Origin of the sequence: Streptomyces sp. NPDC056486, assembly GCF_042795295.1 — a bacterium.
GTDB lineage: Bacteria > Actinomycetota > Actinomycetes > Streptomycetales > Streptomycetaceae > Streptomyces.
This window is the reverse complement of the sequence record NZ_JBHTSF010000068.1, coordinates 1-47,097: the sequence shown is the minus strand read 5'-3', so window position 1 is coordinate 47,097 and position 47,097 is coordinate 1. Positions and strand designations below refer to the sequence as shown.

Annotated in this window: 41 protein-coding genes, 1 tRNA gene and 1 riboswitch; of the genes, 15 read left to right on the top strand and 27 right to left on the bottom strand. The window is 70.0% G+C overall.

Features of this window, described 5'->3' with window-relative positions:
- Nucleotides 1–39: 39 nt before the first annotated feature.
- Nucleotides 40–873 carry a MurR/RpiR family transcriptional regulator gene (locus ACFQ7F_RS25200; RefSeq protein ID WP_383274156.1) on the bottom strand — a complete coding sequence of 278 codons (834 nt, stop codon included), beginning with the start codon at nt 871–873 and terminating at the stop codon, nt 40–42.
- Nucleotides 870–2,441, bottom strand: coding sequence for an aromatic amino acid ammonia-lyase (locus ACFQ7F_RS25195; protein WP_383274154.1), 1,572 nt, complete (start codon nt 2,439–2,441; stop codon nt 870–872). The genes ACFQ7F_RS25200 and ACFQ7F_RS25195 overlap by 4 nt, the downstream gene beginning before the upstream one ends.
- A 151-nt stretch (nt 2,442–2,592) precedes the next feature.
- Between ACFQ7F_RS25195 and ACFQ7F_RS25190 the strand changes: the two genes are divergently transcribed.
- The 7 genes from ACFQ7F_RS25190 to ACFQ7F_RS25160 are packed head-to-tail and all read left to right on the top strand — an operon-like array spanning nt 2,593 to nt 8,707.
- Nucleotides 2,593–3,687, top strand: a complete 1,095-nt coding sequence (locus tag ACFQ7F_RS25190; RefSeq protein ID WP_383274151.1) for an ABC transporter ATP-binding protein — start codon at nt 2,593–2,595, stop codon at nt 3,685–3,687.
- Nucleotides 3,684–4,331, top strand: a complete 648-nt coding sequence (locus tag ACFQ7F_RS25185; RefSeq protein WP_383274148.1) for an ABC transporter permease — start codon at nt 3,684–3,686, stop codon at nt 4,329–4,331. The genes ACFQ7F_RS25190 and ACFQ7F_RS25185 overlap by 4 nt, the downstream gene beginning before the upstream one ends.
- 1 nt (nt 4,332) lies before the next feature.
- Complete coding sequence (locus ACFQ7F_RS25180) at nt 4,333–5,004, top strand: ABC transporter permease (RefSeq protein WP_383274145.1); 672 nt, start codon at nt 4,333–4,335, stop codon at nt 5,002–5,004.
- A 20-nt stretch (nt 5,005–5,024) separates the two neighbouring features.
- Nucleotides 5,025–5,960 (top strand): ABC transporter substrate-binding protein, encoded by a 936-nt coding sequence (locus ACFQ7F_RS25175; protein ID WP_383274142.1) that lies wholly within the window; start codon nt 5,025–5,027, stop codon nt 5,958–5,960.
- Between the two features lie 52 nt (nt 5,961–6,012).
- Nucleotides 6,013–7,446, top strand: a complete 1,434-nt coding sequence (locus tag ACFQ7F_RS25170; protein WP_383274139.1) for a purine-cytosine permease family protein — start codon at nt 6,013–6,015, stop codon at nt 7,444–7,446.
- Between the two features lie 10 nt (nt 7,447–7,456).
- Nucleotides 7,457–7,879, top strand: coding sequence for a hypothetical protein (locus ACFQ7F_RS25165; RefSeq protein WP_383274137.1), 423 nt, complete (start codon nt 7,457–7,459; stop codon nt 7,877–7,879).
- Nucleotides 7,880–7,921: 42 nt separating this feature from the next.
- Nucleotides 7,922–8,707 (top strand): phosphodiesterase, encoded by a 786-nt coding sequence (locus ACFQ7F_RS25160; protein WP_383274134.1) that lies wholly within the window; start codon nt 7,922–7,924, stop codon nt 8,705–8,707.
- Nucleotides 8,708–8,990: 283 nt separating this feature from the next.
- Here the strand turns inward: ACFQ7F_RS25160 and ACFQ7F_RS25155 are convergent, their stop codons facing one another.
- On the bottom strand, nt 8,991–10,382 hold the full coding sequence (locus ACFQ7F_RS25155; protein ID WP_383274131.1) for a cystathionine beta-synthase: 1,392 nt from the start codon (nt 10,380–10,382) through the stop codon (nt 8,991–8,993).
- Nucleotides 10,383–10,552: 170 nt separating this feature from the next.
- Here ACFQ7F_RS25155 and ACFQ7F_RS25150 point away from each other — a divergent pair, with 170 nt between their 5' ends.
- From ACFQ7F_RS25150 to ACFQ7F_RS25140, 3 genes are all read left to right on the top strand, one after another.
- Entirely contained in the window at nt 10,553–11,560 is a 1,008-nt protein-coding gene (locus ACFQ7F_RS25150; protein ID WP_383274161.1) for an SGNH/GDSL hydrolase family protein, read from the top strand.
- Nucleotides 11,561–12,133: 573 nt separating this feature from the next.
- Complete coding sequence (locus ACFQ7F_RS25145) at nt 12,134–13,354, top strand: acetyl-CoA C-acetyltransferase (protein ID WP_383274128.1); 1,221 nt, start codon at nt 12,134–12,136, stop codon at nt 13,352–13,354.
- A 252-nt stretch (nt 13,355–13,606) separates the two neighbouring features.
- On the top strand, nt 13,607–14,452 hold the full coding sequence (locus tag ACFQ7F_RS25140) for a hypothetical protein (RefSeq protein WP_383274125.1): 846 nt from the start codon (nt 13,607–13,609) through the stop codon (nt 14,450–14,452).
- 54 nt (nt 14,453–14,506) lie between these two features.
- Here the strand turns inward: ACFQ7F_RS25140 and ACFQ7F_RS25135 are convergent, their stop codons facing one another.
- Nucleotides 14,507–14,818 carry a hypothetical protein gene (locus ACFQ7F_RS25135; RefSeq protein ID WP_383274123.1) on the bottom strand — a complete coding sequence of 104 codons (312 nt, stop codon included), beginning with the start codon at nt 14,816–14,818 and terminating at the stop codon, nt 14,507–14,509.
- Nucleotides 14,819–14,920: 102 nt separating this feature from the next.
- On the opposite strand from ACFQ7F_RS25135, the gene ACFQ7F_RS25130 reads away from it, so the two are divergent.
- Nucleotides 14,921–15,151 (top strand): DUF4287 domain-containing protein, encoded by a 231-nt coding sequence (locus ACFQ7F_RS25130; RefSeq protein WP_383274120.1) that lies wholly within the window; start codon nt 14,921–14,923, stop codon nt 15,149–15,151.
- Nucleotides 15,152–15,234: 83 nt separating this feature from the next.
- Here the strand turns inward: ACFQ7F_RS25130 and ACFQ7F_RS25125 are convergent, their stop codons facing one another.
- From ACFQ7F_RS25125 to ACFQ7F_RS25115, 3 genes are all read right to left on the bottom strand, one after another.
- The gene (locus tag ACFQ7F_RS25125) at nt 15,235–16,149 is read right to left on the bottom strand and encodes a Bax inhibitor-1/YccA family protein (protein WP_383274117.1); all 915 of its coding nucleotides are present in this window, start codon (nt 16,147–16,149) and stop codon (nt 15,235–15,237) included.
- A 65-nt stretch (nt 16,150–16,214) separates the two neighbouring features.
- Nucleotides 16,215–17,612: an MFS transporter gene (locus ACFQ7F_RS25120; protein WP_383274115.1), complete on the bottom strand. Its 1,398-nt coding sequence runs from the start codon at nt 17,610–17,612 to the stop codon at nt 16,215–16,217.
- 63 nt (nt 17,613–17,675) lie between these two features.
- Nucleotides 17,676–18,854, bottom strand: coding sequence for a 4-hydroxybenzoate 3-monooxygenase (locus ACFQ7F_RS25115; RefSeq protein WP_383274112.1), 1,179 nt, complete (start codon nt 18,852–18,854; stop codon nt 17,676–17,678).
- A 151-nt stretch (nt 18,855–19,005) separates the two neighbouring features.
- Between ACFQ7F_RS25115 and ACFQ7F_RS25110 the strand changes: the two genes are divergently transcribed.
- Entirely contained in the window at nt 19,006–20,652 is a 1,647-nt protein-coding gene (locus tag ACFQ7F_RS25110; protein ID WP_383274109.1) for an IclR family transcriptional regulator C-terminal domain-containing protein, read from the top strand.
- A 71-nt stretch (nt 20,653–20,723) separates the two neighbouring features.
- On the opposite strand, the gene ACFQ7F_RS25105 is transcribed toward ACFQ7F_RS25110, so the two are convergent.
- Nucleotides 20,724–20,806: transfer RNA gene (locus ACFQ7F_RS25105), tRNA-Leu, on the bottom strand.
- Between the two features lie 387 nt (nt 20,807–21,193).
- On the opposite strand from ACFQ7F_RS25105, the gene ACFQ7F_RS25100 reads away from it, so the two are divergent.
- Complete coding sequence (locus tag ACFQ7F_RS25100; protein WP_383274106.1) at nt 21,194–21,964, top strand: ABC transporter ATP-binding protein; 771 nt, start codon at nt 21,194–21,196, stop codon at nt 21,962–21,964.
- Between the two features lie 146 nt (nt 21,965–22,110).
- On the top strand, nt 22,111–24,645 hold the full coding sequence (locus ACFQ7F_RS25095; RefSeq protein ID WP_383274103.1) for an ABC transporter permease: 2,535 nt from the start codon (nt 22,111–22,113) through the stop codon (nt 24,643–24,645).
- An 84-nt stretch (nt 24,646–24,729) separates the two neighbouring features.
- Here the strand turns inward: ACFQ7F_RS25095 and ACFQ7F_RS25090 are convergent, their stop codons facing one another.
- The 18 genes from ACFQ7F_RS25090 to ACFQ7F_RS25005 all read right to left on the bottom strand — a co-directional run bounded on the left by ACFQ7F_RS25090 (nt 24,730) and on the right by ACFQ7F_RS25005 (nt 42,580).
- The gene (locus tag ACFQ7F_RS25090; RefSeq protein ID WP_383274100.1) at nt 24,730–26,025 is read right to left on the bottom strand and encodes a class I SAM-dependent methyltransferase; all 1,296 of its coding nucleotides are present in this window, start codon (nt 26,023–26,025) and stop codon (nt 24,730–24,732) included.
- 201 nt (nt 26,026–26,226) lie between these two features.
- Nucleotides 26,227–27,630 carry an NAD(P)/FAD-dependent oxidoreductase gene (locus ACFQ7F_RS25085; protein ID WP_383274097.1) on the bottom strand — a complete coding sequence of 468 codons (1,404 nt, stop codon included), beginning with the start codon at nt 27,628–27,630 and terminating at the stop codon, nt 26,227–26,229.
- A 398-nt stretch (nt 27,631–28,028) separates the two neighbouring features.
- The gene (locus ACFQ7F_RS25080) at nt 28,029–28,955 is read right to left on the bottom strand and encodes an exopolyphosphatase (RefSeq protein ID WP_383274094.1); all 927 of its coding nucleotides are present in this window, start codon (nt 28,953–28,955) and stop codon (nt 28,029–28,031) included.
- Nucleotides 28,952–29,488: a DUF501 domain-containing protein gene (locus ACFQ7F_RS25075; protein ID WP_383274091.1), complete on the bottom strand. Its 537-nt coding sequence runs from the start codon at nt 29,486–29,488 to the stop codon at nt 28,952–28,954. Before ACFQ7F_RS25075 ends, ACFQ7F_RS25080 begins: the two co-directional genes overlap by 4 nt.
- A gap of 57 nt (nt 29,489–29,545) precedes the next feature.
- Nucleotides 29,546–30,025: a septum formation initiator family protein gene (locus ACFQ7F_RS25070; protein ID WP_383274088.1), complete on the bottom strand. Its 480-nt coding sequence runs from the start codon at nt 30,023–30,025 to the stop codon at nt 29,546–29,548.
- Between the two features lie 118 nt (nt 30,026–30,143).
- A complete protein-coding gene (gene eno, locus ACFQ7F_RS25065; protein ID WP_383274085.1) occupies nt 30,144–31,430 on the bottom strand; it encodes a phosphopyruvate hydratase in 1,287 nt (428 codons plus the stop codon).
- 275 nt (nt 31,431–31,705) lie between these two features.
- On the bottom strand, nt 31,706–32,425 hold the full coding sequence (locus ACFQ7F_RS25060; RefSeq protein WP_383274083.1) for a transglycosylase family protein: 720 nt from the start codon (nt 32,423–32,425) through the stop codon (nt 31,706–31,708).
- 3 nt (nt 32,426–32,428) lie between these two features.
- Nucleotides 32,429–32,620: riboswitch (cyclic di-AMP (ydaO/yuaA leader) on the bottom strand.
- 181 nt (nt 32,621–32,801) lie between these two features.
- Nucleotides 32,802–33,812 (bottom strand): transglycosylase family protein, encoded by a 1,011-nt coding sequence (locus ACFQ7F_RS25055; protein WP_383274080.1) that lies wholly within the window; start codon nt 33,810–33,812, stop codon nt 32,802–32,804.
- Nucleotides 33,813–33,948: 136 nt separating this feature from the next.
- The gene (locus ACFQ7F_RS25050; RefSeq protein ID WP_383274078.1) at nt 33,949–35,310 is read right to left on the bottom strand and encodes a cytochrome P450; all 1,362 of its coding nucleotides are present in this window, start codon (nt 35,308–35,310) and stop codon (nt 33,949–33,951) included.
- A gap of 63 nt (nt 35,311–35,373) precedes the next feature.
- On the bottom strand, nt 35,374–35,778 hold the full coding sequence (locus ACFQ7F_RS25045; protein WP_383274075.1) for a type II toxin-antitoxin system VapC family toxin: 405 nt from the start codon (nt 35,776–35,778) through the stop codon (nt 35,374–35,376).
- The gene (locus ACFQ7F_RS25040) at nt 35,775–36,056 is read right to left on the bottom strand and encodes a type II toxin-antitoxin system Phd/YefM family antitoxin (protein ID WP_383274073.1); all 282 of its coding nucleotides are present in this window, start codon (nt 36,054–36,056) and stop codon (nt 35,775–35,777) included. The genes ACFQ7F_RS25045 and ACFQ7F_RS25040 overlap by 4 nt, the downstream gene beginning before the upstream one ends.
- Before the next feature lie 31 nt (nt 36,057–36,087).
- Nucleotides 36,088–37,086, bottom strand: coding sequence for a nucleoside triphosphate pyrophosphohydrolase (locus ACFQ7F_RS25035; protein WP_383274070.1), 999 nt, complete (start codon nt 37,084–37,086; stop codon nt 36,088–36,090).
- A gap of 46 nt (nt 37,087–37,132) precedes the next feature.
- Nucleotides 37,133–37,801: a SurA N-terminal domain-containing protein gene (locus ACFQ7F_RS25030; RefSeq protein ID WP_383274067.1), complete on the bottom strand. Its 669-nt coding sequence runs from the start codon at nt 37,799–37,801 to the stop codon at nt 37,133–37,135.
- Between the two features lie 147 nt (nt 37,802–37,948).
- Nucleotides 37,949–39,436, bottom strand: coding sequence for a protein kinase (locus tag ACFQ7F_RS25025; RefSeq protein ID WP_383274159.1), 1,488 nt, complete (start codon nt 39,434–39,436; stop codon nt 37,949–37,951).
- A gap of 74 nt (nt 39,437–39,510) precedes the next feature.
- Nucleotides 39,511–40,092 carry a hypothetical protein gene (locus tag ACFQ7F_RS25020; protein WP_383274064.1) on the bottom strand — a complete coding sequence of 194 codons (582 nt, stop codon included), beginning with the start codon at nt 40,090–40,092 and terminating at the stop codon, nt 39,511–39,513.
- A gap of 271 nt (nt 40,093–40,363) precedes the next feature.
- The gene (locus tag ACFQ7F_RS25015) at nt 40,364–41,107 is read right to left on the bottom strand and encodes an N-acetyltransferase (RefSeq protein ID WP_383274061.1); all 744 of its coding nucleotides are present in this window, start codon (nt 41,105–41,107) and stop codon (nt 40,364–40,366) included.
- Between the two features lie 49 nt (nt 41,108–41,156).
- The gene (locus tag ACFQ7F_RS25010; protein WP_383274058.1) at nt 41,157–41,894 is read right to left on the bottom strand and encodes an HNH endonuclease family protein; all 738 of its coding nucleotides are present in this window, start codon (nt 41,892–41,894) and stop codon (nt 41,157–41,159) included.
- Nucleotides 41,891–42,580 carry an MOSC domain-containing protein gene (locus tag ACFQ7F_RS25005; protein WP_383274055.1) on the bottom strand — a complete coding sequence of 230 codons (690 nt, stop codon included), beginning with the start codon at nt 42,578–42,580 and terminating at the stop codon, nt 41,891–41,893. Before ACFQ7F_RS25005 ends, ACFQ7F_RS25010 begins: the two co-directional genes overlap by 4 nt.
- 185 nt (nt 42,581–42,765) lie before the next feature.
- Between ACFQ7F_RS25005 and ACFQ7F_RS25000 the strand changes: the two genes are divergently transcribed.
- Nucleotides 42,766–43,188: a nuclear transport factor 2 family protein gene (locus ACFQ7F_RS25000; RefSeq protein WP_383274053.1), complete on the top strand. Its 423-nt coding sequence runs from the start codon at nt 42,766–42,768 to the stop codon at nt 43,186–43,188.
- 178 nt (nt 43,189–43,366) lie between these two features.
- Here the strand turns inward: ACFQ7F_RS25000 and mfd are convergent, their stop codons facing one another.
- The gene (gene mfd / locus ACFQ7F_RS24995; RefSeq protein ID WP_383274050.1) at nt 43,367–46,897 is read right to left on the bottom strand and encodes a transcription-repair coupling factor; all 3,531 of its coding nucleotides are present in this window, start codon (nt 46,895–46,897) and stop codon (nt 43,367–43,369) included.
- Nucleotides 46,898–47,097: the final 200 nt, after the last annotated feature.

Here is a 47,097-nt window from a genome sequence, read left to right as displayed (position 1 = left end):
GGCCCGCCGTGCGTCCTGGGCCACTTCACGGAGAGACCTCTACTCCACGAAGAGACCCCGCGCCGCCGCCCCCGCGTCGAACTCCTCCAACCGCGCCTGCGCGTCCGGGAGTCCGTCGCACATGGCCTCCAGGAGCACCCGGCCGAGCAGCATCGGCGCGCACGCCGTGTCGAAGGCGAGACCCGTGCCGACCGCAGCCGGGAGGAGGAGGTCCGAGTGCGCCGCCACGGGGGCGAACGCCGAGTCGGCCACCGTCACCACCGAGAGCCCGGCCGCCTGCGCGTAGGCGAGCGCGTCCACGACCTCCCGCGGATGCCGGGGCAGCGCGAAGCACATGAGCGCGGACGCCCCCGCCCGTACCGCCGCGTCGATGCGGTCGGCCAGCATCGTGCCGCCCTCGTGGAGGAGGCGTACGTCGGGGTGGACCTTCGCCGCGAAGTACGAGAAGCCGTACGCCTGTGACGCGGCGGCCCGCAGGCCCAGGACGGGGAGCGGCCGCGAGGAGGCGAGGAGTTGCCCGGCGCGCTCCAACGGCGACGGGTCGGCGAGCACCTCCGCCAGGTGCCGGAGGTTCTCGATCTCCGCCTCGACCGCCTGCTGGTACTCGTTGAGGGAGGCCTCGCCCGCCGCCTCCGCGGGCGCCAGCTCCCGCAGGTGCCTGCGCAGTGCCGGATACCCGTCGAAGCCGAGCGCCACGGCGAAACGGGTCACCGAAGGCTGGCTCACCCCGGCGAGCTCCGCCAGTTCGACGCTGGAGAGGAAGGGGACGTCCCCCGCCCGCCGCACCATGCAGTGCGCGATGCGCCGCTGCGTGGGCGTGAGGCGGTGGCCCTCGAAGAGCACCTGCAGCCGCGCCGCGGGACTGTCACTCATACCGTTCCCCTCACAACACCCTGACCCTCGAAGCCCGTTCCGTTCCCGGACCCGAGGTCCAGCCACAGCTCGGTGAACCGGTCGAGCAGCCCGGCCGCCACCGTCACATCATCCGTCAACGGCCGGTCGGCCAGCTCCGGGTCGAGCACCGAGTCCGCGAGGTCGAAGGCGCGCCCGACGGGCAGGTCCGGGTCGAGGCGCATGTCCCGCTGCCTCAACACCCGCACGGCCGCGACGAGTTCACAGCCCACCACCAGGCGGTACGCCTCACACGCCCGCAGCGTCTGCCGTGCCGCGAGCGAGGCGAAGCTGGCCTGCTCCTCGACGCCACGGGAGAGCACCGCGTGGCCGAGCGAGGCCGGCGCGGAGAAGGCCCGCAGGTCACCGAGGGCCGCCCCGGCCGCATACTCCAGGATCATCACGCCCGACGAGGCCGGTTCGCCGTCCGCGAGGAACGGGCGAAGACGGGTGAAGCCCGGTTCGTTCAGGGTCGAGAGGCGGGACGTCGACAGGCGCGCGGCTTGTGTCACCGCCAGCCTGAAGTGGTCGAGGGAGAGGGCGAGTTGGGCGAGGTAGAAGCCGCCGTGGTGGTAGGCCGCCATGTCCTCCGCCGAGATCAGCGGGTTCTCGGCGGCCGCGTTGATCTCCACCGTGAGGACGTCTTCGAGCGCGTCCGCCGCGTCGTGCGCGGGCCCGTGGATCTGCGGCAGACAGCGCAGGCCGTAGGGGTCCTGGATGCGGCCGAGCGGTGGCGTGGGGCGGTCGGGCGCGCCGAGGATCTGCCGCATCCGTTCCGCGACCGCGTACGAACCCGCGTGCCGCCGGGCCTCGTGCACGGGCAGCGCGTACGCCTCGTACGAACCGTCGACCGCCATCAGGGTCAGCGCCGCCACCATCTGCGTGGCCGCGACGAGGCCGCGCAGCTCGTGCAGGGCGAGCGCGGACTGGCCGAGCGTGAGGGCGTTGCTGCTGATCAGGGCGAGGGCGTCGTTGTTGTCGAGGGGCTGCGGGTCGGGGGCGGCGCCCGTCCCCTGCCAGGGATGCTCACCCGCGAGAGCGAGGCCCATCTGCGCGAGCGCGGCGATGTCACCCGTGCCGACGGAGCCGAATTCATTGACCTTGGGGTACGCACCTGTCCCCAGGGCCTCGCAGAGCGCCGTGACGACGGTGGGGCGCAGCCCCGCGCCGCCCGCGAGCAGCTGGTTGGCGCGGACCGCGAGCATCGCGCGCACCTGCCGCGCGGGGAGCTCATCGCCGATCGCTCCGGCGTGGCTGCGCAGCAGGCGCAGACCGTGGTCGGCGGCCGCCTCGGTCGGCACGGACTCATTCCGGTTGGCGCCCACGCCGGTGGAGCGGCCGTAGACGCGACCCCAGGAAGCGATCTCACGGGCGGCGTTCCATGAGCTCTCCACGCGCTTCATGCCGTCCGTTCCGGGAACTGGCTTAGCGGTAGATTCGGCCATACGTACGACATCTGCGACCATCAGTCCGCGGCCGTCCAGGACGACGACCGAGCCGCTGTCGTCGGTCGCCCTGCCGTTCGCCTTGTCCGCGATACGAGACGACATCACTCGTAATTCCTCCTCAACCGGACGCTTCGTCTTGCCCTGCGACCACTTGTAACCAGTGATTTACACCTGGGCTCCGACTAACTATTGACAATCTATTCAGTCACAAAGAACTCTGCATGAAGATATACAGCCGGGCAAGGGACTCCTCATGATCCAATTCGATACGGTCCACAAGCGCTTCCCGAACGGCACAACCGCGGTCCATGACCTCAGCCTTGAGATGCCGGAAGGGGGCGTGACCGTCCTCGTCGGATCTTCCGGTTGCGGCAAGACGACAACGCTCCGCATGATCAACCGGATGGTCGATCCGACCTCAGGGACGATCAGAGTCAACGGCAAGGACGTCCTGGAGCAGGACGCGGCCGAGCTGCGCCGCTCCATCGGGTACGTGATCCAGCAGTCCGGGCTCTTCCCGCACCGCACGGTCCTGGACAACATCGCGACCGTGCCGCTGTTGCTCGGCTGGGGCCGCAAGAAGGCGCGGGCACGGGCGGCGGAGCTCCTGGAGACGGTCGGCCTCGCCGCCGACGCCGGGAAGCGCTACCCGCACCAGCTCTCCGGCGGCCAGCAGCAGCGCGTCGGTGTGGCCCGCGCGCTCGCCGCCGACCCGCCGGTGCTCCTGATGGACGAGCCGTTCGGTGCGGTCGACCCTGTCGTCCGCACCCAGCTCCAGGACGAACTCCTGCGCCTGCAGCGTGAGTTGAACAAGACCATCGTCTTCGTCACGCACGACATCGACGAGGCCGTACGGCTCGGCGACCGGATAGCCGTCTTCCGCACCGGCGGCCACCTCGTCCAGTGCGCGAGCCCCGCCGAGCTCCTGGCCCGCCCCGCCGACGGCTTCGTCGCGGACTTCCTGGGCGCCGAGCGCGGCCTGAAGCTGCTCTCCCTGACGACGCTGGCCGACGTCCCCAAGGCCCCGGCCCCGGAGGGCGGCGCCTGGGCGCTGCGTCTCGACGCGGCGGGCGCCCCACTGGCCTGGCGGCACAAGGACGCACAGGCCGCGGACGTCCCCGTACGCCCCCTGCGGGACACGGACTCGCTCCTGTCGGCCCTGAACGAGTCGATAGCCGCGCCCAGCGGCCTTGTCGCCCGGGTGGACGCCGAGGGCGTCCTGACCGGCGTCACGTCCCGCGACGACATCCACGAGCACGCGGGGCAGGTACACACCGACGCGAGCGCGGTCGACGCAGAAGCCGCAGACGCCGCAGACGCCGTGGACGTCAGCAAGGCAGACGCGTGAGTGTCGACTGGTCGTGGATAGCCGACCACACCGACGATCTCACCAGCCTCACCCTCTCCCACCTCCAGGCCGCCCTCACCGCCGTGCTCCTGGGCCTGCTCATCTCGCTCCCCCTGGCCGTCGTCGCCCACCGCGTGCGCCCCCTGCGCGGACTGCTCCTCGGCCTGTCGAACATCCTCTTCACCATCCCGTCCATCGCCGTCTTCGTCCTGCTCCTGCCGGTCAGCGGGCTCACCCGCACCACGACCGTCATCGGCCTGACGATCTACACGCTCGTCGTGCTCCTGCGGAACACGGTCGAGGGTCTGGACTCCGTCCCCGCGAAGACGAAGGAGGCGGCCAAAGCGATGGGCACCCGCCCCCTGCGCACCCTTCTCACCGTCGAACTCCCCCTCGCCCTGCCGGTGATCATGGCGGGCGTACGGATCGCGACGGTCATGGCGATCTCCCTCGTCTCCGTGGCGACGTACATCGGCGACGGCGGCCTGGGACAGCTCTTCACCGACGGGTTCCAGCGCAACTTCCCCACCCCCGTCATCGTCGGCGTCGTCCTGACCCTGCTCCTCGCGCTCGTCGCGGACGCGCTGCTCGTCACCCTCCAGTACGTCCTGACCCCCTGGACCCGCCGCAAGAGGAGCGCGTGACATGTACGAACTCTTCAAGAACCTCGGCGCCTGGCTGGTCAGCGGCGAGCAGTGGACCGGGTCCGACGGCATCGGGCACCGCCTCGTCGAGCACCTCCAGTACTCGCTGCTCGCGACCCTCATCGCCGCCGCCATCGCGCTGCCGATCGGCCTGCTCATCGGGCACACCGGGCGGGGCGCCTTCGTCGCGATCAACCTCTCCAGCTTCGGGCGTGCGCTGCCCACGGTCGGCCTCGTCGTCCTGGTCTTCCTGGCGAGCGGGCTCTCCATGTGGCCCATCTACATCGCGCTCGTCGCGCTCGCGGTGCCGTCCATCGTCACCAACACGTACGCCGGGATGACCGCGGTCGACCCGGAGGTGCGGGACGCCGCGCGCGGCCAGGGCATGCGCTGGCACCAGGTCCTCTTCCAGGTCGAACTGCCCCTCGCGCTCCCCCTGATCATGACCGGCCTGCGGCTCGCGCTCATCCAGGTCGTCGCGACGGCCACCATCGCCGCGTACGTCTCCTTCGGCGGGCTCGGCCGGTACGTCTTCGACGGGCTCGCCCAGCGCGACCTCGTCCAGGTGCTCGGCGGTGCCGTGCTCGTGGCCGTCGTCGCCGTCGTACTCGATCTCGCGCTCTCCGGACTGCAGCGCGCCCTCTTCCGCCACCGCCCCGCCAAGTCGGCCTAGGAGCAAGCCAGATGGCCCCCATGAACCGCAGAAACGTCCTCGGCGGGCTCTTCGCCGCCGCGTCCGTCCCCGCGCTCGCCTCCTGCAGCGGCGGCGTCACCTCGCTCAACGGAGACGGCTCCGGCGGCTCGGGCGGTGGCTCCAGCAAGAACGGCGTCACCATCGGCACCGCCAACTTCACCGAGAACCAGGTCCTCGGCTACCTCTACGCCGCCGCGCTCGAAGCGGAGGGCATCAAGACAGAGGTCCGGCCCAACCTCGGCACCCGCGAGATCCTCATCCCCGCCCTCAAGGGCGGGGACATCGACCTCCTGCCCGAGTACCAGGGCGCGCTCCTGCACTACCTCGACGCCAAGGCGAAGGCCACCGAGGAGGGCGAGATGCAGAACGCCCTCGCCATGGTCCTGCCGCGCGGCCTGCAGATCCTCCCGTACGGCAAGGCCGAGGACTCCGACGCCTTCGCCGTCACCCGGGAGACCGCCGCCAAGTACGGCCTCAAGTCCCTCGCGGACCTCGCGAAACACAACGGCAAGCTCGTCATCGGCGCCGCGCCCGAGGTCAAGAAGCGCACGGTGGGCTCGGTGGGCCTCAAGGACGTCTACGGAGTCGAGTTCAAGGAGTTCAAGTCCCTCGACTCCTCCGGGCCGCTGGTGAAGGGCGCCCTGAAGAAGGGCGACGTCGACGTGGCGAACCTCTTCACCACCGACACCGACATCGTCGCCGAGAAGTGGGTCCTGCTCACCGACCCCAAGAACCTGATCCCCGGCCAGCACATCGTCCCGCTCGTCGCCGACCGCAAGGCCGACTCGACGGTCCGCAAGGCGCTCGGCCGCCTGGGCAACGCGCTGACGACCAAGGACCTCACCGAGCTCAACCGCCTGGTGGACAAGGACAAGAAGGACCCGGAGGACGTCGCGAACGACTGGGCGGCGAAGCACGGGATCAGCAAGAAGTAGTAGCTCACCAGCAGGGCAACAGTTCGTCCAGCAGCAGGGAGTTCAGCGGATCATGGCAGACAGTCTCGTGGAGCGGCGCTCCATCGACGTCGTCCCCGACGACGAACGGCACGGCACCGCGTTCAGCCAGTTCACCCTCTGGCTCGGCGCCAACCTCCAGATCACCGCGGTCGTCACCGGCGCGCTCGCCGTCGTCTTCGGCGGCGACGTGGTCTGGTCGATGGTCGGCCTGCTGCTCGGCAATCTGCTCGGCGGCGCGGTGATGGCTCTGCACTCGGCGCAGGGGCCGAAGCTCGGTCTGCCGCAGATGATCCAGTCCCGGGCCCAGTTCGGGGTGCGCGGCGCCGTCGTACCGCTCCTGCTCGTCATCCTCATGTACGTCGGTTTCTTCGCGAGCGGCAGCGTCCTGGCAGGCCAGGCGACGGCCCAGCTGACGCACACGAACGACACCACCGGCATCATCGTCTTCGCGGTGATCACCGCGGTGGTGGCAGCGGTCGGCTACCGCGTGATCCATGTCCTGGGGCGGACGGCGAGCGTGATCTGCGCGATCGCGTTCATCTACCTGGGCATCCGCCTCCTGGACCGCGTCGACCTCTCGGCCCTCCTGAACGACGCGCACTTCGACCTGCCGATGTTCCTGCTCGCGGTGTCGCTCTCGGCGTCGTGGCAGCTCGCCTTCGGGCCGTACGTCGCCGACTACTCGCGCTATCTGCCGCGTACGACGTCGGGGCGTGCCACTTTCTGGTGGACGCTGTCCGGGACGGTGCTCGGCTCGCAGTGGTCGATGACCTTCGGCGTGCTCGTGGCGGCGAGCGCGGGCGACGCGTTCCTCGCCAACCAGGTCGGATACGTGGTCGGCCTGGGCGGTACGGGCCTGATCGCATCGTTCCTGTACTTCGTGATCGCACTCGGCAAGCTCACCATCAACGTGCTCAACACCTACGGCGGCTTCATGTCGATGGTGACGAGCATCAGCGGATTCCGGGGCCAGAAGACCCTCTCGCCGCGCGGCAGGGCGGCGTACATCGCCCTGATCATGGTGGCGGGCACGGTGGTGGCACTCCTTGGCAAGGACAGCTTCCTGACGTCCTTCAAGGACTTCCTTCTCTTCCTCCTGACGTTCTTCACGCCGTGGTCGGCGATCAACCTGGTCGACTACTACCTGATCTCCAAGGAGCGGTACGACATCCCGGCGCTCTCGGACCCCGAAGGGCGCTACGGAGCCTGGCGCTGGGACGCCCTTACGGTCTACGGAGTAGGAGTCCTGACCCAGCTCCCCTTCCTGGCCACGCACTTCTACACGGGTCCGCTGGTGGAGCCCCTCGGCGGCGCGGACATCTCCTGGATCGTGGGTCTGGTGATCCCGGCGGCCCTGTACTGGCTCCTCGCCCGCCGCGACACGTCGCACATCCCCACGGACAGGGAGGACAGCCCCGCGGAAAGGGGGGATAGCCCCACTGTCACACCCGCGTCGGCTGCGTAACGTAAGGCCTATGGAAGCCCGTGACGCCGAACTCAAGAAGGAACTCGACGCCACTCTGCACGCCCGCAGAGAGCTAGGCGAAGAGTATGAGTCCGCGCTGGTCGACTCGTTCCTCGGGAAGGTCGAGCAGCGCCTGGACGGCACCATCGACCGGCGCATGCGCCGGCACATGGCCGAGCAGCAGATGGTCGTCGCCCGGGGCTCCCGCGCGTCCAACAGCCCCGTGGACTCCTGGGGCGAGCGCTTCAGCTTCGGCGTCGTCTCGCTGATCCTCGCGATCCCGCTCTCGGCGATCGGCGCGGTCAACGCGGACCTGCCAGGCCTCTTCGTCACCTGGGGCGGCATCGTCGGCGTGAACGCGGTGCACTCGATCAGGGGCATGGCCATCGGACGCCGCGCGGACCGGGGGCGGAAGTCGGAGTGGGACGACTGACGCCTGAGGGCTGCGACTGCGACTGCGGGGGAGTCTGCCCTCATGACCATCTCCGTCGCGCACCTCAGTGACCCGCACCTCACCACCGGCGCACTGGCCGCCGGGCCCGCGGCCGGCCTGCGCCACGCGCTCGCCCGCGTCCTTGCCCTGGAGCCCCGGCCCACCTGCGTCGTGATCACCGGCGACCTGACGGAACACGGCCGCCCCGACGAGTACGAGCAGCTGCGTGAACTCCTCGCGGGCTTCCCGCTGCCCCTGCACCTGACGACCGGCAACCACGACGACCCGGCGGCCCTGGTCAAGGCGTTCGGCGGCACACCGCACCTCGGCGGCACGCACACCTCGCACTACGCCGTCGAGTACGAGGACCTGACGCTGCTCGCCCTGGACTCGAAGGTGCCCGGCGTCGCACACGGCCGTCTCGGCGACGACCAACTCACCTGGCTGGACGCCCGGCTGACGGCCCGTCCCGATGTCCCCGCCCTGGTCTGCGTACATCACCCGCCCGCGGACATCGGCATCCCGTTCCTGGACGGCATGCGCCTCACCGACGGCGACGCCCTGGCGAAGGTCCTCACCGGCCACCCCCAGGTCACCCGGGTCCTCGCGGGCCACGTCCACCGCCCGATCACCGGTGCCTACGCGGGCACGACCCTGTCGACCGCCCCGTCGACGTACCTCCAGAGCTCCCTGACGATGAGCACGGACGGCGCCATGGGTTACCTGCCCGAGCCGACCGCCTTCCAGCTCCACCTGCGGACGGCCACCGGCTGGGTCACGCACACGGTGCCGGTGAGCCATGCGGCGGCGCAGATCCAGGGGTTCTGAGGGGGGGGCATTCGAAGTTCATGCGCGGGGACCGCCGCACCCCCGGGTAACCAGGGGGCGGGACGACGGCGGTCCCCGCGAGGGACGCGGGCCGGGTCAGGACCGGGTCCGCGTCCAGGCGTTCAGAGGTCCGGGAGCCGCTCCGGAGTTCCTGTACGCCGACAACAACCAATGTGCCGGAGCCGTGTTAAGCGTGTGCTGCGCGGACGTGTCGCGCTCGTACCACTTCCGCGAAGTTCGAACCACGGCTCCCGGCACACCCCCTTGTTCACCGGCCCCTCGGCTACTGGCCCTGCTGCGCGGCCAGGAAGGCCAGCAGGTCCTGACGGCTCACCACACCGGTCGGCTTGCCCTCGACCAGGACGATCGCCGCGTCGGCACGGCCGAGCACCGACATCAGGTCGGCGACGGGCTCACCGGAGCCGACCTGCGGCAGCGGGTCCGACATGTGCTTCTCCAGCGGGTCCGAGAGCGAGGCGCGCTGCGCGAACAGGGCGTCGAGGAGCTCACGTTCGACGACGGAGCCGATGACCTCGGCCGCCATCACGTCCGGGTGGCCCGCGCCCGGCTTGACGATGGGCATCTGCGAGACGCCGTACTCACGCAGTACGTCGATGGCCTCACCGACCGTCTCCTCCGGGTGCATGTGGACGAGTGAGGGCAGTCGGTCGCCTTCCTTGCGGCTCAGTACGTCGCCGACGCGAGGCGCGTCGCCCGCCTGCTCCAGGAACCCGTAGTCGTTCATCCATTCATCGCTGAAGATCTTGCTCATGTAGCCGCGCCCGGAGTCGGGCAGGAGTACGACCACGACGTCGTCGGGGCCGAGCCGCTCCGCGACCCGCAGCGCCGCCACGACCGCCATGCCGCAGGAACCGCCGACGAGCAGCCCCTCCTCCTTGGCCAGGCGCCGCGTCATCTGGAAGGAGTCCTTGTCGGACACCGCGATGATCTCGTCCGTCACGGTCCTGTCGTACGCCGTCGGCCAGAAGTCCTCACCGACGCCCTCGACGAGGTAGGGCCGCCCGGAGCCGCCGGAGTACACGGACCCCTCGGGGTCGGCGCCGACGATCGTGACCCCGCCCTTCGAGATCTCCTTCAGGTATCCGCCCGTCCCGGAGATGGTGCCTCCGGTCCCGATCCCCGTCACGAAGTGGGTGATCTTCCCCTCTGTCTGCTCCCACAGCTCGGGGCCGGTGGAGTGGTAGTGGGAGAGCGGGTTGTTCGGGTTGCTGTACTGGTCGGGCTTCCAGGCGCCGGGGGTCTCGCGCACGAGGCGGTCCGAGACGTTGTAGTACGAGTCCGGGTGCTCGGGGTCGACGGCCGTGGGGCAGACGACCACGTCGGCGCCGTACGCGCGCAGCACATTGATCTTGTCGAGAGACACCTTGTCCGGGCAGACGAAGATGCACTTGTAGCCCTTCTGCTGGGCCACGATGGCGAGCCCGACCCCGGTGTTGCCGGAGGTGGGCTCGACGATCGTGCCGCCGGGTTCGAGCTCCCCGCTCTGCTCGGCCGCCTCGATCATGCGCAGCGCGATGCGGTCCTTCACGGAACCGCCGGGGTTGAAGTACTCGACCTTGGCCAGGACGGTCGCCTGAATGCCCGTGGTCACGTTGTTGAGCCTTACCAGCGGGGTGTTGCCGACGAGGCTGATCATCGAGTCGTGGAATTGCACCGTTGTCTCCGGGCTGCGATGTAGTGCGACGAATGGGTGTCGTCAGCGTAAGGGTCCCGTTCAGTCGTTCACCTCCGCTTGCGATTGGCCGACCGTCCTTACGGGGCAATTAGTTGATGTAGGGCGGATTGGCTACGAGGAGGTGGCTGCAGGGCATGTCGAGGGCGAGGGTGGCGCGGCGGATCGCTGCGGGCGCGGCGTACGGCGGCGGAGGCATCGGGCTGCTCGGGGCGGCGGCCGTGGGCGTGGTGCTTGCCGAGGTGCAACTGGCGAAGCGGACCGTGGGAAACAGCGGGGAGCATCCGGCTCCACCGCGGGCGGACGGACGGTACGGCTGGGGGTTCGCGGATCGGCCCGAGGGCGCGGAGCCCTTGCGGTTCGCGATGCTCGGAGATTCGACCGCCGCGGGTCAGGGGGTGCACCGGGCCAGGCAGACCCCGGCCTCGCTCCTCGCGGCGGGGCTCGCCGCGGTGGCCGAGCGGCCGGTGGAGCTGCGGAACGTGGCGCTGCCGGGCGCCATGTCGGACGACCTGGACCGCCAGGTGACGTCGCTTCTGTCCGATGTCTCTTCCTGGGCGCCCGACGTCTGCGTCGTGATGATCGGCGCGAACGACGTGACGCACCGGATGCCCGCGACGCGTTCCGTGCGCCATCTGTCGGCGGCGGTGCGCAGGCTGCGGACGGCCGGGGCGGAGGTGGTGGTCGGTACCTGTCCCGACCTGGGAACGGTGGAGAACGTCTACCAGCCGTTGCGCTGGATGGCGCGGCGCGTGTCACGGCAGCTGGCCGCCGCGCAGACGATCGGTGTGGTCGAGCAGGGTGGGCGGACGGTGTCGCTCGGGGATCTGCTCGGCCCCGAGTTCCTCGCGAATCCGCGGGAGCTGTTCGGTCCCGACAACTACCACCCCTCCGCGGAGGGGTACGCGACCGCGGCGATGGCGGTACTTCCCACGCTGTGCGCGGCGCTGGGTCTCTGGCCTGAGGAGGAGCGCCCCGACGTGTCGCGGCGCGAGGGGTTCCTGCCGGTGGCGCGGGCTGCCGCGCAAGCCGCGTCGGAGGGCGGTACGGAGGTCGCGGCCGCGATGCCCACGGGCCCGCGCGGCCCCTGGGCCCTCCTCAAACGCCGCCGCCGCCGGCGCATCCACCACACTCCGGACCCTTCCCCGCTTTCGCGGTAGCGGTCCGGGGGGGGCGGGGCCCTGCGGGGCTTGCGACTCCGCTCGCGGAGCGGCACTACGGCGGGTGCGTCATCACGGCGGGTGCGGCGCTGCGGGTCGTCACACACCGGCCCGCCGCTTCGCGGCGGAATTCTCCCGCCCACCCACCCGATTGCCCGGCGTGATCCTGCCCAGGGGTGGATGCGGGGTGATCGGGCGGGTGGGCGGGACAGGGGCGCCCCCACGGCGGTCGGGAAGAGGCAGGCCCCTCAGCCCAGGGGTGGCTGAGGAAATCACGCCGGGTGATCGGGCGGGTGGGCGGGAAACATCCGCCGCGAAGCGGCGGGACAGGGGCGCCCCCACGGCGGTCGGGAAGAGGCAGGCCCCCTCAAGGCGCCTCCGCCAGTCAAAGCGCTCCCGCCAGCCTGAGCAAGCGCTTAGAAAAATGCGGCCCGCATCACAGTCCCCGCCCGATGACTGGCCGCAGTACGTACAGGTAACTTCCCAAGGAGTCCCGAAAACCCCGAGTCCCGCCAGCCAGCCGCGCCCCGCCCCACCTCTGCCCGGGGCGCCCCCGCCAGTAGGAGTGCCGTGATGCCCGAAGCCGTGATCGTCTCCGCCGCCCGCACCCCGATCGGCCGCGCCTTCAAGGGCTCCCTGAAGGATCTGCGGCCGGACGATCTGACCGCCACGATCATCGAGGCCGCCCTCGCCAAGGTCCCCGAGCTCGACCCGAAGCTCATCGACGACCTGATGCTCGGCTGTGGACTGCCCGGCGGCGAGCAGGGGCACAACCTCGGCCGCATCGTCGCCGTACAGATGGGCATGGACCACCTGCCGGGCTGCACCATCACCCGGTACTGCTCCTCCTCCCTGCAGACCTCCCGCATGGCCCTGCACGCCATCAAGGCCGGAGAGGGCGACGTCTTCATCTCCGCCGGTGTGGAGATGGTGTCCCGCAGCGCGAAGGGGTCGAGCGACGGGCTTCCCGACACCCACAACCCCCTCTTCGCCGACGCCGAGGCCCGCACCGAGGCCGTCAGCAAGACCGAGGGCTCCGACTGGCACGATCCCCGCGAGGACGGCCTGATCCCGGACGCGTACATCGCGATGGGGCAGACCGCCGAGAACCTGGCCCGCGCCAAGGGCGTCACCCGTCAGGACATGGACGAGTTCGGCGTCAGGTCGCAGAACCTCGCCGAGGAAGCCCTGAAGAACGGGTTCTGGGAGCGCGAGATCACCCCGGTGACGACCCCCGACGGCACCGTCGTCAGCAAGGACGACGGCCCCCGCGCCGGCGTCACCCTCGAAGGCGTCTCAGGCCTCAAGCCCGTCTTCCGCCCCGACGGCCTCGTCACCGCCGCCAACTGCTGCCCGCTCAACGACGGCGCCGCCGCCCTCGTGATCATGAGCGACACCAAGGCCCGCGAGCTCGGCCTGACCCCGCTGGCCCGCATCGTCTCCACCGGCGTCACCGGCCTCTCCCCCGAGATCATGGGCCTCGGCCCGGTCGAGGCGTCGAAGCAGGCCCTCTCCCGCGCCGGTCTCACCGTCGACGACATCGACCTCTTCGAGATCAACGAGGCCTTCGCCGCCCAGGTGATCCCCTCCTACCGCGACCTGAACATCCCGCTCGACAAGCTGAACGTCAACGGCGGCGCCATCGCCGTCGGCCACCCCTTCGGCATGACCGGCGCCCGCATCACCGGCACGCTCATCAACAGCCTCCAGTTCCACGACAAGCAGTTCGGCCTGGAGACGATGTGCGTCGGCGGCGGACAGGGCATGGCGATGGTCATCGAGCGCCTCAGCTGACGCTCCGAGCGCTCTGAGCCCCCGCAGATCCCTCACGTCTCCATTGATTCGTGACTCAATCTCCCCCAGGATGTGACCTATCTCCTGGGGGAGATGCATATGCCCAGCTCAGAGCGCGTCCGAGGGTAAACACCGGGACGAAAGACCTGTCCAATTCGTGACGTAATGCACTGACAGGTGGATCGTGCAGGCTTCAAGCTGATGTAGGAAGTCGGGGGTCGACTTGAAACCGGGAGTACGTCAGTGAGCGCCATGCCTATTGCCTTGCTGCTCTCCACAGCCGCTGCCACGGCCGTGGGTGCCGCCGCCCTGCACGCCGTACACGGCCTGCGGAAGCAGCTCGCAGAGATCACCGCCCTGCGCGCCGAGCTGGCCCAGAGCCAGTCGGCGAACGCACACGCCAACGTGCCCGCAGCCCGCACCGCGGACACCGACGAGATACGCACGGCTGTCGCCGAGGCCCTCGCCGAGGAACGGGAGCGCGAGCTGGCCGAGGCGCGCGCCTTCTGGGCCGCCCAGGAAGCCCGTGACGCCTCGGACGCGCCCTCGCTGCTCAGTGGCCTGCCTGGCCTCTCCGACATGGCCGACGAGCTGTTCCTGCCCCGCCAGGCGGATTTCTCGGGCCTTGAGGCGGACAGCCTGGAGCCGGTCATCGAGCCGTACGCCGATCCGTCCGACGAGTTCGCTGGGGGCACCTCCCCGGACGGAGTCCTTGGGGGAGATTCACCCGAGCTCGCCGCGGCCCGCCGCCGCCACCCCTCGCACCCGGACTTCGTCCCGGTCCAGTCCCCCGTCAACGGCGACCACGAGCGCACCGTCGCCTGTCTTGAGGAACTGGCCGACGCCCGTACGGCGCTCGCCGACGTCCGCCCCGGACCGCTCGGCACACTGGACGTCTACGTCTTCACCGACGGCACGACGCTCTGCATGACCCCGGGCCACCGCGAGACCGCGGAGCTGCTCGCCGAGGCCCTGCGCGACGGGCACGCCCCGGTCCTGCTCGGCGGATCCGGAGTCTCCGGCGCCTACGCCCTGACCTTCGAGTGCGGCACCGAGAACGTCTACATCCTGGCCGACCGCGTCATCGCCTCGGTCTGACCGGAGCGACCCCGGCGCCCGCCGGGGTCGGACCACACCCCGGTCGCGCCCCCGTCACACTCCGGCGCGCTTCTGCGCCTTCTCCACGAGCGTCAGCGCCTCGGCGAGTTGACCTGAATCATCTAGCACAAGGGCCAAATCCCGCCCCGCGACCGTGATTTGATCGGCCGCCGCGAACATCCCGGCGTCCGGCATCTCCCGCGGCTCCTCGTCCGGCACCTCGATCCGCTGCGCCCACGCCGCCAGTTCCCTGGCCAGAGCGAGCGCCTCGGTCGCCGCCCCCCGCTGCAGGCGACTCTGCGGGGCTGCCCGCAACCGGTCGGCGAATTGGTCCACTGCGTCCGTCAAAGGCGTCGTATCAAGCACCCGGTGACCTTATGCGCCCGGGCGGGACTGTTGCCAACGTCCCAACGCTCAGGCACGGTGGCGTGAAGGACGGAACACATCGCGACGCGTCCGGAGGCGCCGATGTCCCAAGTCTTCTCCGAGGAGACCCACCGCAATCTGCTCGCCCGCATCCCCCACTGCACCGGTCGTGAGATCTCCGACTGGCTTCGCGCCGTTGACGAAGGCCCTTCCCTCTTCCGCTTCGAGGAGAAGGTCAGCTGGCTTCGCGCGGAGCACGACCTCGCTTACGGGCACGCCAAGGCAATCATCCACGAGTACGACTTGCGGCGGGCCGCGCGCAAGCTGCTCTGACCTCCCTGTCCCCCTCACGACACAACGGCGAAGGGCCCCACGAAACATATGTTCCGTGGGGCCCTTCGCGGTGATCAGCCGCGTCAGTCGTTGCCCTGCAAGATGGCGATCAGACGCAGGAACTCCAGGTAGATCCAGACCAGCGTCATCGTCAGACCGAACGCCGCGAGCCAGGCCTCTTCCTTCGGAGCGCCGTACGCGATGCCGTCCTCGACCTGCTTGAAGTCCAGGGCCAGGAAGCACGCGCCGAGCAGAATGCCGACGATGCCGAAGATGATGCCGAGGCCGCCGCTGCGGAAGCCGAGACCGTCACCGCCGCCGAAGACCGCGAACAGCAGGTTCACGGCGGTGAGCAGCAGGAAGCCCATCGCCGCGGCCATCACGAAGCCGTAGAAGCGACGGTTGACGCGAATCCAGCCCGCCTTGTAGGCGATGAGGACACCGGCGAAGACAGCCATCGTGCCGATCACGGCCTGCATGGCCGCGCCGTCCGCGATGCGGTTGTCGACGACGCTGGAGACGACGCCGAGGAAGACACCCTCCAGGGCGGCGTACGTCAGGATCAGCGCGGGCGAAGCCTTGCGCTTGAAGGCCTGCACGAGGCCGAGCACCATCGCGACGAGGCCTGCGCCGATCGCGATGCCGTACGACTTGCCGATGTTGGCGTCGTCCACCGGCAGCAGTGCCCAGGCGAGCGCCGCCGTGACCAGGAGCGTGCCGAGCGTGGTGGCCGTACGCAGAACGACGTCGTCCATCGTCATGCGGCCGGCGGTGGTTACGGGCGCCTGGGGGGCGCCGTGCTGCAGGTCCTGCTGGGCATACGGGTTGGTCGCGTACGGATTGGCGGGGGCCTGCTGGCCCGCGCCCGCGTACGGATTGCCCTGCTGGGTCTGTGTCCCGCCCGCGGGTCCCCCGGCCTGCGGCTGCGTGCCGAAGCCCGCGTAGCCGTTGTCGCGGCTGAACCCCCGTCGCGAGAAGACCGGGTTACTGCTCCTCATCTCACTCCTCCATGGCCACGTGTGTGGCTTTGGCTCAAGAGTAATGCGTAGGCAAAAGGAAGACCCTAGTGCTTGGGGAGGATCTTTCCCTCCTTGTGACCAAGAACGCTCGGCCCGGTGCTCTCTGTTCCCGGTGAGAGCACGGATACACCCTCGTCCGCGGGGGTACGGCGGCTGCGCCGGACGAGTGGCACCAGCGAGATCGCGACGGCTCCGAGGACCGCGGCCACGGCGAACGTGGTGAATCCGAGTGACGCGTTGCCGCCGGAGACCACAGCGCCTCCCAGCCACGGTCCGACGACCGCGCCGGTGCGCCCGACGCCGGTGATCCAGCCGAGGCCCGTGGCGCGTTGGGCGGGTGTGTAGACGGAAGGGGCGGAGGCGTAGACCATCACCTGCGCCGAGAAGAGCCAGATGCCGGTGACGAAGACGATCGCGTACGCGACACCGAGCGGCAGCTCGGCCTTGAGCAGGAAGGCGCCGCAGGCGGTGAGCAGGAACCAGATCGCGGAGATCCGCACGGCGCCGAACTTGTCCGCCATCCGCCCCGCGACGAGCATGCCGACGATGCCGCCCGCGTTGATCACCATGAGGAAGGTCACGGAGGAGGAGAGCGAGTAGCCGGAGGCGCGCATCAGCTCGGGGAGCCAGGTGGAGACCCCGTAGACGAGGAGGAGCCCGGCGAAGGACGCGAGCCACAGGAGCGGGGTCGCGAGCCGCTGACCGGGGGTGAAGAGCGAGGCGACGGCGGCGAAGCGGCCCTTGGCACCGGCCTCGGGGGCTTCGGCGAGCGTCGGGGACGGCAGCGAGAAGCGGGCGGCGACGTCCTCCGCCTCGCTCGTGCGGCCCTTGCTGAGCAGCACGCCGGGCGATTCGGGCAGCCACTTCAGTACGAGGGGGATGGCGACGACCGCGGGGATCACACCCGCCCAGAAGACGACGCGCCAGCCGTGGTCGGGCCCGAGACCGAGCCCGAGGCCCGTGGCCGCCATGCCGCCCGCGTGGTACGAGGTCATCATCAGGCCGGTGGCGAGAGCGGCCCTGCGCGGCGGTGCGAACTCGGCCACGATCGCGAGGCTGATCGGCATCAGACCGCCGAGGCCGAGCCCGGCGATGAACCGGCCGGTGCCGAAGACGGCGGCGCTCGGCGCGAGCGCGCAGACCGCGGAGCCGAGGGAGAACAGCGCGACGCTGCCCGTCACCATCGGCTTGCGGCCGATCCAGTCGGTGAGCGTGCCGCAGCCGAGGGCGCCGATGAGCATGCCGAAGGTGGTCCAGGAGCCGATGGTGCCCGCGGTCGACGCGGTGAAGCCGAAGCCCTTGTCATCGATGAGGTGCGGCATCACGGCGCCGTAGATGTTGACGTCCATGCCGTCGAAGAAGACGACGAGCCAGCACAGGGCTATGACGGGGGCGACGGATCTGAAGGTCCGCTGGGGCGCGGCGCCTTGGGGAGCGGTCACGGGGTTCTCACTTCTTTGTGGGGACCTGGTGGGGACGGGGGATTTCCAGGTGGCGCCGCGGGCTCAGTCGAGGGGGAAGCCCGTGTAGCTCTCGGCGAGGTCGGTCTCCGCCGGGCGTGCGGTGGTGATGCGGTCCAGCTGAGCGAGCTGGATGCGGTCGTCGAAGCCGGTGGCTTCGGGGGCGCGGTGCAGCATCGTGGTCATCGCGTACGAGAAGCGTTCGGCCTGCCAGACGCGGCGCAGACAGGTCGCGGAGTACGCCTCGAGGCGGGCGTCGGAGCCCGTCTCGCGGAGTTCGGCGAGCGCGCGGGCGAAGGTGACGACGTCGCCGACGGCGAGGTTGAGGCCCTTGGCGCCGGTGGGCGGGACGATGTGGGCGGCGTCCCCGGCGAGGAAGACGCGTCCGTGCCGCATGGGTTCGTGGACGTAACTGCGCATGGGGGTGACGGACTTGGAGGTGATGGGCCCGCGCTTCAGCGTCCAGCCGGGGTCGTCGGTCTCCAGGCGGCGGTCGAGCTCGTCCCAGATCTCCTCGTCGCCCCAGTCGGCGGCGTCGGTGTCCGCGAGGACCTGGAGGTAGGCGCGGGTCACCGTGGGCGAGCGCATGGAGAGCAGGGCGAAGCCGCGGTCGTGGCGGGCGTAGACGAGTTCGTCGTGCGAGGGCGGTACGTCGGCGAGGATGCCGAGCCAGCCGAAGGGGTACGTCCGCTCGAAGACCCGTGAGACATCGGCGGGCACGGCCTTGCGGGCCACGCCCCAGGAGCCGTCGCAGCCGACCACGTAGTCGCATTCGAGGACGTCCTCGCTGCCCTGGTGACGGAAGCGGATGCGCGGGTTCTGGGTCTCGGCGCCCTCGACGGCGAGCGCCTCGGCCTCGAAGAGCAGCGGGCCACCGGCGGCGAGCTGGAGGGCTATGAGGTCCTTGCAGACCTCGGTCTGGGCGTAGACCATCACTGACCGGCCGCCGGTCAGTGCGGGGAAGTCGACGCGGTGCCTGCGGCGGTCGAAGCGCAGTTCGATGCCGTCGTGCGGGATGCCCTCGCGGTCCATGCGCGCGGCGGCGCCCGCCTCGCGCAGGACGTCGACGGTGCCCTGCTCCAGGATCCCGGCGCGCTGGCGCTGTTCCACGTAGGCGCGGTCCCTGGTCTCCAGGACGACGGAATCGATGCCGGCGTTGTGCAGCAGGCGGGCGAGGAGCAGCCCCGCCGGTCCGGCTCCGATGATTCCGACGGTGGTGCGCATCGATCATTCCCCTCACACGGCTTGTTCGCCTGGTGAACTTTCGTTCATAATGTGCTGACGGGAGTCTCCGACCGGACCCAGCGGCTGTCAACGGTTGCGGAGCAGCCACTTTTGAGGCACCCGTTCTCCACCCGTGCGAGGAGCGGCGCCCATGTCAGAAGAGTCCGTACGCCCCCTGGAGCGCGGCCTCGCGGTGCTGCGCGCCCTCGCGGCCTGCGACCAGGTCAGGGCGGGCGACCTCGTCCGCGCCACCGGCCTGGCCCGCTCGACGGTGGACCGCGTCGTGGCGACCCTGGTCCACCTCGGCTACGTACGCGAGCGCGGCCAGGAACTCCACCTCACGCCCCGCCTGATGGAGCTCGGCAACGCCTATCTCGCGGCGAGCGGTCTGACCGGCGAGGTCGCGGCGCGCACCGCCCGGCTCGCGGACGAGCTCGACGAGTCCGTGTCGCTCGCGGTGCCCGACGGCGACGGCGTGCGCTTCGTGACGCAGGCCGCGCGGCGGCGCGCGATGTCGGTGGCCTTCCGCATCGGGGACCTGCTGCCACCCGAGCGCTGCGCCCCCGGCGCCCTGTTCGCGGACGCCTGGGACGAGGAACGGTGGGCCGCCTGGCGGGCACGCGTGGCCGCGGGACCCGCGGAGAGCGCCTTTCCCGCACTGCCTCCGGGGCCCGCGCCCGCGGACATCCCGGACCTCGCCGCCCGGGTGACCGGCTCCCGGGAGACGGGCTGGGCCCTGGACGACCAGCTGATCGAGCCGGGCCTGATCGCGGTGGCGGTCCCCGTACGTGACTCCGGGGGCAGGACGCGCTACGCCCTCTCCGCGGTGAGCCACACCAGCAGACACACGGCACAGGGCCTCGCGGAGGCGATGCTGCCGCGGCTGCGCGCGGAGGCCGAGCAGCTGGAGAGCCTGGCGGCGGGGGCCCCGGAAACGCCCTCCGGCGCCGCACCCACGCCCGGCCACGTGACCGCCCCCGCGACCGACCCGGCGACCGCCAAGGCGGAGCTCGGCTCCGGCTTCCTGCAGTCACTGGCGCGCGGACTCGCCGTCCTGCGCGCTCTCGGCGAGGCCCGCGGCGACGGCCTGCCGCTGACCGCGCTCGCCGCGGCCACTGGCCTGTCGAGGGCCACCGCACGGCGCTGCCTGCACACCCTTGAGCTCGCGGGGTACGCGGCCCACGACGGGCGCCTGTACCGCCCGCTGCCGCGCATCCTGGAGCTCGGGCACGCCGCACTGTCCCGGCTCACCTTCGCCGAGATCGCCGAACCGCATGTGCGGGAGCTGACCGAGCGGGTGCACCAGTCGACTTCGGTGACGGTCCTGGACGGCGCGGACATCCTCTACGTGGCGCGGGCGGCCACCGTCCGCGTCATGAGCGTCCGCATCACCCTCGGCACCCGGTTTCCCGCATACGCCACCGCCATGGGCCGGGTCCTGCTCGCCGGGCTTCCGGCGCAGGAGCGGGAGCGTCTGCTCCGGGAGGCTCCGCCGCGCGCCCTCACCCCGCGGACCGTGACGGACCCGGGCGAGCTCGCGCGGATCCTGGAGCGCGCCGCCGCCGACGGCTACGCCACCGCCGACCAGGAGCTTGAAGAGGGGCTGCGCTCGGTGGCGGTGCCCGTCAGGGACGCGGCGGGGCGGGTGGTCGCCGCCCTCAACATCGCCCGGCACGCGGGCACGGGCCCCTTGGCCGAGACCCGCGACGCCCTGCTGCCCGCGCTGCGCGACACGGCGGCGGCGATCGAAACAGATCTGCACACCGCCGCCCGCTTCCAGGCGGTGCGGCTGCCGTGATCCCCGGCACGCCAAAGTCATTGCGGGACGCTGGAACTGATGTGCCATCAGGCAACGAACGATGGCGGAGGTGCCCGGAGCCGGACTTGAACCGGCACGCCCGCTAGGGGCAGCGAGGTTTACGCTCGCCGTGTCTGCATTCCACCATCCGGGCAGGCCATGGGCTCCGCATCAAGTGATTCGACCCTATCGGGAGGCGTCCCCCGAACAGCGGAACAACAGCCCGATGTTGTCTTATTTTATTGACGTCTGAGGGTGCATCAGCCACCGGTATGGCCCATAGGTACATGCCGCAGGCCCTTCCGCCCCTGTGCGGCCTCCAGGACGGAATGACGGAATTTAGACGCCCCCGGAACGTCCGCGGGGCGTCGGCGGGTGGTACTCGTCTCCGGGGTCGGGGTCATCCCCAGGTATGACTCCGGCGCCCGGAGTCCGACTAGAGAGGGCCCCCGGAACCGGAACAGCGGCTGACTACACGGCGCGGATCCACAAGGACGATGGAATCCGTCCCCACTCGTCGTCCCGACAGGAGCACCGCCCCGTGACCACCACCCCCTTCGCCGCCCGCACCACCGCAGTGGCCGCGCGCGCCACGGACCTCTCCAAGGTGTACGGACAGGGCGAGACCCAGGTGGTCGCCCTGGACCATGTCTCCGTCGACTTCCGGCAGGGTGAGTTCACCGCGATCATGGGCCCTTCGGGGTCCGGCAAGTCGACCCTGATGCACTGCGTCGCGGGCCTCGACAGCTTCAGCGGCGGCTCCGTGCGGATCGGCGAGACCGAGCTGTCCACCCTCAAGGACAAGCAGCTCACCAAGCTCCGTCGGGACAAGATCGGCTTCATCTTCCAGGCCTTCAACCTGCTGCCGACGCTGACGGCCCTGGAGAACATCACGCTGCCGATGGACATCGCGGGCCGCAAGCCCGACAAGGCGTGGCTGGAGCAGGTCATCTCCATGGTCGGCCTGGCCGGGCGGCTCTCCCACCGGCCCACCGAGCTCTCCGGCGGCCAGCAGCAGCGCGTCGCCGTGGCCCGCGCCCTTGCCTCGCAGCCCGACATCATCTTCGGCGACGAGCCGACCGGAAACCTGGACTCGCGCTCGGGCGCCGAGGTCCTGGGCTTCCTGCGCAACTCCGTACGCGAACTGGGCCAGACCGTCGTCATGGTCACCCACGACCCGACGGCCGCGGCGTACGCGGACCGCGTGATCTTCCTGGCCGACGGCCGCATCGTCGACGAGATGCACGGGCCGACGGCCGACGGTGTCCTCGACCGGATGAAGGACTTCGACGCGAAGGGCCGTACGAGCTAGCGCTCCGAGCGGCGTCGGCGGGTGATCACCCGCGGGCCCGCTGTGGCTTGTCGCGCCCACGCGGCGGAGCCGCACATGGACACAGCCCCGCGCCCCTGTCGGGCGCCACCTCGGCCCCACACTCTCTTCCACCAGGACTCACACCCATGTTCCGTACCGCCCTGCGCAACGTGCTCGCGCACAAGGCCAGGCTGCTGATGACCGTGCTCGCCGTCATGCTCGGCGTCGCCTTCGTCTCCGGCACCCTGGTCTTCACCGACACCTTCGGCAACGCCTACAAGAACAAGTCGGCGAAGAGCTTCGACCACGTCTCGGTCGCCGTCCAGCCCGAAGGCGGCTCCGCCTCCTTCTACGGGGCCAGTGCCGACGAGGAAGAAACCAAGAAGACGCCGCGTCTGACCGACGCCCTCCTGAAGAAGGTCAAGGGCCTGCCCGGCGCCGACTCGGCCATCGGCGGCGTCACGGGCTTCACCGCGGTCGCCGACAAGGACGGCAAGCTCGTCGGCGGCGAGTGGGGCACCACCGGCGCCAACTACTACCCCGGCAAGGACGGCAAGGACCCGCGCTACGACTTCACCAAGGGCGCGGCCCCCACGTCCGCCGGTGACCTCGCGCTGGACTCCAGGACCGCCGAGCGCACCGGCTACAAGGTCGGCGACTCCGTCCGCTACTCCACCGACGGCCCGGTGAAGAACGCGAAGATCAGCGGCATCTTCGACACGGAGGACGGCAGCGTCCTCGCGGGCGGCAGCCTGGTGGTGTTCGACAACGACACCGCGCGCACGCTCCTCGGCAAGACCGAGTACGACGAGATCGACGTGAAGGCCGCAGCGGGCACCTCCGAGACGGCGCTGAAGAACTCGGTCGACAAGATCCTGCCGAAGGAGACGGAAGCCGTCACCGGCGGCCAGCTCTCCGACGACCAGGCGAAGATGATCGAGCGGGAGACCAGCTCGATGAGCCAGATCCTGCTGCTCTTCGCCGGTATCGCGCTGTTCGTCGGCATCTTCATCATCGCCAACACCTTCACCATGCTGGTCGCCCAGCGCACCAAGGAACTGGCCCTGATGCGTGCCGTCGGCGCCTCGCGCCGTCAGGTGACGCGCTCCGTGCTCATCGAGGCGTTCCTGGTGGGCCTGGTGGCCGCCGTGACCGGCTTCGCGCTCGGCATCGGCGTGGCCGTGGGCCTGGAGACCGTGATGAACTCCGCGGGCGCCTCGCTGCCCGACGGGCCGATCGTCGTCGCCCCGATGACGGTCGTCGTCGCCCTGGTCATCGGCGTGTTCGTGACCATGCTGGCCGCCTGGCTGCCGGGCCGCCGCGCCGCGAAGATCCCGCCGGTCGCCGCGATGAACAGCGTCCACTCGACGCCGACCATGCGTGGCCTCGTCGTCCGCAACACCATCGGCTCGATCATCGCCGCCCTCGGCGTCGTCATGTTCATGATGGACGACAACTACGTGAAGGCCGGCGGTGGCGCCCTGATCCTCATCGGCGTCATCGTCCTCACGCCGCTCCTGTCGCGTCCGTTCATCGCCGCTTCGGCCCCGCTCCTGAAGCCGTTCGGCGTCACGGGCAAGCTGTCCCGCCTCAACGCGGTGCGCAACCCGCGCCGCACCGCCTCCACCGCCGCGGCCCTGATGATCGGCCTGACCCTCATCACGGCGATGACGGTGATCGCGACCTCCATGAGCACCGCCATCAGCAAGATGGCCGCGGGCTCCCTGAAGGCCGACTACACCGTCTCCATGGCGAACTACCAGCCCCTTGCCCCCGAGGTCGGCAAGAAGCTGGCCAAGCTCGCGGACGTCGAGGCGAGCAGCCCGCTGCGCACGACCGCCGGCTACGTGGAGGACACGTACTCCCAGGTGTCCGGCGTCGACGAGAAGGCCTTCGCCCAGCTGACGAGCCTCGACTTCACCAGCGGCTCGGTCGCGGGTCTGAAGGGCAAGTCCACGCTGATCGACAAGGAGACCGCGGACAAGCAGGGCCTCAAGGCGGGCGACACCATCCCGGTGGAGTTCGACGACGAGAAGACGACCAAGCTGAAGATCGCCGGTGTCTACCAGCAGAACGAGATGATCAACGGTCTCTTCACGCCGCTCGCCGTCGTCAACCCGCACCTGCCCAAGATCACCGATGAGCAGGTCCTGGTGAAGATGAAGGGCGGCACGTCCGACAAGGCCGAGGACGCCATCGTCAAGGCCCTCGGCGACAACCCCGCCATCAAGATCCAGGACAAGGACGCGATCAGCAACGAGATCGGTGGCGCGATCAACATGATGCTGAACATGCTCTACGGCCTCCTGGCGATGGCCATCCTGATCGCGGTGCTCGGCGTCATCAACACCCTGGCCATGTCGGTCTTCGAGCGGAAGCACGAGATCGGCATGATGCGGGCCATCGGCCTCGACCGCGCGAAGGTCAAGCAGATGGTGCGCCTGGAAGCGGTCCTCATCTCCCTGTTCGGCGCGGTGCTCGGCATCGGCCTCGGCCTCTTCATGGGCTGGGCCGCGGGCAACAGCATCGCCAAGACGGTGGCGACGTACTCCATGGAGATCCCGGTCGGCCGTATCGCGATCTTCCTCGCGATCGCGGCCCTGGTCGGCGTCCTCGCGGCGATGTGGCCGGCCCGCAGCGCGGCCAGGCTGAACCCGCTGATGGCGATCAAGGCCGAGTAACACCTGGCGGTACGTACACATGAGCGGGGCCCCGGACACTCACCGTCCGGGGCCCCTTTTCACGTGCGGCGTACTGCCTGCTGCCTACTGCCAGGCGCGGGCCCGCAGCGGCATTCCGGAGGTGCCGATCTCCGGGGTCTTCACCGCGAGGACCTGGTTGACGCCTATGCGGTTGCGCTCGAAGGACAGCGCGGACGCCGCCATGTAGAGGCGCCAGATGCGGGCGCGGCCCGGTGACGTGAGGCGCTGGCCCTCCTTCCAGCGGGCCTCCAGGTTGGCGACCCAGCGGCGCAGCGTGAGGGCGTAGTGCTCACGGATCGCCTCCACGTCGCGCACCTCGAACCCGGCGCGCTCCAGGAGCCCGACGGTCGACCCGACGGGAGCGAGCTCGCCGCCGGGGAAGACATAGGCGTCGATGAAGTCGTCCACCTCGTACGTCGACTCGTCGGTCTGTGGCCGACGGGCGATCTGGTGGTTGAGGAGCCTGCCGCCCGGTTTGAGGAGGTCGTGCAGGGCGTGTGCGTACTCCAAGTACTGCTCGGAGCCGACGTGTTCGGCCATGCCGATGGAGGAGATGGCGTCGTAAGGACCGTCACGCACGTCACGGTAGTCCTGGACGCGGATCTCGACCCGGTCGGTCAGACCCTCCTCTGCGATGCGCTTCCTGGCGTACGCGGCCTGCTCCTGGGAGAGCGTGACGCCGACGACGGTGACGCCGTGCTCGCGCGCCGCGTGGATGGCCATGGAGCCCCAGCCGCAGCCGACGTCGAGCAGCCGCATGCCGGGCTTCAGGGCGAGCTTGCGGGCGATGAGCTCCAGCTTGTCGCGCTGGGCCTCCTCCAGGGTGGAGTCCTCCGACTCCCAGTAGGCGCACGAGTAGACCATCGAGGGGCCGAGCACCAGCTCGTAGAAGTCGTTGCCCACGTCGTAGTGGTGGCTGATGGCCTGCCGGTCGCTGCCCTTGGTGTGCAGATGGAGCCTCCCGCGCCTGCGCATCTCCTCCTGCGGCGGGGGCGGCGGCAGGAACGGAGCCGCGAGGCCGACCAGTGTGCGGGCGGCGGCCCGGAACTTCGGGTCGCGCAGGGACTCCCTGAGGTTCTTCGCGTCCTCGTCGCGCTCCCAGATGAACCCGGCGAGGCGGTCGAGCGCGGCGTACAGATCGCCGTCGACGTCCAGGTCCCCGGCCACCCAGGCGCGGGCGAGACCCAGCTCGCCCGGCTTCCACATCAGGCGGCGCAGGGCGCGGCGATTACGTACGACGAGGGTGGGGCCACCCGGCGGGCCTGCTTCGGAACCGTCCCAGGCACGAATGCGTACGGGGAGCGGGGCTCCCAGCAATTGTTCGGCAAGGTTCTTCAGCCGCAACGCGGCATCAGGCATGGTGCACACCTCCGTGATGGGTGGATCCCGGATAGGTTCAACACCACGTAAACACCAACCGGGTGCTTGCGCAGTCCCGTTGCCGCGTCACGGATCGGCAAAATACGTGTAACCGCCATGCATGAAAGGCCGAAAAAGCCCGAAGGGGCCACTCGCACCACGGATGGCGAGCAGCCCCTTCGGGGTTCGGTCAGAGAGCCGTCAGGAGGCCTTGGCCTTCTCCTCGGACCCGGCGGCGACCGGCTCGGCCTTGGCCGCGGCGGGCTTCGGCGCGGGCTTGGCGGCCTCGTAGAACTCCTCGCGCGGCGTCTCCATGGCGCCCAGCGAGACGACCTCACGCTTGAGGAAGACCGCGAGCGTCCAGTCGGCGAAGACACGGATCTTGCGGTTGAACGTCGGCATCGCCATGCCGTGGTACGCGCGGTGCATGTACCAGGCCAGACGGCCCTTGAGCTTGATCTTCATCTTGCCGACGACGATCATCGCGACGCCCTTGTGCAGGCCGAGACCGGCGACAGCACCCTTGTTGGCGTGGCTGTACTCCTTCTGCGGGAAGCCCCGCATGCCGGAGATCACGTTGTCGCCGAGGACCTTGGACTGACGCAGCGCGTGCTGGGCGTTCGGCGGGCACCAGGCGTTCTCGTTGCCCGCCTTGCGGCCGACCATGTCCGGCACCTGGGCGTTGTCGCCCGCGGCCCAGATGTAGTCGGTGCCCTGGACCTGGAGGGTCGTCTGGGTGTCGACGTGGCCACGGGGGCCGAGCGGCAGACCGAAGCGGGCGAGCGCCGGGTTCGGCTTCACACCGGCGGTCCACACGATGGTGCTCGAGTCGACCTCGAGGCCGTTGTTGAGCACCACGTGGCCGTCCACGCAGGAGTCCATGCCGGTCTTGAGGTAGACCTCGACACCGCGGCCCTCGAGGTGCTCCTTGCCGTACTGGCCGAGCTTCGGGCCGACCTCGGGAAGGATCTTGTCCGCGACGTCGACGAGCACGAAGCGCATGTCCTCGCGCTTCACGTTGTTGTAGTACTTGGCCGCGTCGCGGGCCATGTCCTCGACCTCACCGATGGTCTCCGCACCCGCGAAGCCACCGCCGACGAAGACGAAGGTCAGCGCCTTGCGGCGGACGTCCTCGTCCGTCGTGGAGTCAGCCTTGTCCAGCTGCTCGAGGACGTGGTTGCGCAGGCCGATGGCCTCCTCGATGCCCTTCATGCCGATGCCCTGCTCGGCGAGGCCGGGGATCGGGAAGGTGCGGGAGACCGCGCCCATCGCGATGATCAGGTAGTCGAAAGGCAGCTCGTACGCCTCGCCCACGAGGGGGGCGATCGTCGCGACCTTGCGGTCCTGATCGATGGTGGTGACCCGCCCGGTCAGAACTTCCGCCTTGGGCAGCACGCGTCGCAGCGGGACGACGACGTGCCGAGGCGAAATGCTGCCGGCTGCGGCTTCGGGGAGGAAGGGCTGGTAGGTCATGTACGACCGGGGGTCGACGACCGTGACGGTCGCCTCTCCGTAGCGCATCTTCTTGAGGATGCGCCGAGCTGCGTACAGGCCTACGTACCCACCGCCTACTACGAGGATCCTGGGACGCTCCGTGGTGCTCATGCCATCGAGTATCCACCTGCCCGAGGGGGGTCGCTCGTGCGCCCCTTCACAAGCATGGGTAGGCCCTCTGCTACACTTCGCCGCCCACGTGACACAGGCCATAGCGCCCCAGGGGAACCACGGGATCACCCGAGACGTTCCACACCCCTTGTGAGCTGCCGATCTCGCCTTCACGGCGCAGTGGACCACTCACGCGGTTCATACTCCGGACACGCCGGCGAACCTTCACTGTCATGGGTCGCGCGGCCCTCGGGGATCACTTTCAGGGGTCCGGAACCCCTGAACATCGGCCAACCGAGCCGATTTCCTTGTGAAGAACTTCACGAACTTTCCCGACGGCCAGTCGCCACGGGGCCGTCCGACCCCTCCACCAGCCGCTCAGACGCTACATGACGCGCTCAGGCGATCGACCAGCCGATGCCGTCGAGGATGTCGTGCTCGCTGACGACGACCTCCCGGGCCCCGGTCCGGTCCATGATCGACAGGAGTACGAGCGCGCCCGCCGCGATGACGTCCACCCGCCCCGGATGCATCACCGGGATCGCCGCGCGCTCGTCGTGCGTGGAGCGGGTCAGGCGTCCGACGATCTCGGCGACCTGCTCGTAGGAGACACGGGAGTGGTGGATCGCCTCGGAGTCGTACGCGTCGAGGCCCAGTGCGATCGCGGCCACCGTGGTCACCGAACCCGCGAGGCCGACCAGGGTGCGGGCATCGCCGATCGGCACCGTCCGCTCGACCAGGTCGAGCGCTGCCCCGATGTCGGCGCGGACCGCGTCGAGTTCGGCGGGCGCGGGCGGGTCGGTGCGGATGTGCCGCTCCGTGAGGCGCACACAGCCGACGTCGACCGAGCGGGCGGCGCGGACCTGGTCCTCGCCGACGACGAACTCCGTGGAGCCGCCGCCGATGTCCACGACGAGGTAGGGCTTGGCGAGGTGGTCGCTGCCCGCCAGCTCCTTCGTCGCACCCGTGAAGGAGAACTCGGCCTCCTGGTCACCGCTGATGACCTCCGGCTCGACTCCGAGGATGTCCAGGACGCCGCGGACGAAGTCGTCGCGGTTCTCGGCGTCGCGGGACGCGGAGGTCGCCACGAAGCGCAGGCGCTCGGCGCCGTGCTCCTTGATGACCTCGGCGTACTCGCGGCAGGCCGCGAAGGTGCGGTCGAGTGCCTCGGGGGCGAGGCGCCCCGTCTTGTCCACTCCCTGCCCCAGGCGGACGATCGTCATCCTGCGGTCCAGGTCGACCAGCTCGCCGGTCGCGGGGTCGGCGTCCGCCACCAGGAGGCGGATCGAGTTCGTGCCGCAGTCGATGGCTGCCACGCGGGTCACTTGGCGGACTCCTGATCGGCGCACGGCGTCACGCACGCTCCCTTGGCCCACCACTGGGGGAGCATCGCGATCGCCTCGTCGCCCAGCGGGTTCACACCGGGGCCCGCGGCCAGCGAGTGGCCGACCAGGACGTGCAGGCACTTCACGCGGTCGGGCATGCCGCCCGCGCTCGGGAAGCCCTCAAGGACCTCGATGGCGTCACGGCGCGCGATGTAGTCCTCGTGCGCCGCGCGGTAGGCCGCGGCGAGCTCGGGGTCCGTCTTCAGGCGCTCCGACATCTCCTTCATGACGCCGTTGGCCTCAAGAGTGCCGATCGCGGAGGCGGCCCGCGGACACGTCAGGTAGTACGTCGTCGGGAACGGCGTCCCGTCCGGAAGGCGCGGCGCCGTCTCGACGACGTCCGGCTGCCCGCACGGGCAGCGGTGGGCGATGGCCCGCAGACCGCGCGGCGGACGGCCGAGCTGCTGCTTGAAGGCCTCGACGTCGGCGTCGGTGGGCTCGGTGCGCGGGGTGGTCGGCGGGGGCGTTTCCATGCCTGTCTTTCGATCGGTTCGCTACGAGAGGTAGACGAGAGGTACGGGTGAGAGAAGTCAGTCCTCGTCCGGGCTGTCGGCCTTGTCGACGCCGTCCCAGACGTTCGAGTACCAGGGCCTGGCGGCCGCCCCCTGGTCGGTGCGCTGCGTCTTCGCCGCCCCGGGACCGATCACCGTGTAGCCGGTCTCGCCCGGCATCACATAGTGCAGCCGCTCCCGGACACGCTGCTCCGCGTACGCGTCGTCCCGCCAGCGGGCCTTCTCGTCCCGCAGCTTCTCGACGTTCTCGCGGTGCTCGGCCTGCTCGCGGCGCTGATCGGCGATCTCCGCGCGCTGCGACACGTACTGCCTTATCGGGTAGGCGAGCGCGACGACCAGCGAGCAGAGGACGAGCGCGAGGAGCGCGGCGCGTCCCGTGAGCCGGGAGCGGCGCGCCTGACGCTTCGTCTGGGAGCGGTAGACACGCTCCGCGGTCTGCTCGCCGAGCAGCCGCAGCCTGGTCGCGGTGGAGAACCGGTCGCGGTCCTTCACGGCCATGTGTGCCCCGCCTCCCCGATACGTACGTACGTCCTCGCACACGGTACGGGACCGAGTACGAGGACGTAGGTAACTACTCAGCGGAGCCGAAGCCCGAGCCGGGGCTCAGGAGCAGTGCTCAGCCCTTGAAGCGGGGGAACGCCGAACGGCCCGCGTACACCGCGGCGTCGTCCAGGATCTCCTCGATGCGCAGGAGCTGGTTGTACTTGGCGACGCGCTCGGAGCGGGCCGGGGCGCCGGTCTTGATCTGGCCGCAGTTGGTGGCGACGGCGAGGTCGGCGATGGTGACGTCCTCGGTCTCGCCGGAGCGGTGCGACATCATGCACTTGAAGCCGCTGCGCTGGGCCATCTCGACGGCGTCCAGAGTCTCCGTCAGCGAACCGATCTGGTTGACCTTGACGAGCAGCGAGTTGGCGGCGCCTTCCTCGATGCCGCGCGCCAGGCGCTCCGGGTTGGTGACGAAGAGGTCGTCGCCGACGATCTGGACCTTGGTGCCCAGCTTGTCGGTGAGGACCTTCCAGCCCGCCCAGTCGTCCTCGAACAGCGGGTCCTCGATGGAGACGAGCGGGTACGAGGCGACGAGCTCCTCGTAGTACTCGGTCATCTCGGCGGCCGAGCGGGACTTGCCCTCGAACTCGTACTTGCCGTCCTTGTAGAACTCGGAAGCGGCGACGTCGAGAGCGAGGCCGATCTGCTCACCGGGGACGTAACCGGCCTGCTTGATGGCCTCGAGGATGAGGTCGAGCGCGGCGCGGTTGGAGTCCAGGTTCGGGGCGAAGCCGCCCTCGTCGCCCAGGCCGGTGGAGAGGCCCTTGTCCTTCAGGACCTTCTTCAGCGTGTGGTAGACCTCGGTGCCCCAGCGCAGGGCCTCGGAGAACGACTCGGCGCCGATCGGCGCGATCATGAACTCCTGGATGTCGACGTTCGAGTCGGCGTGCGACCCGCCGTTCAGGATGTTCATCATCGGAACGGGCAGCAGGTGCGCGTTCGGGCCGCCGAGGTAGCGGAAGAGCGGCAGGTCGGAGGCCTCCGACGCGGCGTGCGCGACGGCGAGCGAGACGCCGAGGATGGCGTTGGCGCCGAGCGAGCCCTTGTTGTCGGTGGCGTCGAGGTCGAACATCGCCTGGTCGATCAGGCGCTGCTCGGTCGCGTCGTACCCGACGAGCTCCGGGCCGATCTGCTCGATGACGGCGAGGACGGCCTTCTCCACGCCCTTGCCCTGGTAACGGTTGGGGTCACCGTCACGGAGTTCGATGGCCTCGAAAGCACCGGTGGACGCACCGGACGGAACGGCGGCACGACCCGTGCTGCCGTCGTCGAGGCCGACCTCGACCTCGACCGTGGGGTTGCCTCGGGAGTCCAGGATTTCCCGGGCTACGACGACGTCGATGGACGGCACGAGCATCTCCTTCTGGGATGTGACGCGGGTACGCGGGGCGTTGGCCTCGCGGACACGAGCCTAACCGGCTCCCGGGCAAGAGCGAGCCGAGCCGCCGCCCTATGGACAAACCGAGAGCAAAAAGTTTCCGAACGGAACAAAACAAACCCCGCCCCGGTGCGTACGGGGGATACGCGCACCGGGGCGGGGTGGACCCGTGGGGACGGGGTGGGGCGGGCGGCGCCTCCGCCGAAGCGCCGCCGCCTCTCTCAGCTTCTCCGCCGAGCTGCAGCAGGCTCCTCTTAGCTGAGGTGCAGCTGCTGACCCGGGAAGATCATGTCGGCGTTGTCGATGATGTCGCCGTTGAGCTTGTACACCTTGTGCCAGCCGCCCTTGACGTCCTTCGCCTCGGCGATCTTGGAGAGGGTGTCACCCTTCTTGACCTTGTACTCGCCGTCGCCCTTCTTGACCGTCTTGCCGGTCGGGGTCTCGACGGTCTTCTTGGACTCGGTCTTCGGAGCCTCGGGCTTCGGCGCGGCCTGCTTCGGAGCGGCCTGCTGCGGCTGCTCGGTCTGGGCGCTGGGCTCGTTCTTGGGCTGCTCCTGGGTCTGCTGCGGGGCGCTCTCCTGCGCACCGCCACCCTCGTTGGAAGCGCCCGAGAGGCCGACACCGCAGCTCGGCCAGGCACCCTTGCCCTGGCCCGCGAGGACCTTCTCGCCGATCTCTATCTGCTGGGCCTTGGAGGCCTGGTCCGCGCTGGACGCGTACTTCGTGCCGCCGTACGCGGCCCAGGTGGACGACGAGAACTGCAGGCCGCCCGTGTAGCCGTTGCCCGTGTTGATCGACCAGTTGCCGCCGGACTCGCACTGCGCGACGGCGTCCCACTCGGAGTTCGTCGCGGCGGAGGCCTGGCCGGCCGCCATCAGCGGAGCGGCGACGGCGACACCGGTGACGCCCGCGAGCGTGGCGACACGGGTGGCCTTGGACGGGCGGCGGTGCTTGCCCTTGCTGGAAAACAGCATGAGTGATCCCCTCACCGACGCCTGCGAGGTGAGCTGTCGGGTTCGGGCCGATGAAGTTGCCCGGCCGCGCTTCCTGAGCGCGGCTTAACCCCTAGCCGTTCCCGTCCGCTCGTCCGCCTCGCTCTCGCGATGCTGAACGGCCGGGCCCGGCGGAAACCTTGGTTCCCCCGCTCCTGCCTACGGCGCTTACGCGACGACTGTTCCCGAACGGCCGTTGGCAGGACTCGGCGTACCGACCGGCGGGGCCCGCTGTGGCGAGCGGTCACGACCGTAGTCATGCCGACGGCCGAATTCCAAAGACGATCAGGGCTTCTGAGACCCATGTCTCACTTGCGCCAATCCGGACATCAGGCGCAAAGCGAGTCGCCAACTTCCCCTACTTTTCGCCCAAATCGAGGCTCTGACCGGGAAGGATGAGATCGGGGTCGGAGCCGACGGCCTTCTCGTTCTCGGCGTACAGCTCGGTCCACCCGCCCTTCACGTCGTGGTCGTCCGCGATGGCCCAGAGGTTGTCTCCGGAGCGGACCGTGTACGTCCCGTCCGAGGCGTCCTGCTGTCGCTCGTCGCCGCGCGAGGCGTGCCGGCCCGAACCCTCGCGGGAGTCGTCGCCGGACGGCTTGCCGTCCGCGCTGTCGCCGCGGTGGCGGCCTTCGCCCTCGCCGGTGGTGGGAGTGGGGGTCGGCGAAGTCTCATCGCTCTGCCCGGACTTGCCCGAGTCATCCGAATCACCCGACTCGTCGTGATTCTTGTCTCGCGACTCGTCGTCGGCGCCGGACTTGCCGGAGTCACCGGAGGGCTTCTTCGAGGACTCGCCCGACGGCTCATCTGAAGGCTCGTCCGAAGACTTGGCACTGTCCGAGGGGTCGGCCGACTCACTCGGCGACGTGCTCGGCTCATCCGATTCATCCGACCCGTCCGACCCGTCCGACGCACCGGAGTCGCCCGACTCCGTCGCTTCGTCGGAAGGCGTCGTCGTGATCGGAGCGCCCGGGTCGACGTCGGCGGCGGCACCGTCCTCGGTGAGGCCTGCGACCGGCGCGCAGCTCGGCCAGGCCTTGACCCCCTGATCGTCGAGAACCTTCTCGGCGACGGAGATCTGCTGCGAGCGGCTGGCCTGATCGGCGCTCGGCGCGAAGTCGAGGCCGCCGTTGTCCTCCCAGACCTGCTGCGACAACTGGAGCCCGCCGTAGTACCCGTTGCCCGCGTCCGCGCTCCAGGACCCGCCGCTCTCGCACTCCGCGAGCTTGTCCCACGTGGCGGCGTCCGCCGCGCTCGCACTGGTGGCGCCGAGCAGCGGGATGGCTATGGCCGATCCTGCGACTCCTGCCGCGACGATCAGGGCCGGGGCCTGGCGGGGGCGTCGGTGACGACCATTGCCGGAGAGCATGCGGTTGCCTTTCGCGTGACTGGAGCGACGACTGCGACACGGGATGCCGAGTCGTCGGTGAACGTAGCGGGAGTCGAACGCTTGTCACAAGTCGATGCAGCGGAGATCACGTGAAAGTCACAGTCTTGACGGCTCGTCAGCTGGACGGCGCTTCAAGTGGCTGATATTTGCTCTGCTGTGCGGGTGTGAACTCCACGGGCAGCGTACGGAGTCCACGCATGATGAGCCCGCCACGCCATCTCAAATCACCAGGTTCCGCCGCGAGTCGCAGGTCAGGAAGGCGCCGCAGAAGCGTCGCGAGGGCGGTCTGCCCTTCGAGCCGGGCGAGCGGCGCACCGAGACAGTAATGAATGCCATGGCCGTAGCCGAGGTGTTGGTTGTCGCGCCGGGAGAGGTCGAGCGCGTCCGGTCGGTCGAAGCGTTCCGGGTCACGGTCGGCGGCGGCGAGGACGACGAGAACGGGGTCACCGACGGCGATGTCCTCCCCTCCGACGGTCAGCCGCTCGGTGGCATACCGCCAGGTGGCGAGTTCGACGGGTCCGTCGAAGCGGAGGAGCTCCTCGAGCCCGGTCTCCAGGAGTCCGGTGTCGCCGCCCTTGAGGGACTCCTGGAGCCGCTCGCGCTGTTCGGGGTGGGTGAGCAGGGCATAAGTGCCATTGCCGATGAGGTTCACGGTCGTCTCAAAACCGGCAAAAAGCAAGATAAATGCCATCGCGGCGGCCTCGTTCTCGGTGAGGTGCTCGCCGTGGTCGGAGGCGCGGATGAGCCCCGAGATGAGGTCGTCGCCGGGTTCGAGACGCTTGCGGTGGATCAGCTCGGCGAGGTAGCCGCGCATCTTCTTCACGGACCGGGCGACCCCGCCCCTGGGACCTCCCCCGTGGCGGATCATCATCCCCGCCCAGTCGCGGAAGTCGTCCTGATCCTCGCGGGGCACCCCGAGCAGATCGCAAATGGCGTAGATGGGGAGCGGGAAGGCGAAGTCGTGAATGAGGTCGGCCTCCCCCTTCTCGACGAACTGGTCGATGAGACGGTCCGTCAACTCCTGCACCCGTGGCGCGAATTCGGCGACACGGCGGGGCGTGAAGGCCTTGGAGACGAGGCGGCGAAGGCGCGTGTGGTCCGGCGGGTCGATGTTGAGCAGATGCGTCATGAGGTTGGCGCTGCGCTCGCCCGGGATCCCGGTCTTGCTCTTCCCGTGCGCGGGCACACCGTGATGGGCCGGATTCTTGCTGAGCCGCGGATCGGCGAGCGCCTGCTTGGCATCGACGTACCGGGTGACGAGCCAGGCCTCCACGCCACTGGGGAGCCGCGTCTTGTGCACGGGGGCGTGCTCGCGGAGCCAGGCGTAGGCGGGGTAGGGGTCGGTGGCGAACTCCCAGGTGAAGAGTTCTGGTCCTTGGGCGGGGTCTGGCCCCTGGGCCTCGGGCATGGGGGCGTGCGCCCCTGCGGGGCAGGCTGCGGGGGTTGCCTCTGCGGGGGCGGGCGGCTGGTCTTGCATGGGGTCGACGCTATCCGGCGGCCCGCGCCCACGTGCGGTTGGTCCGTCGCGCCGGGCACTCGCCTATGCCGGGGCGCTCACCGGAAACCCGAGCTCCTCGGCCGCGCGGGCCAGTTCCTCGTCGTAGGTGACGAACTCCGTGATGTCCTGCCGGAAGGGGTCCGCGCTCGCCAGGTGGACGGCATCGAGGGTGCCGAGCCGCTGGGTGCGGTAGGCGGCCGCTCGCGCCATGACCGTGGTGGTGACATCCGCCAGATAGACACCGCGCACGGCCTGCCCCACGAAGAAGGGCACCCGCTGGTGGTCGACCCCGGCCCGGTAGAGGGTCCGGGTGATCTCAAGGCGGGCGAGCTCGCTGCCGAGGAGCTCCGTCCCGTCCGGCAGCCCGGCCCGCCAGGCGCGCAGCGCTTCGGTCTCCTTCTCCGGCCTGATGAACTTGAGGAGCGCACAGCTGTCGAGGTAGATCACCGGCGTCGTTCCCGGTCGCGCTCTTCGAGCAGTACGTCGGCGAGGCTGTTGAGCTCGGGCGCGAGGTCGGTGAACACCTCGGGCATGCCTTCCTCGGCGGGCGCGGTGACGTCGCCCGATTCGAGCAGCCGCTGCAGCGCTCCCGGGGCCTCGGTCTCCGGGACCATGCGGAGGACCGGCTTGCCCCTGTCGGTGACAAGTATCGACGCGCCGGCCCGAACCCGGGCCACTGCCTTTGAGGGGTTCTGGTTCAGCTCGCGCAAGCCGATGGTTTCCATGCCATCAATGTACCTACCTTCCGTAGGTACATCAATCGCTGGAGAATCCGCCCCCCGCCCCCTCCGCCGCCAGCACCGCATCCCGGTAAGCCCGCGCAGCACCCCGCAGCGCCGCCTCCGGGTCGGTGCCCTCCGACTCTGCCCGCAGGGCGAGTGCGAGGAGTTCGTAGCCGATGCCGTCGCCCGAGGGTGCCGTCACGTTCAAGCCCGCCGTCCGTACCCGTGAGGCCAGCTTCGATGCCAGTGCCAGGCCCGGCTGGCCCAGGGGGATTCCTTCCGTGACCGATGAGCGCTGCTTCTCCTGCGCCTTCGTGCGGAGCCAGTGCGCCTTCACGTCCTCGGGGGTTTCTGCCGAGTCGTCCCCGAATACGTGCGGGTGGCGGTTGATCAGCTTGTCGACGATCGTGCCCGCCACGTCGTCCACGGAGAAGGGGGACTCCTCGTCCTCCTCCGCGATGCGGGCGTGGAAGACCACCTGGAGCAGGACGTCGCCCAGCTCCTCCCGCAGTTCTTCCCTGTCGCCCTCTTCGATCGCCTCGACCAGTTCGTACGCCTCCTCGATCGCGTACTTCGCCAGGCCCTTGTGCGTCTGCTGGGACGACCACGGGCACTCGACGCGGATCCGGTCCATGACCTGGACGAGGTCGAGGAGCCGGGCGCCCGGCAGGTCGTACGACGCCGGGAGCAGTTCCAGGTCCGGCATCGAGAGGCGGCCCGAGCCCGCGAGCCTCGCCAGGCCGTCCGTCAGAGCGCGGTCGCCCTCGGCCGTGGCGATGACCAGGACCGTGCGGTCGCCCGCGCACGCCGCCACCAGTTCCTGGGCCGTGGGCGCCGCCTGGTCCACGCGCACGCCCGCCTCACGCAGATACGGCAGCTGGGGATGCGTGGCGTCGGCGCACAGGACCTCGTCGGCCCCGTGCAGGGCCTGCCACGCGGGCCAGGAGAGAAGGCCGGGGGCCACCCGGTGGCTGGTGGTGAGGAGGATGACGCGGCCGGGGGCGTCGGCCGGGGGCGTGGTTTCGTTCGTCACCGGTTGAACGTAACCCACGGCACTGACAGCTCCCTCGGTACTCCTGTTACGCCTGCTGCTTGGGCTGTGCCTCGCCGTTTCCGGACACCTCACGTACCCACGGCGTCTTCGTGTCCGCGCGCTTGCTCTTCTCGACGTCCCATGTGCCGTAGCGCGGGTTCAGGTCCACGTCCAGCTTCTTGGAGGCCTTGGAGAGCGCCTTCCAGAAGAGGGCCTGGCCCTCCGGTGCGTTCATGTCCGCGCCGATGACCTTCGCCAGCTTCTGGGCCTCGATCTCCGTACGGAAGCTTTCGGTGAGGCGGGAAGGAGCGACGCTGTACTGCTGTAGCCAGCCCTGCTCGAGGGCCTTCTTGCTGCCCGCCTGCTGTTCGAGGCCCGACCTCATCGTCTGGATCTCGCGGCGTGAGACGTCCACGCCCGCGTCGGCCGCGGCCTGGTGCAGCACCTTGTCCAGGACCATCGTGTGCAGGGTGCTGCGGGTGAGGCCGCCGGTCTTGGCGATGGCCTGCTCGTACTGCTGCTCGTCCGGGATGGCGGCGCGCTGCGCGTCGCGCACCTCGTTCACCCGGCTCTCCAGCTGCGAGACCGTGATCCGGTCGTCGCCCACGACGGCCGCGGCGCCCGGATGGGCATCGCTTCCGCAGGCCGTGAGGAGGGGGGCCGCGGCGACGGCTGCGGCGGAGAGAACGAGCGCGGTGCGACGGCGGCGGTGCAAGTGAGCCTCCCGAGGAGATTGTGCGGCGGTGCACAAAGTCTTGCGGTGATCGATGTTAGGCAGTGGCCGGTCCCTCGGCCACCTATTCGACCAACGATTCTCGAAGAGTTGGGGCACCGGTCGGGGCACCTTCGCGCTGAGCCGTCACTAACCGCGCATCTGTCCCAGCCACTGCAACGTACGCCGGATCTCCGCCGGGAACGGATGGCCGATGCCATGCATCCGCTCGGCGTCCAGGAGCAGCCGCCCCAGCGTGTCGTGCGCCGCGGCGCGATCGCCGAGGGCAAGGAGCAAGTGGCCGATATGGCGGCGGATTTCGAGAGGGCGTTCGCGGTCGTCGGATGCGTAGCGGTTCTCGTAGTAAGGGAGGAGGGCCCTGTACTCCGCGAGTGCCGCCGCCGGTTCGCCCAGCTGTTCCAGGCACTGCGCGGCCTCGTAGCGGAACTGGAGCGAGTGCGGGTCGGCCTGTCCCGACTCCGCGGCGCGCTCGTCGGCGAGGCGGCGCAGTTCCGGCAGGGCGCGGCGGTACTGGCCGTCGTCCATGAGCGTCGCCGCGTACTGCTTGCGCAGGGAGCGGACCACCGGGGAGTGCTCGCCGTGCTTGGCGGCGGCCGCGGGCAGGATCGAGCCGAGGATGTCCACAGCCTGTGTGATGCGGCCCTCGCCGAGGAGCCGCTTGACCTCGTCGACCGCGCGGACGACGTCCGTCTGGCTGCCCGTGCCGCCCGGGGTCCGGCGCTCGTCAGGACGGTCCGGCTGGATGTCGGGGGCCGGCGCCGGTGTCGCCGCGCGATCGGGCCAGGGGGCGTGCGGGCGCAGGAAGGGCCGGGTGGGGTCCAGCGCGCCGCCGGTCGGGACGCCTCGCGCGGGAAGCAGGGGCGCCAGTTCCTCGTAGACCTCCTGGGCGCTGCCGTGCCGGTGCTCGGGGTCCTTGGCGAGGAGCCGGAGCACCAGGGCTTCGAGGGCCTCGGGGACCTCGGCGCGCAGACTGCGGACCGGGACCGGAGGTTCGTAGAGGTGGCGGTGCAGGACGCCGAGCGCGGTGGAGCCGGAGAACGGCACGTCTCCGCTGAGGAGTTCGTGCAGCAGGACGCCGAGGGCGTACAGGTCGGTGTACGGGCCGACCGCGCCGCCCATCGCCTGTTCGGGCGCCATGTACGCGGGGCTGCCGATGGGTGAACCGGTGTGGGTGAGGCGGGTGGTGTCGGTGTCCATGACCGAGGCGATGCCCAGGTCCAGGATGCTGACCGTGCCGTCCTGCTTGACCATCACGTTCCGCGGTTTGAGGTCGCGGTGCACGATCGGTACGGCGTGTACCGCGGAGAGCACGGCGCACAGTTGCGCGGCGATCGCGACGGCCCACTGCCACGGGTAGGGATCGTGCTCGGCGAGGTGGTCGCCGAGGTCCGCCCCGTCGACGTACTGCATGACGAGGTAGAGGTCCTCGCCCTCGGTGCCCGCGTCGTGGACGGTGACGAGGCCGGGGTGGTCGACCTGTGCGGTGACGCGGCACTCGCGCACGAAGCGGCGGCGCAGCTCATCGGCCTCGGCGCCCGCGACCCGGTCGGGGCGCAGGAGTTTGACGGCGACGCGGCGGTCGAGGCGTTGGTCGTACGCCGTCCAGACCTGGCCCATGCCGCCCTGGCCGATGAGCGTGGAGAGTTCGTAGCGCCCGGCGACAACACGGCCGCCCGTCCCCAGTGACACGGTCAGCTGCCGCCTTCCTGCTTGCGCAGGTAGTCACTGAGCTCGTCGAGCTCGGCCTGTACTTGGTGGATGCGGGCCGGTGCGGGACGCGTGGGCGGGGGCGGCGTCTGCTGGACCGGCGGCTGGTGGTGCTGCAGCTGCGTGGGCTGGAGGTGGACGGGCGTGGGGGTGGGGGTGGGGCCCTGCTGCGGATAGCCGTAGGCGGGCTGCGTTCCCGCGTACCCCGCGTACTGCGGCTGCCGGTTGCGGCTGAAGTGCCGTATGTCCGCGAAGAGGTAGTAGATGACGGCGGCAAGCATCGTCGTCAGGAGGATCACCATGCCCGCGCCGCCCGGCCCCTGGAACTCGTCCTCGCCGGGGTCGATGCCGACGAGCACCACAGCCGACACGTCGAGCGCGGCCACGAGTCCGAACAGGCCCCAGTCGTGCGGCTTGCGCGTCACGAGCGCGAGCCGCAGCATCATCGCCCAGGCGAGCAGGCCGCACGTCATGACGGCGAGGACCACGAACATCACGCGCAGCGTCACATAGGTGCCGCCCGAGGTCGGCGGCGGTTGCTGCGGCGCGTAGCCGTGGCCGTGCATGGCTGCTCCTGGTGCCTGATACGGCCGTGCGTTCCCCCGAGTCCCCGTGGGAACGCACGGCCGAAAGTCGAAAGTCGAAATACGAACGGATGCAGATTCGAGCGTATAGGCCGACGAGGAGAAGCGGTCCCGGGTTGTACCGAACCGTTGCCGTACTGGTCACGTCCTGATCGCGGCCCCCGCCGCAACCCGGTGGCGCCTCTCCGGCGGAAGCGCGCCGTCCGTCACGCGGGCAGGGTCGCGGGGCGAGTTCGCCGTGCCCCCGTCGGGCTCACAGCACGTGCCGCACCCACACGTTCGGCTCCACATACACCGCGTACCCGCGCTCCGGCTCGCAGTGCACGGGCACCAGCGCGCCCGGCACCTCGACAGGGCCCGCCGTGTCGAACGGAAGCCCCGTCCACGCCCGCCACTGCGCGGTCGATCCGGACACCGTCATCGACGCGTGCGCCACCTTCGCGATGGTGCCGCCCGCCCGCACGTGCACCCGCAGCCACGGGTCGGCGGGAAGGCCGTCGTCCCGCTTGCGCTGTGCGTACGTGTCGATCAGCGCGGCCGGTTCGAGGTGTTTGGCGTTCGGGCGCACCGGGGCGACGACTTCGGCGAAGCCGCGCGCGCGAGCGGTCTCGCGCATCGCGGCGAGCATCCGCCCGGAGACGCCGTGGCCGAGGTAGTCCTTCGCCACGGTGATCTCGATCGCGCTCACCGTGTCGGGCTTCCTGCCGTGCCGCAGATCCGAGAACGCCCACAGCATGACCTGGTCCCAGCCGCCGTCCGGCAACTGCCCGCGCCCTTCGGCGCGCAGCGCGAACGGCACGCTGAACGCCTTGGCCGCGACCGCGCCCCGCTCGTCCGTGGCGACAAGAACGTACTCGGGAAGCTCCTTGACGATCCGCCCGATCATCGACCACGCGATGGGGTCGTTCCCGATGAACTCCGGCCAGGTGTCGTCCATCTCCATGAGCGGCCCGGCGAGTTCGGGCCGCTCGGCCAGCGTCGTGATCCTCAGGTCCATGCATCGGACGCTAGCGGGCGCGGACCCGGCTGTTAAGCCATTTTTCACCTCATCGGGCGTGGAAGCGGCCCGGCGCCGCCGTCGGGCTGCCCCCGGTCGGCAGCTTCTCCTTCGGGCAGCCCGACAGGACCCGCTTCATGGCGTCCTGCTCGGCGCCCGTCACCCACACCCCGTACTTCTTCTTCACGGCCACCTGCCGGGCCACGTAGGCGCACCGGTAGCCCTTGTCCGGCGGCAGCCAGGTGGCCGTGTCGCCGTCACCCTTGCCGCGGTTGGGGCCCGCGTCGACCGCGAGGAGGTTGAGCGGGTCGTTGGCGAACGCTATGCGCTTGCTCGGCTCCCACTTGCCCGCGCCCTTCTGCCAGGCGTCCGAGAGGGCGACGAGATGGTCGATGTCGACCTGGCTGCGACCGCGCACGAACGTGACGTCCTTGCCGGTGTAGGGGTCGGGCGCCAGCGCCCCGGAGGCCACCTCGCAGTCCCCGCCGTCGCGGTACTTCACGTCGTCCAGATCGCGCTTGAGTATGTCGTCGCGGGTGCCGCAGCTGTTGGAGTCGGTGTCGGCCCAGGGGCTGCCGAACCGGTCACGGTCGTATCCGGTCTTGGGCGCGCGGCCCTTCACCGTGAGCGTGTCGACCGCGGCGAGCGCGGGTCCCGCCTTGGCGTCGGGCGCGTCAGGCCCGGAAGAGCCGCTGTCCTTGTCCTCCGGCGAGCATCCGGTGACGGATCCCGCGACGAGGAGCGCGAGCAGCAGCGCCGCCCGAACTCCGGTGTTGCTACGGCTCACTTGATGGTCACCTTTGCTCCGATGGCGAGTGTTCCTGGCGTCACGACGTCCGCGTACACCCCGACGCACATGCCGCGCGACGCGGTGAGTGTCTTCAGGATGCGGTGATCGGCGGGCAGTTCGCGCTGGGCCTGGGTGGTCATGACACAGCGTTCGATGCGCATCGTGACACGCAGGCACAGTCCGCCGTCGAAGGTGATCTCCCGTCCGACCCAGTCCTCCTCGATCCACGGCTCGTCGGTCCCGATCACGATGTTCTTGCGCAGACGGCGTACGTCGACGGGGTCGGAGTCGCCGAGCAGCTCGCCGAGGGCGTGCAGCGACGCGGTGCCGACGAGCGATACGGCGCCCGCGTCCTGATGGCTCACCTCGCCCTCGCGCGCCAACTCCATTCCCGCGCCGAAGAGTTCACCGATGCGGGGGTCACCGGGCCGCAGCGTCTCGCCGTCCGGCGTGGTGACGACGGGGGCGTCACCCTCGTACGCCGCCTCGTACTCCAGCATTCCCGGTGTCCGCCGGAACCTGCGGGTGTTCTTCCCGCTCCCCAGCTTCCCGTCCTCGTGCCGCAAGGCCCACAGCCGGTCACCGGCCACGCCCCGCTCGTCGAGGACGAGGCGCTCGTGCCCCTCCCCCAGCATCGACTTCACCGGAAAACAGGCGAGCCCCACGACGGCCTCATGCCCCACGGCACTTCCCCTCCCCTGACCTGCGCGCTGCTGCATGACCGCTTTAGACCATATCGCCCCTCACCGGACGGGCCCCCCGTGCCGCCATTACCTCCGGCGTAATCGACCCTTTTCCGGCCGCACGGAAGCATCAACGGCATCCGCAGGAACACCCAACGAGCAGGAACACCGACCGAGGAGTCCGGATGACCGTCAGGACCACCACCGAAGACGCCACCCGCGCCGCCGTCCAGGCCTTCCTGGGATACCGGCTCACCGGTGACGCCGATGGCCTCACCGCTCTCTTCACCGATGAGGTCGACTGGATGCTCGCCGACAACCCGGGCGTGCCCTGGATCCGGCCGCGGTCCACGGCCGCCGAGTGCGCGGCCCAGTCCGCCGAACTCGCCGCGCACACGGTCCCGGAGAAGGCCGGCGCCACGGTCGACACCATCATCGTCGAGGGCGCGGACGCCGTGATCTTCGGCCGCCTCTGGGGCACCGTGCGCGACACCGGCAAGTCCTTCGACGGGCCCTTCGTCCTGCGGCTGACCGTCGAGGACGGGCGGATCTCGCGGCACCACCTCTACGAGAACAGCCGGTCGATCGCCGACGCCTGCACGCCCTGACCGCCCGTGCCCGGGCGGCATCGTGTGCGAGCGCCAGGGGGCGCTGACGTCTCCCCGCACCGGCGCCTTCCCGCACCGGCGTCTCCCCGCGACAGGGGCAACGCCGACACCTGCGGGTCCGTCGTGGCTTGTCGCGCAGTTCCCCGCGCCCTAAGGGCGCGACAGCCGCCCCGCCGTCCTACGACCCCAGGATCGTGGTGAGGAACTCCCCCACCCAGCCGAGCAGTTCACGCCCGATCAGCGGCTTCCCGCCGACCTTCGCGGTCTTCGGGCGCGGGACGAGCAGCTGGTGGGCGTTCTCCTTGATGACCGTTCCCGGGTAGAGCCGCTTCAGGCGCAGCTCCTGCGACTCCCGCAGCTCCACCGGGGCGAACCGGATGTTGTTGCCCTGCAGCACGATCTCGCCGACCTCGCACGCACGGGCCAGCATCCGCAGGCCCGCCACCAGGAGGAGATTCTCCACGGGCTCCGGCAACTTGCCGTAGCGGTCGGTGAGTTCCTCGCGCACCGCCTTGACGTCCGCCTCGCTGCTCGCGGAGGCGATCGAGCGGTAGGCCGCGAGGCGCAGGCGCTCGCCTGGTGCGTAGTCGTGCGGTACGTGCGCGTCGACCGGCAGCTCGACCTTGACCTCGAGCGGCGGCTCCTCCTCCACGCCGCCCTCCAGGGACGCGCGGTAGTCGGCCACCGCCTCGCCCACCATGCGTACGTAGAGGTCGAAGCCGACGCCCGCGATGTGTCCTGACTGCTCGCCGCCCAGGAGGTTGCCCGCGCCGCGGATCTCCAGGTCCTTCATCGCCACGTACATGCCCGCCCCCATCTCCGTGTGCTGGGCGATGGTCGCGAGGCGCTCGTGGGCGGTCTCCGTCAGAGGCTTCTCCGGCGGGTAGAGGAAGTAGGCGTAACCGCGGTCACGGCCTCGGCCCACACGGCCGCGCAGCTGGTGGAGCTGGGAGAGACCGAAGTTGTCGCCGCGCTCGACGATCAGCGTGTTGGCGTTGGAGATGTCGATGCCCGATTCGACGATCGTCGTCGAGACGAGCACGTCGAACTTCTTCTCCCAGAAGTCCACCACCACTTGTTCCAGGGCCTGTTCGGACATCTGGCCGTGCGCGGTGGCGATGCGGGCCTCGGGGACGATGTCTCTGAGGCGGGCCGCCGCCCGGTCGATCGACTCGACCCGGTTGTGGATGTAGAAGACCTGGCCCTCGCGAAGGAGTTCGCGGCGGATGGCCGCGCCGATCTGCTTCTCCTCGTAAGGACCGACGAAGGTCAGGACCGGGTGGCGCTCCTCGGGGGGCGTGGTGATGGTGGACATCTCGCGGATGCCCGTCACGGCCATTTCGAGCGTACGGGGAATGGGGGTGGCCGACATCGTCAGGACGTCGACGTTGGCCCGCAGCTTCTTGAGCTGCTCCTTGTGCTCGACGCCGAAGCGCTGCTCCTCGTCGACGATGACGAGGCCCAGGTCCTTGAACTTCGTCTCGGATGAGAAGAGGCGGTGGGTGCCGATGACGATGTCGACCGAGCCGTCGCGCAGGCCCTCCAGGGTCGCCTTGGACTCCGTCTCCGACTGGAAGCGGCTCAACGCCCGTACCTTGACGGGGAATTGGGAGTACCGCTCGGAGAACGTACCGAAGTGCTGCTGCACCAGGAGCGTCGTCGGGACGAGCACCGCGACCTGTTTGCCGTCCTGGACCGCCTTGAAGGCGGCGCGGACCGCGATCTCCGTCTTTCCGTAGCCGACGTCGCCACAGATCAGGCGGTCCATCGGGACCGTCTTCTCCATGTCGTCCTTGACCTCGGCGATGGTGGTGAGCTGGTCGGGCGTCTCCACGTACGGGAAGGCGTCCTCCAGCTCGCGCTGCCAGGGGCTGTCGGGTGCGAAGGCGTGGCCGGGCGCCGCCATGCGGGCGCTGTAGAGCTTGATGAGGTCGGCGGCGATCTCCTTGACCGCCTTCTTCGCGCGCGCCTTCGTCTTCGTCCAGTCGGCGCCGCCCAGGCGGTGCAGGGTGGGCGCCTCGCCACCGACGTACTTGGTGATCTGCTCCAGCTGGTCGGTGGGGATGTAGAGGCGGTCGCCGGGCTGGCCGCGCTTGGCGGGGGCGTACTCGACGACCAGGTACTCGCGCGTCGCGCCCTGGACGGTGCGCTGCACCATCTCGATGTAGCGGCCGACGCCGTGCCCCTCGTGGACGATGTAGTCGCCGACCTCCAGGGTCAGCGGGTCGATCGTCTTGCGACGGCGGGCCGGCATCCGCTGGCCGTCCTTGCCCGCTGCCTTCTGCCCTGAGAGGTCGGTCTCGGTGAGGACCGCGAGCTTGAGGGCCGGGTCCAGGAAGCCGTAGTCGATCGAGCCGCAGGTGACCTGCACGACGGAGGGCGTGAGCTCGCCGAGCTCCGCGTCGAGGCGGGCCGCGATGCCTTCGCCGCTCAGGACCTCGACGGTGCGGGCGGCGGGGCCGTGGCCCTCCGTCACATAGACGGTGCGCCAGCCGTCGGCGAGCCAGCCCTTGGTGTCGGCGAGCGCCTTCGCGGTGTCGCCGCGGTAGGTCTCGGTGGCGTGCATCCCGAGCTTGAGGGTGTCGTCGTCAAGGTCTTCGTCGGCGGCGAACGGCGAGACGGACCACCACATCATGCCGAGGTCACGGGCATGATCGCGGACGTCGGCGATACCCCAGAGGGAGGCAGCGCCGACGTCGATCGGAGCTTCCCCGCCGCCCGCCGTGGCGGCCCAGGACGCCTGGAGGAACTCCTGCGAGGTCGCCACCAGGTCGGCGGCGCGGGTGCGCACGCGCTCGGGGTCGCAGACCACGGCCATGCTGTCCTGCGGCAGGACGTCGAGCAGCAGTTCCATCTCGTCGACCAGGACGGGCGCGAGGGACTCCATGCCCTCGACGGCGATGCCCTCGGCGATCTTGCCGAGCAGTTCGCCCAGCTCGGGGTGGGCCTCGGCGAGTGCGGCGGCCCTTTCGCGTACGTCGTCGGTGAGGAGCAGCTCGCGGCAGGGCGGGGCCCACAGGCCGTGGTCGGCGACCTCCAGGGAGCGCTGGTCGGCGACCTTGAAGTAGCGGATCTCCTCGACGTCGTCGCCCCAGAACTCGACGCGGAGCGGGTGCTCCTCGGTCGGCGGGAAGACATCGAGGATGCCGCCGCGCACGGCGAACTCGCCGCGCTTCTCGACCAGCTCCACACGGGAGTACGCGGCTGCCGCGAGGGCCTCCACGGTCTCGTTCAGGTCCGTGGTCTCGCCCGAGCGCAGGGCCACGGGCTCCAGGTCGCCCAGGCCCTTGACCTGCGGCTGGAGGACCGACCGTACGGGCGCGACGATGACGCTGACGGGGCCCGTCTCGGGGTCGTCGGGCCTCGGGTGCGCGAGGCGGCGCAGGATCGCGAGGCGGCGGCCGACGGTGTCGGAGCGGGGCGAGAGGCGCTCGTGCGGGAGCGTCTCCCAGGAGGGGTACTCGACGACTCCGTCCGGCGGAATGATCGTGCGCAGGGCGGCGGCCAGGTCCTCGGCCTCGCGGCCGGTCGCCGTCACGGCGAGAACGGTGCGGTTCGTCTCGCGGGCGAGGGCCGCGATGGCGAAGGGACGGGCGGCGGGCGGGCCGACCAGGTCTACGTGGGTGCGGTTGCCGTCGGTGGCGGCCTTGACCGCTTCGGCGAGTGCGGCGTCCTTGACGACAGCGTCGAGCAGACCGTGCAGGCTCATGTGGGCTTTCGCTTTCCGTCCAGGTTCGAGGGCGCGCGAGGGCAACGCGAACCGCCCGGACTGGGTCACAGGCCGGGGGTCTCCAGACTACGACCAATCAGCGCGTCCGGCGTTTGAGGACCGGGGTCCGGGGCGGAGCCCGGGAACGGCGCACAGGCCGAAAACAGACAGTCGGCCCCGGCAGCGCGTACTCGCGCCGC

Coding starts and splice junctions, on each gene's coding strand:
- ACFQ7F_RS25200 (WP_383274156.1), bottom strand. CDS start 873: ATGAGTGACAGTCCCGCGGCGCGGCTGCAGGTGCTCTTCGAGGGCCAC.
- ACFQ7F_RS25195 (WP_383274154.1), bottom strand. CDS start 2,441: ATGTCGTCTCGTATCGCGGACAAGGCGAACGGCAGGGCGACCGACGAC.
- ACFQ7F_RS25190 (WP_383274151.1), top strand. CDS start 2,593: ATGATCCAATTCGATACGGTCCACAAGCGCTTCCCGAACGGCACAACC.
- ACFQ7F_RS25180 (WP_383274145.1), top strand. CDS start 4,333: ATGTACGAACTCTTCAAGAACCTCGGCGCCTGGCTGGTCAGCGGCGAG.
- ACFQ7F_RS25175 (WP_383274142.1), top strand. CDS start 5,025: ATGAACCGCAGAAACGTCCTCGGCGGGCTCTTCGCCGCCGCGTCCGTC.
- ACFQ7F_RS25170 (WP_383274139.1), top strand. CDS start 6,013: ATGGCAGACAGTCTCGTGGAGCGGCGCTCCATCGACGTCGTCCCCGAC.
- ACFQ7F_RS25165 (WP_383274137.1), top strand. CDS start 7,457: ATGGAAGCCCGTGACGCCGAACTCAAGAAGGAACTCGACGCCACTCTG.
- ACFQ7F_RS25160 (WP_383274134.1), top strand. CDS start 7,922: ATGACCATCTCCGTCGCGCACCTCAGTGACCCGCACCTCACCACCGGC.
- ACFQ7F_RS25145 (WP_383274128.1), top strand. CDS start 12,134: ATGCCCGAAGCCGTGATCGTCTCCGCCGCCCGCACCCCGATCGGCCGC.
- ACFQ7F_RS25140 (WP_383274125.1), top strand. CDS start 13,607: ATGCCTATTGCCTTGCTGCTCTCCACAGCCGCTGCCACGGCCGTGGGT.
- ACFQ7F_RS25130 (WP_383274120.1), top strand. CDS start 14,921: ATGTCCCAAGTCTTCTCCGAGGAGACCCACCGCAATCTGCTCGCCCGC.
- ACFQ7F_RS25125 (WP_383274117.1), bottom strand. CDS start 16,149: ATGAGGAGCAGTAACCCGGTCTTCTCGCGACGGGGGTTCAGCCGCGAC.
- ACFQ7F_RS25115 (WP_383274112.1), bottom strand. CDS start 18,854: ATGCGCACCACCGTCGGAATCATCGGAGCCGGACCGGCGGGGCTGCTC.
- ACFQ7F_RS25110 (WP_383274109.1), top strand. CDS start 19,006: ATGTCAGAAGAGTCCGTACGCCCCCTGGAGCGCGGCCTCGCGGTGCTG.
- ACFQ7F_RS25095 (WP_383274103.1), top strand. CDS start 22,111: ATGTTCCGTACCGCCCTGCGCAACGTGCTCGCGCACAAGGCCAGGCTG.
- ACFQ7F_RS25090 (WP_383274100.1), bottom strand. CDS start 26,025: ATGCCTGATGCCGCGTTGCGGCTGAAGAACCTTGCCGAACAATTGCTG.
- ACFQ7F_RS25085 (WP_383274097.1), bottom strand. CDS start 27,630: ATGAGCACCACGGAGCGTCCCAGGATCCTCGTAGTAGGCGGTGGGTAC.
- ACFQ7F_RS25075 (WP_383274091.1), bottom strand. CDS start 29,488: ATGGAAACGCCCCCGCCGACCACCCCGCGCACCGAGCCCACCGACGCC.
- ACFQ7F_RS25070 (WP_383274088.1), bottom strand. CDS start 30,025: ATGGCCGTGAAGGACCGCGACCGGTTCTCCACCGCGACCAGGCTGCGG.
- eno (WP_383274085.1), bottom strand. CDS start 31,430: ATGCTCGTGCCGTCCATCGACGTCGTCGTAGCCCGGGAAATCCTGGAC.
- ACFQ7F_RS25060 (WP_383274083.1), bottom strand. CDS start 32,425: ATGCTGTTTTCCAGCAAGGGCAAGCACCGCCGCCCGTCCAAGGCCACC.
- ACFQ7F_RS25055 (WP_383274080.1), bottom strand. CDS start 33,812: ATGCTCTCCGGCAATGGTCGTCACCGACGCCCCCGCCAGGCCCCGGCC.
- ACFQ7F_RS25050 (WP_383274078.1), bottom strand. CDS start 35,310: ATGCAAGACCAGCCGCCCGCCCCCGCAGAGGCAACCCCCGCAGCCTGC.
- ACFQ7F_RS25040 (WP_383274073.1), bottom strand. CDS start 36,056: ATGGAAACCATCGGCTTGCGCGAGCTGAACCAGAACCCCTCAAAGGCA.
- ACFQ7F_RS25025 (WP_383274159.1), bottom strand. CDS start 39,436: ATGGGCCAGGTCTGGACGGCGTACGACCAACGCCTCGACCGCCGCGTC.
- ACFQ7F_RS25020 (WP_383274064.1), bottom strand. CDS start 40,092: ATGCACGGCCACGGCTACGCGCCGCAGCAACCGCCGCCGACCTCGGGC.
- ACFQ7F_RS25015 (WP_383274061.1), bottom strand. CDS start 41,107: ATGGACCTGAGGATCACGACGCTGGCCGAGCGGCCCGAACTCGCCGGG.
- ACFQ7F_RS25000 (WP_383274053.1), top strand. CDS start 42,766: ATGACCGTCAGGACCACCACCGAAGACGCCACCCGCGCCGCCGTCCAG.
- mfd (WP_383274050.1), bottom strand. CDS start 46,897: ATGAGCCTGCACGGTCTGCTCGACGCTGTCGTCAAGGACGCCGCACTC.